General features: G+C 62.3%; 42 protein-coding genes, 1 tRNA gene, 1 pseudogene and 1 riboswitch (1 of these 45 only partly in view). Of the genes and pseudogenes, 29 read left to right on the top strand and 15 right to left on the bottom strand.

Features of this window, described 5'->3' with window-relative positions; all coding sequences use genetic code 11:
* Positions 1-1,799: glycoside hydrolase family 9 protein (locus JF616_07935; GenBank protein ID MBW8887671.1), on the top strand; the 1,799-nt coding region annotated here is incomplete at its 5' end.
* Between the two features lie 31 nt (positions 1,800-1,830).
* Here the strand turns inward: JF616_07935 and JF616_07930 are convergent.
* A complete protein-coding gene (locus JF616_07930) occupies positions 1,831-2,586 on the bottom strand; it encodes a hypothetical protein (protein ID MBW8887670.1) in 756 nt (251 codons plus the stop codon).
* A 341-nt stretch (positions 2,587-2,927) separates the two neighbouring features.
* On the opposite strand from JF616_07930, the gene JF616_07925 reads away from it, so the two are divergent.
* The 7 genes from JF616_07925 to JF616_07895 all read left to right on the top strand — a co-directional run bounded on the left by JF616_07925 (position 2,928) and on the right by JF616_07895 (position 11,799).
* Positions 2,928-3,494, top strand: a complete 567-nt coding sequence (locus tag JF616_07925) for a TMEM165/GDT1 family protein (protein MBW8887669.1) — start codon at positions 2,928-2,930, stop codon at positions 3,492-3,494.
* Between the two features lie 70 nt (positions 3,495-3,564).
* Positions 3,565-4,131: a PEP-CTERM sorting domain-containing protein gene (locus tag JF616_07920; protein ID MBW8887668.1), complete on the top strand. Its 567-nt coding sequence runs from the start codon at positions 3,565-3,567 to the stop codon at positions 4,129-4,131.
* Positions 4,132-4,153: 22 nt separating this feature from the next.
* Positions 4,154-5,998, top strand: coding sequence for a malto-oligosyltrehalose trehalohydrolase (gene treZ / locus JF616_07915; protein MBW8887667.1), 1,845 nt, complete (start codon positions 4,154-4,156; stop codon positions 5,996-5,998).
* 59 nt (positions 5,999-6,057) lie between these two features.
* Positions 6,058-7,647, top strand: a complete 1,590-nt coding sequence (locus JF616_07910; protein ID MBW8887666.1) for a glucohydrolase — start codon at positions 6,058-6,060, stop codon at positions 7,645-7,647.
* A 186-nt stretch (positions 7,648-7,833) separates the two neighbouring features.
* Positions 7,834-10,035 carry a hypothetical protein gene (locus tag JF616_07905; GenBank protein ID MBW8887665.1) on the top strand — a complete coding sequence of 734 codons (2,202 nt, stop codon included), beginning with the start codon at positions 7,834-7,836 and terminating at the stop codon, positions 10,033-10,035.
* A complete protein-coding gene (locus JF616_07900; protein ID MBW8887664.1) occupies positions 10,032-10,778 on the top strand; it encodes a hypothetical protein in 747 nt (248 codons plus the stop codon). Before JF616_07905 ends, JF616_07900 begins: the two co-directional genes overlap by 4 nt.
* Positions 10,779-10,926: 148 nt before the next feature.
* Entirely contained in the window at positions 10,927-11,799 is an 873-nt protein-coding gene (locus JF616_07895) for a hypothetical protein (GenBank protein MBW8887663.1), read from the top strand.
* A gap of 87 nt (positions 11,800-11,886) precedes the next feature.
* On the opposite strand, the gene treY is transcribed toward JF616_07895, so the two are convergent.
* Entirely contained in the window at positions 11,887-14,688 is a 2,802-nt protein-coding gene (gene treY, locus JF616_07890) for a malto-oligosyltrehalose synthase (GenBank protein MBW8887662.1), read from the bottom strand.
* A 228-nt stretch (positions 14,689-14,916) separates the two neighbouring features.
* Here treY and JF616_07885 point away from each other — a divergent pair, with 228 nt between their 5' ends.
* The 3 genes from JF616_07885 (at position 14,917) to JF616_07875 (ending at position 21,785) form a co-directional block, all read left to right on the top strand.
* Positions 14,917-18,264 (top strand): transglutaminase family protein, encoded by a 3,348-nt coding sequence (locus JF616_07885; protein ID MBW8887661.1) that lies wholly within the window; start codon positions 14,917-14,919, stop codon positions 18,262-18,264.
* A gap of 82 nt (positions 18,265-18,346) precedes the next feature.
* Positions 18,347-20,905, top strand: coding sequence for a circularly permuted type 2 ATP-grasp protein (locus JF616_07880; GenBank protein ID MBW8887660.1), 2,559 nt, complete (start codon positions 18,347-18,349; stop codon positions 20,903-20,905).
* Between the two features lies 1 nt (position 20,906).
* On the top strand, positions 20,907-21,785 hold the full coding sequence (locus JF616_07875) for a transglutaminase family protein (GenBank protein MBW8887659.1): 879 nt from the start codon (positions 20,907-20,909) through the stop codon (positions 21,783-21,785).
* 30 nt (positions 21,786-21,815) lie between these two features.
* On the opposite strand, the gene JF616_07870 is transcribed toward JF616_07875, so the two are convergent.
* On the bottom strand, positions 21,816-22,382 hold the full coding sequence (locus tag JF616_07870; GenBank protein ID MBW8887658.1) for a metal-dependent hydrolase: 567 nt from the start codon (positions 22,380-22,382) through the stop codon (positions 21,816-21,818).
* A gap of 99 nt (positions 22,383-22,481) precedes the next feature.
* Here JF616_07870 and JF616_07865 point away from each other — a divergent pair, with 99 nt between their 5' ends.
* Positions 22,482-23,459 carry a hypothetical protein gene (locus JF616_07865; protein ID MBW8887657.1) on the top strand — a complete coding sequence of 326 codons (978 nt, stop codon included), beginning with the start codon at positions 22,482-22,484 and terminating at the stop codon, positions 23,457-23,459.
* A gap of 60 nt (positions 23,460-23,519) precedes the next feature.
* Here the strand turns inward: JF616_07865 and JF616_07860 are convergent, their stop codons facing one another.
* From JF616_07860 to JF616_07850, 3 genes and pseudogenes are all read right to left on the bottom strand, one after another.
* Positions 23,520-24,014, bottom strand: a complete 495-nt coding sequence (locus JF616_07860) for a threonine/serine exporter family protein (GenBank protein MBW8887656.1) — start codon at positions 24,012-24,014, stop codon at positions 23,520-23,522.
* 4 nt (positions 24,015-24,018) lie between these two features.
* A pseudogene (locus JF616_07855) lies at positions 24,019-24,758 on the bottom strand (threonine/serine exporter family protein).
* A 69-nt stretch (positions 24,759-24,827) separates the two neighbouring features.
* The gene (locus JF616_07850) at positions 24,828-26,429 is read right to left on the bottom strand and encodes a glycoside hydrolase family 9 protein (protein MBW8887655.1); all 1,602 of its coding nucleotides are present in this window, start codon (positions 26,427-26,429) and stop codon (positions 24,828-24,830) included.
* A 121-nt stretch (positions 26,430-26,550) separates the two neighbouring features.
* On the opposite strand from JF616_07850, the gene JF616_07845 reads away from it, so the two are divergent.
* Positions 26,551-27,327, top strand: a complete 777-nt coding sequence (locus JF616_07845; GenBank protein ID MBW8887654.1) for a hypothetical protein — start codon at positions 26,551-26,553, stop codon at positions 27,325-27,327.
* Between the two features lie 320 nt (positions 27,328-27,647).
* Entirely contained in the window at positions 27,648-28,208 is a 561-nt protein-coding gene (locus JF616_07840) for a hypothetical protein (protein ID MBW8887653.1), read from the top strand.
* A 135-nt stretch (positions 28,209-28,343) separates the two neighbouring features.
* On the opposite strand, the gene JF616_07835 is transcribed toward JF616_07840, so the two are convergent.
* The gene (locus JF616_07835) at positions 28,344-29,090 is read right to left on the bottom strand and encodes a hemerythrin domain-containing protein (protein ID MBW8887652.1); all 747 of its coding nucleotides are present in this window, start codon (positions 29,088-29,090) and stop codon (positions 28,344-28,346) included.
* A gap of 216 nt (positions 29,091-29,306) precedes the next feature.
* Here JF616_07835 and JF616_07830 point away from each other — a divergent pair, with 216 nt between their 5' ends.
* The 5 genes from JF616_07830 to JF616_07810 all read left to right on the top strand — a co-directional run bounded on the left by JF616_07830 (position 29,307) and on the right by JF616_07810 (position 34,588).
* Positions 29,307-30,224 carry a universal stress protein gene (locus JF616_07830; GenBank protein MBW8887651.1) on the top strand — a complete coding sequence of 306 codons (918 nt, stop codon included), beginning with the start codon at positions 29,307-29,309 and terminating at the stop codon, positions 30,222-30,224.
* A gap of 41 nt (positions 30,225-30,265) precedes the next feature.
* Positions 30,266-33,010 carry an HAD-IC family P-type ATPase gene (locus JF616_07825; GenBank protein ID MBW8887650.1) on the top strand — a complete coding sequence of 915 codons (2,745 nt, stop codon included), beginning with the start codon at positions 30,266-30,268 and terminating at the stop codon, positions 33,008-33,010.
* A gap of 224 nt (positions 33,011-33,234) precedes the next feature.
* Positions 33,235-33,645, top strand: a complete 411-nt coding sequence (locus JF616_07820; protein MBW8887649.1) for a response regulator — start codon at positions 33,235-33,237, stop codon at positions 33,643-33,645.
* A gap of 87 nt (positions 33,646-33,732) precedes the next feature.
* Positions 33,733-34,218 (top strand): hypothetical protein, encoded by a 486-nt coding sequence (locus JF616_07815; GenBank protein MBW8887648.1) that lies wholly within the window; start codon positions 33,733-33,735, stop codon positions 34,216-34,218.
* Between the two features lie 184 nt (positions 34,219-34,402).
* Positions 34,403-34,588 carry a hypothetical protein gene (locus JF616_07810; GenBank protein MBW8887647.1) on the top strand — a complete coding sequence of 62 codons (186 nt, stop codon included), beginning with the start codon at positions 34,403-34,405 and terminating at the stop codon, positions 34,586-34,588.
* A gap of 94 nt (positions 34,589-34,682) precedes the next feature.
* On the opposite strand, the gene arsM is transcribed toward JF616_07810, so the two are convergent.
* The 5 genes from arsM to JF616_07785 form a co-directional block, all read right to left on the bottom strand.
* Positions 34,683-35,306, bottom strand: a complete 624-nt coding sequence (gene arsM, locus JF616_07805) for an arsenite methyltransferase (GenBank protein ID MBW8887646.1) — start codon at positions 35,304-35,306, stop codon at positions 34,683-34,685.
* A 254-nt stretch (positions 35,307-35,560) separates the two neighbouring features.
* Positions 35,561-35,896, bottom strand: a complete 336-nt coding sequence (locus JF616_07800) for a winged helix-turn-helix transcriptional regulator (GenBank protein MBW8887645.1) — start codon at positions 35,894-35,896, stop codon at positions 35,561-35,563.
* 96 nt (positions 35,897-35,992) lie between these two features.
* On the bottom strand, positions 35,993-36,406 hold the full coding sequence (locus JF616_07795; GenBank protein MBW8887644.1) for an arsenate reductase ArsC: 414 nt from the start codon (positions 36,404-36,406) through the stop codon (positions 35,993-35,995).
* The gene (locus tag JF616_07790) at positions 36,399-37,169 is read right to left on the bottom strand and encodes an aquaporin family protein (protein ID MBW8887643.1); all 771 of its coding nucleotides are present in this window, start codon (positions 37,167-37,169) and stop codon (positions 36,399-36,401) included. Before JF616_07790 ends, JF616_07795 begins: the two co-directional genes overlap by 8 nt.
* 78 nt (positions 37,170-37,247) lie before the next feature.
* Positions 37,248-37,320, bottom strand: a tRNA-Ser gene (locus tag JF616_07785).
* Positions 37,321-37,432: 112 nt separating this feature from the next.
* Positions 37,433-37,556, top strand: a riboswitch (TPP riboswitch).
* On the opposite strand from JF616_07785, the gene thiC reads away from it, so the two are divergent.
* Positions 37,547-39,451: a phosphomethylpyrimidine synthase ThiC gene (thiC, locus tag JF616_07780; GenBank protein MBW8887642.1), complete on the top strand. Its 1,905-nt coding sequence runs from the start codon at positions 37,547-37,549 to the stop codon at positions 39,449-39,451. (Overlaps the previous riboswitch by 10 nt.)
* 31 nt (positions 39,452-39,482) lie before the next feature.
* Here thiC and JF616_07775 read toward each other — a convergent pair whose 3' ends face one another.
* Positions 39,483-40,118, bottom strand: coding sequence for a class I SAM-dependent methyltransferase (locus JF616_07775; GenBank protein ID MBW8887641.1), 636 nt, complete (start codon positions 40,116-40,118; stop codon positions 39,483-39,485).
* Between the two features lie 328 nt (positions 40,119-40,446).
* Between JF616_07775 and JF616_07770 the strand changes: the two genes are divergently transcribed.
* From JF616_07770 to JF616_07760, 3 genes are all read left to right on the top strand, one after another.
* A complete protein-coding gene (locus JF616_07770) occupies positions 40,447-40,827 on the top strand; it encodes an RNA-binding protein (protein MBW8887640.1) in 381 nt (126 codons plus the stop codon).
* Positions 40,828-41,103: 276 nt separating this feature from the next.
* Positions 41,104-42,297 carry a hypothetical protein gene (locus JF616_07765; protein ID MBW8887639.1) on the top strand — a complete coding sequence of 398 codons (1,194 nt, stop codon included), beginning with the start codon at positions 41,104-41,106 and terminating at the stop codon, positions 42,295-42,297.
* A 41-nt stretch (positions 42,298-42,338) separates the two neighbouring features.
* A complete protein-coding gene (locus tag JF616_07760) occupies positions 42,339-45,923 on the top strand; it encodes a hypothetical protein (GenBank protein MBW8887638.1) in 3,585 nt (1,194 codons plus the stop codon).
* Between the two features lie 86 nt (positions 45,924-46,009).
* On the opposite strand, the gene JF616_07755 is transcribed toward JF616_07760, so the two are convergent.
* A complete protein-coding gene (locus JF616_07755) occupies positions 46,010-48,088 on the bottom strand; it encodes a transketolase (protein MBW8887637.1) in 2,079 nt (692 codons plus the stop codon).
* A 124-nt stretch (positions 48,089-48,212) separates the two neighbouring features.
* On the opposite strand from JF616_07755, the gene JF616_07750 reads away from it, so the two are divergent.
* From JF616_07750 to JF616_07735, 4 genes are all read left to right on the top strand, one after another.
* The gene (locus tag JF616_07750) at positions 48,213-49,631 is read left to right on the top strand and encodes an aldehyde dehydrogenase family protein (GenBank protein ID MBW8887636.1); all 1,419 of its coding nucleotides are present in this window, start codon (positions 48,213-48,215) and stop codon (positions 49,629-49,631) included.
* On the top strand, positions 49,628-50,308 hold the full coding sequence (locus JF616_07745; GenBank protein MBW8887635.1) for an alpha/beta hydrolase: 681 nt from the start codon (positions 49,628-49,630) through the stop codon (positions 50,306-50,308). The genes JF616_07750 and JF616_07745 overlap by 4 nt, the downstream gene beginning before the upstream one ends.
* An 85-nt stretch (positions 50,309-50,393) precedes the next feature.
* Positions 50,394-51,806 (top strand): glutamine synthetase, encoded by a 1,413-nt coding sequence (locus JF616_07740; protein MBW8887634.1) that lies wholly within the window; start codon positions 50,394-50,396, stop codon positions 51,804-51,806.
* Positions 51,807-51,813: 7 nt separating this feature from the next.
* The gene (locus JF616_07735) at positions 51,814-52,962 is read left to right on the top strand and encodes an iron-containing alcohol dehydrogenase (protein MBW8887633.1); all 1,149 of its coding nucleotides are present in this window, start codon (positions 51,814-51,816) and stop codon (positions 52,960-52,962) included.
* A 32-nt stretch (positions 52,963-52,994) separates the two neighbouring features.
* Here the strand turns inward: JF616_07735 and larE are convergent, their stop codons facing one another.
* Positions 52,995-53,900: an ATP-dependent sacrificial sulfur transferase LarE gene (larE, locus tag JF616_07730; GenBank protein MBW8887632.1), complete on the bottom strand. Its 906-nt coding sequence runs from the start codon at positions 53,898-53,900 to the stop codon at positions 52,995-52,997.
* 125 nt (positions 53,901-54,025) lie between these two features.
* On the opposite strand from larE, the gene JF616_07725 reads away from it, so the two are divergent.
* Positions 54,026-54,322 carry a hypothetical protein gene (locus tag JF616_07725; protein ID MBW8887631.1) on the top strand — a complete coding sequence of 99 codons (297 nt, stop codon included), beginning with the start codon at positions 54,026-54,028 and terminating at the stop codon, positions 54,320-54,322.
* Positions 54,315-54,893 carry the 5' portion of a guanylate kinase gene (gmk, locus tag JF616_07720; protein ID MBW8887630.1) on the top strand. The gene runs 27 nt beyond the window's last position, so only the first 579 of its 606 coding nucleotides appear in the window; it begins with the start codon at positions 54,315-54,317; its stop codon lies beyond the right edge, outside the window. Before JF616_07725 ends, gmk begins: the two co-directional genes overlap by 8 nt.

Here is a 54,893-nt window from a genome sequence, read left to right as displayed (position 1 = left end):
GGGGGCCCGCCGAAGTCATGCAGATGGAGAGGCCCTCCGCCAAGATCGACGCGGCCCATCCCGGATCGGATCTGGCGGGGGAAACCGCGGCGGCCCTGGCGGCCATGTCCATGGTCTTTCGCGCGGGCGATGCGGCCTACGCGGATAAGCTATTGACGCACGCCAAGCAACTCTACGATTTCGCGGACAAGTACCGCGGGAAATATACGGACGCCATTCCCGGCGCCCAGGCGTTCTACAATTCTTGGAGCGGCTTCAACGACGAGCTGGTGTGGGGCGCCGCCTGGCTGTACATGGCGACCAAGGACGCGGCCTACCTGTCCAAAGCCGAGGCCGGCTACGCCAACCTGGCCACCGAACCGCAGAGCACCACCCATTCCTTCAAATGGACGCATGCCTGGGACGATAAGTCGTACGGATGCTACGTGCTTTTGGCCAAGCTCACGGGCAAGGACGCCTACAAGCAGGATGCGGAGCGTTGGCTGGATTTCTGGTCCGTGGGGACGGGCGGGCAGAAGATAGCTTACACGCCCGGCGGCCTGGCCTGGCTGGACTCCTGGGGATCCTTGCGCTACGCCATGAACACTTCCTTGATCGCTTTCATTTATTCGGATTACCTTACCGATGCGGCGAAGAAGCAACGCTACCACGATTTCGCCGTGCGCCAGGTGAACTACGCCTTGGGCGACAACCCCGCCAAACGCAGCTTCGAGATCGGGTTCGGGAACAATCCGCCCACCAAGCCCCATCACCGCTCGGCGCACGGATCCTGGGCCGACAATCTGACCATCCCCGAGCAAACCCGTCACGTGCTTTACGGCGCCCTCGTGGGCGGGCCGGGCAAGGACGACGCCTATACGGATAGCCGCCAGGACTATACGGTGAACGAGGTGGCCTGCGATTACAATGCGGCCTTCACCGGCGCCTTGGCGCGCATGTACCAGGAGTTCGGCGGCGATCCCCTGGCGAATTTCCCGCCCCATGAGACGCGCGATACCGAATTCGCCGTGTCCGCCAAGATCAACGCCTCGGGCCCGAACTTCACCGAGATCTCGGCCCGGGTGATGAACAAGACAGCATGGCCGGCGCGCATGGGGGATCATCTGAAGATCCGCTATTTCGTGGATCTGGGCGAGGTCTTCGCCTCGGGCTATACCCTGGACGATCTCAAGCTCACCATGGGTTACAACCAGGATAATTCCGCCCAGCCGCCCGTCTTGCAACCCTTCAACTCCGCGCGGAACATCTATTGCGTGTTGATCGATTTCGCCGGGGCGCAGATCTATCCGGGAGGCCAATCGCATTTCTCCAAAGAGGTCCAGTTCCGTTTAGGGCTCGCCCCTGAGGCCAAGGCCGGTTCCTGGGATCCTTCCAACGATCCCTCTTTCGCGGGCTTGCAAGCCGGCAGCGATCCCGTGGTGACGGGAAGGATTCCCGTCTATGAGAACGAGATCTTGGCGGCGGGCACGGCGCCGGAAGGCTCGCCGATTATCCAACAAGCAGCGTCCGGTGAACGGGGCCTGATCTGGTCGGCCTCCCGCGGCGAGTTGTCCTTTCCATGGCCCGCCGGCCATGCTTACCGGTTGGTGGTGCGATCGCTTTCGGGGCGCCTCCTGGCGCAGGCCGAAGGGCGGGGTAGCGCGGAACGGGTCCGGCTGGCCCTGCGCGGCCTGCCCCCCGGCATGGCCTTGGCTTCCCTTTACGAAAAGAATGGAGTCGCGAAGGATGGATACGGAAAAGGGAGCGACGGGAAGAATGCCGCTGCGACCTTACGGAAAGCCATCGCCGTGCTTCCGTAATCGCGGCAACGCCCTCTTACTTCCCTTTCCTTTACTTGCCCTTCAAGAACAGCTTGGCTTGCTGCGTCGGCGTAAGGAAGCCGGCCAATCCATCCCAATAAGCATCCTCGGCGGCGGGGATGGCGGCCAGGGAACGGCGGGCGGCGTCCACGGCGCTTTTCATATCGGCGTCCGGCGCCTTGGCCTCCACCTTCGCGCTCAATTGCTCCAGGGCCGTTTCCTTGGCGGCTTGCAGGCCCTGCATGGTTTCGTTCTTGGATTTGTTGGCCGCGTCGAATTTCTGTTTCTGATCGGGCGTTAGCGCGAAGGATTGTTTCCAGGCTTCGGCGGCGGCCTTCGCGGCTTGCTTCTGGGCCGAATCCTGCGGCGGCTGGGGCGGCTTCGCCGTCGTAGGCTCGCTGCCGGGGCCGCTCTTGGGCTTATGGCCTTTCAAGATCCACTTCGCTTGCTGGGTCGGCGTCAGGAAGGCCGCCAGGGCGTCCAGGAAGGATTCTTCCGCCGTCTGGATGGTTTTCTTTCCGGCGCGGATCTCGGCATAGGCCGGCCCGACTTGCGCATCGGAGGCCTTGGATGCGACCAGCCCCTTGAGGCTTTCGATCCGCGCTTTTTCCTGGTCGCGTACGGGTTTCACTTGCGCGGCGCGATCTTTTTCCGCCTGGGCGAAGCGTTTTTGCTGGGACGAATCGAGGCCGAAATAGGCTTTCCACTCGGCGGGGGAATCCGCGCGGCCGCTCGCGATGCATAGGGTAAGGAAGGCGATCGATAGAACGGGAAATAATTTCGACATGAAGAAACCTCCGGCTAGGGTCCGCGGTGGGGGAAAGCAAATCCCCGGCCTAACGATGTTCGCGTGAATTCGCGCGAAAGGACCGATGGAATGGGCGAGAGCGCCGGAACGGCAACCCAATTCGTGCGATGGCTTGCAGGATTTGGTGCGAATGGATCGAAGGCGTGGCTTAACCCCGTTCTCGTCGCTACGACCGCGAAAGGGCGCCAATATGTCCGGGGAAAAACCGTCTGGTCAGGTGGATGCGCGCGCGCGTAGGAAGTAAGTTTCATGGACCATTGGTGAGTAGTCGCCCTTTCAGGAAAGGGGCCTGCGCCAACATACTTGGTCGTCATCCGGTTATGCAATCTTTCCTCATCACCACCGGCATCGTCGCCCTCGCGGAAATGGGCGACAAAACGCAGTTGCTGTCCCTTTTCCTCGCCGCGCGGTTCCGCCGTCCCATTCCCATCATCCTGGGAATCCTCGCTTCGACCATCGCCAATCATGCCGGAGCGGGCGCCTTGGGGGCTTGGGTGGCGAGCTTGCTGGGTCTGCGCCTCCTTTCTTGGATCCTGGCGGCGTCTTTCCTGGGCATGGCGGGTTGGGCCTTGATTCCCGATTCCCCGGACGAAGCCAAGGAGGATTCCGGACGCTTGGGGGTCTTCTGGACAACCGCGATCTCTTTCTTCCTGGCGGAGATGGGCGATAAGACCCAGATCGCGACCGTGGCCCTGGCGGCGCGGTTCCATGCCTTCTTGCCGGTGGTCGCGGGGAGCACCTTCGGGATGATGCTCGCCAATGTCCCGGTCGTGCTGCTTGGCGATCGGGCCTCGCGATCGCTTCCATTGAAGTGGATCCGGCTGGCTTCGGCGGGGATTTTCGCGGTTCTTGGCCTGGTAGCGCTAATGGCGGCGATAAAGCGATGAAATAAAACCTTGTTTATCGTTTCCCGGCGTCTTTATTCGCTGTATAGAAACAGTACCGAGAAAAAATCCCATGGCAAAATTCAAGACCTTGATGATGTGCATTCTGTTCGCTGCGGCGGGAGCGAAAGCCAGCCTGGTGGAATACAAGATCGATTTCACGGTCGACTCGGCTTTTAATGGCGCCAACGGGACTTTTAATGCGGATGGTTACGGGCATTTTTCGTACCAGCCGGAAATCGGGGATGTATTCTCCGCGACTATCGGATTCGATGATTGCATCCTGGGGACGGTATGGGATCCGGGCGATCCCACCAGTCAGTTTTCCGGATTTCGCGGCCTTGGGCTCAGTTCGATATCCCCGATCCTGGAAGTACGGGATCATCAGTTGGTAGGTCTGTTAGGCGATGTTTACGGGATTGCGGATTGTCCCTTCGCCGATTTTTTGCCGGATGGAAGCTTTTCCGCGGTTGATCTGGGAACTAACGTCCTGATTGGAAGCATGCAAGTCGCGGGGGAAATCCCCTCCGTTCCCGAGCCGTCGTCAATACTCCTTTTCGGCATCGCGCTCCTTATTCCACTTTGTTTTTCCCATCGTCCGGGGGAAAAGCGTTATTGCATCATGAGGGATCCCGCATGACAGCGATGCGATCCTGTCCTTTATGGACACCGGAAGGCGAATGGAAATCGGTGCGATCCACCGTGGCGGGGGTAGTTGCGACTTCCGCGTCTTCGCGCCCGCCGCGCGCGCTCTGGCACTGGGGTTAGGCCCGGACGCCTCGCGCGTCGTCCCCCTGCAACCCGAACACGGAGGCTATTGGTCCGGGCGCGGCGAGGCTGCCCCGCCCGGCACCTTGTACCGCTACCGGATCGATGAAGGGCCCTGGCGGCCCGACCCGGCCTCCCGTTCCCAGCCCCAAGGGGTACATGGCCCCTCCGCCGTTTGGGATCCGTCGCCATTCAAATGGTCCGATTCCGGTTGGACCGGCGTGCCTCTGGATGAATCGGTCCTCTACGAGTTGCACATCGGCACCTTCACCCCCGAAGGGACTTTCGCCGCGGCCATAGGCAGGCTCGGGCATTTGCGGGATCTGGGCGTGAACGCCGTGGAGTTGATGCCCATATGCCAGTTCGCCGGCGCCCGCAATTGGGGATACGATGGGGTGGACCTGTTCGCGGTGCAGGATAGCTACGGAGGGCCGGACGGTTTCCAGCGCTTCGTGGATGCGGCCCACGGCCACGGCATCGCGGTCTACCTCGACGTGGTCTACAATCATCTGGGGCCCGAAGGGAATTACCTGCCTGGATTCGGGCCCTACTTCACCGAACGCTATCGCACGCCTTGGGGCGGCGCCCTCAACTTCGATGGCCCCGATTGCGATCCGGTGCGCGGGTTCTTCCTGGAGAACGCGATGCATTGGCTGCGGGATTTCCGCGTGGATGGATTGCGGCTGGATGCCATCCATGAGATTTATGATCGCGGCGCGCGCCCGTTTTTGGCCGAGCTTTCCGATACGGTGGAAGCCTTTTCCCGGCGTTCGGGATTCCCCCGGAGGTTGATAGCCGAGAGCGACCTGAACGATCCGAACGTGGTGCGTCCGACCGCCTCCGGCGGGCTGGGGATGGCGGGTCAATGGTTGGACGATTTCCACCATTGCCTGGACGCGCGGATGCGCGCTGGGAAAAGCGAATACGCCAAGGATTATGGTGATCCGAGATTCCTGGCCAAGGGCTATAAGGAAGGTTTCGTCTTCTCGGGGGAATGGTGCCCGTCCCGCAAGCGCCGCTTCGGGGCCTCGTCGGCGGGAATTCCCGCGGATCGGTTCATCGTCTTCCTGCAGAACCATGATCAGGTGGGGAACCGGCCGACCGGGGATCGCTTGGCGGCGATGGCCGATTTCCAGGCCCTCAAGGTCGCGGCGGCGGCCTACCTGTTGAGCCCGTACGTCCCCATGATCTTCATGGGGGAAGAATGGGGCGAAACCCGGCCCTTCCTTTTCTTCGTGAGCCATTCCGATCCGGCCCTTCTGCGGGCGGTGAGGGAGGGACGGAAAAAGGAATTCGGATTCCTCTGGGCTTCCGGTAGCGCGCCCGATCCCGCCGGCGAGGAAGCCTTTTCCCGATCGAAGATCGATTGGGGCAGGGCGGGATCCCCGCAGGGGCGTTTGCTCAGCGGATACTACCGGGAACTGATCGGCCTGCGTAAGTCGCACCCGGCGCTGCGCAGCCGGCGTAAGGAGGATTTGGAAATGGGGCGCATCGGGCCTGCATTCGTTCTCGATCGCTGGAGCGGCCCGCATCGGCTGTGGTGCGCGCTTAATTTCGGGAAGGAAGCGCAGCGCCTGGAATTGCCGCCGGGAGGCGCGTGGGGAAAGGTCTTCGACTCGGCGGAGGCCCGTTGGGACGGCCCGGGAAGCGCGGCGCCGGAAACGGCCGAGGGCGGGAGCCGTATCGACGCGCCGGCTTCGGCCGCCGTGGCTTATGCGCGCCGGGAGGATTCCCCGTGAGGGCCGCCTGGCGTTGGTGGAAGGAAACGGTCTTCTATGAGATCTTCCTGCGCAGCTTCATGGATTCCGATGGCAACGGGACGGGGGACCTGCGCGGGATCATCGGGAAGCTCGATTACCTGAAAGAGCTGGGCGTGGGGGCTTTATGGATCACGCCCTTCTTCCCATCGCCCCTGCACGATGCCGGCTACGACGTTTCGGATTTCGACGACGTGCATCCCCAGTTCGGGACCATGGGGGATTTCCGGGAGTTGCTCTCGGAAGCGCATAAGCGGGATCTGCGCATCATCCTGGATCTGGTGCTGAACCATACTTCCGATGAGCATCCTTGGTTCAAGGAATCCCGGCGGTCGAAGAAGGATCCCAAGCGCGACTATTACATCTGGAGGCCGGGGAAGGACGGGCATGAGCCCAACAACTGGATGTCCCTGGTGGGGGGATCGGCATGGGAGCTCGATCCGGCCACCGGCGAATACTATCTGCATCTTTTCTCCAAGTACCAGCCCGATCTCAATTGGAACCATCCCATGGTGAAGAAGGGGACCTTCGAGATGGTACAGCGGTGGCTGGAGCGCGGAGCGGACGGGTTCCGCCTGGACGTGATCAATCTCCTGATGAAGCCGCCGGGCCTTCCGGACGCCATCTACCGCCCGGAATCCGGGAAGCGGGACGGGCGCTACGTGCTCGACTTGGCGCTCTACGCCAACAATCCCGGGATGCATGAGCTTTTGCACGAGCTCCGCCGCGACGTGTTGTCGCCCTATAAGGCGGCCACCGTGGGCGAAGTGCATTTCACGCCCGCTTCGGAAGCCTGGAAGTACGTGGATCCACGGCGCCGGGAATTGGACATGGTGGTGCAGACCGACATCCTCTTCGACCGCAATGGGCCCAAGTTCGTGAAGGCGCGGGTCAAGGATTGGTTCCTGGCCTTCCAGGGCCGCGGTTGGAATACCATGGCCCTCGGCAACCACGACACGCCGCGCATGCTTTCCAGCCTGGGCAACGACCGATCTTTCCGGGAGCTCTCGGCCAAATTGCTGGCCGTGCATATCCTCACCTCGCCGGGTACGCCGTTCATATACCAAGGGGATGAGCTGGGCATGACCAACGTGGCCTTCGCCTCGATGGACGAGTACCGCGACATCGAGATGAAAAGGTTCTACGAGGATCTTGTTCGGCAGGGCAAATCGCCGGAGGAGGCGTTCGCTTGGCTGCGCCCGCGCTCGCGGGATAATGCGCGTACGCCCATGCAATGGACCGCCGGGACGAACGCGGGCTTCACGACGGGACGGCCGTGGATCGGCATCAATCCCAACCATACGGAGATCAATGCCGAAGCCCAAGCGCGGGATCCGGACTCGATCCTGTATTTTTACCGCCGCCTGCTGGCGTTCCGGCGGTCGCATGCGGCCTTGATCCACGGGAGCTTCTATCCCTTCATGGAAGAGAACGAGAATGTCGTCGCCTACCACCGCCTCTGGGAGGGAAAGGGATTCCTGGTCCTATGCAATTATTGCGACGGGGAATCGGCGCTGGAGGCGGGCCTGGTCGGGAAGGGGACGTTGGCGATCGGCAACTATCGGGATGTGCCCCATGATTGCGCGGCCCGGCTGCGGCCTTGGGAGGCGCGCATCCTGGCCTTGGACTAGTACGGTCTTATAAAGCCAACCTTCCTGGTCAATTCCTGCCCGCGCCCATCCCGTCGCCGCACGGTTCTTGATCGCCCGCAAAGCTATGCTTCCCCGTAAATACGGCCGATAATGCGGGCCGGAATATGGCCTAGGTCTTGCTAATATTGGTGCCTGATCGGGCAAACTTAAAATTCCGGAGAATCCATGAGACGACCGTATACGGCCATGGTTGGTTCGTTAATCGTAGCGATGTTCTGCGCTTGGCCTGCGCGGGCGGCTTTGGATTTCTACACCTACCAGATCCTGAATAACCAGACCACGGTCGTAAAGAACGGGAAGGTCGTGGATAGCTCTTATACCAGCTATCAACTCGCGCGCTTGGGATCGGTTTCTTTGGAGGCTTCGACCCTGGCCATCACCTCGCATGGGGATTACCTCTCGGTGGTCGAGACGGCGACCCTATCCGGCAACACCGATTACCGGCCCGAAGACATTACTTACGATTTCCTGTTTCAGGGAAGCCTGCCGATCCCGCCCCTGGCCGCCGTGCACGGCCTGACGGTATTTCACGGGGATACGGCCTATACAGCGACTTTACGCAAACAGGTGTATAGCCTGGACGATCATTTCCTGGATACGACCCGGTTGCTGGCGACCTTGGCTGGACGGGTCGCCTACCTTCAGCAATTGGGCGATCGTTCCTTCGAAGCCACTTTTTCCAAGCTCTCCTTGGGTGAGCCGATACGGGTGCGCTTGGAATATGATCTGCCTTTTCCCGGCGCGCCGGGAACCGAAGTGCACGTTCCCGTGGTCTTCAATCCCTCCGGGGCGCCTCCGCGTTATTCCCAGATTTCCTTCTCCGAAGCCGCCAAGGATTTGCCCGTATTGCAATGGCTGGGTCCCACCGGACGGGTGACATTGGACGATAAAGGTTCGCATACCCTGGACTACGGCAGCGAATATCTGTTCCGCCGGGACGAAGACTCGTCCACCCTTGCCGCCATGCAAAAGACGGGATTCACGGACGGAAACTTGAAAGGCCAATACCTGCTTTTCCATGGCGGCTTGAGCGATTCCATGATGGACGTCCTTACCCGGCCCCTGGAGACGGCTTTCCTTTGGCGTTGGAACCCGCCCTTGAACCTGGTGGAATTCCAGGCCGGGCTGAAGACGCTTTCCGCGGAAGGGCGTTTGGCGGCGGCGGAAGCCAAAGCCATGAAAAAGATCATCCTGGAGATGGCGCCGCATGGGCATCGCTTCGGCTTGATGCATAGCGTGGCGGGAAAGGATCCGGTCTGGTTCCCGCCCTCGGAAACGGGGAGCGACGGGTACAAACGGCTTCTCGATTACCTGGACGGATTCACGGAACAGCGGATCTACGCGGACTACAAGGACTATAAGGACCCGCGTCCGGATTGGGCGGCGACGGTCTGGAAGGATTCGGGCGAGGTGGCCGCCAGCCGCAGCGAATTCCTGGCCGACCTGGCGGTCATCCGTAAAGGGTTCAGCGATCGAACGGGCATCCTGAGGCATATCGAGATGCTGGGCATTGGCCCGACCCCCTCTTCCGAAATCGATTTGAAGGATCCCAAGGTCATCGAAGCCGCGCTGGACAGCGTGACCCTTTCCTCGCTATCGGCTTATTGGCTGGGAGTCGATTTGGGCGCGGCCCTTAAAACCAAAGCGAACGCGGATTTGCGCCCGGTGACCCTGGATGCCGACTTGGGATACGGCCCCGTAACCTTGATGTTACCCGTGTTCCAGCCCTCGTCGGTAGAGTACCGTGCCTTTTCGGGAGGCCGTAGTTTCGACCTCATCGTGCCGTTCGGTTCCAAGGCGGGCAGGGAGGCGGCGCTCAAGGCGGATGACGCGTTCGAGGATTCCTTGCAATTGCAAGGCATCGACGCCCTCGGCCGCGAAACGCGCGCGCATACCTTATCGCCCCGGGTGCTTCGGACGGCCGGCGATACCGCCCTGGCGCGGCTGTGGGCCGCCGATCCCGACCGCATTTCCAATAAGGAAGAATCGGATCTCGGCATGCGGTACGGCATCCTCACCAAGGGCTCATACTTGTCCGCGGGCATCGCGGAGGGCAAGGTTGCCGAAGGAAACGTCGGCATCCTTCCCAAATCGGTACGCTTCGCGCGGGGGCGGGTGTTCCGGATCCAGGGCGACTGGCTGATGCTCGATGCTTCAGAACGGATGGCCCAAGGATCTTGGCTCGAAGTCTTCGACATGCAGGGAAGGCGGCTGGGGCGGGTCGGACTAGACGCATTCCGATCGGGGAACGGCTTCGCGATCCCGTTGGCGCGTTTGGCGGGCTTCGGGTCCGCGCGCCTGGTGCTGATCCTACGGGGCGGTGGCCGCATGCAAACCTTTACCGTCGCTCTCGGAGGCCGGCCATGAACCGCTTTTTCGCGAACCTCGTCCCCGCGGCTTGCTTGGCATGTCTCTGCACGGCGGGCAGGGTCTCGGCAGCGCAAGCGGATACGGTCAACTCTTATCCGGTCCGCATCCGTTCCGCTTGGGTGCCATGCGAAGGCTCCCTCGGTCTCCAAGTCGGCGCCCAAGCCTCCCGCCTGGGCGCCACCTCCGAATTCCGTTCCTTGGTGGAGCCGGTCCCCGCCGAGAACGGGACTTGGGTTTCCCCTTCCGTGGGCGCGGTATTCTCGCTTCGCTGGCGGCCCGGGTTCACCTTGGGTTTCGCGCCGCGTTGGGAAAATTTCGGGTTACGGACCGTGGAGGATACGGTTTCCTTCGGCGGTAATCCCTATCCACATACCCTCAAGTCCCGTACCGAGTTGGCCTATAACGTCTTTCCGCTTTTGGCCGGTATGGGATGGTTTCCGGCCCGGCATCATTTCCAGGTTCAACTCGGGGTTTTCCGGGCCTTCCTGGATCATGGCAAAACGGAATGGATCGTGGACGGAGAACACTATTCGAACCATCCGCCGGGTTCCATCCGGTCGAGCATCGACGGTTGGATGACGACCGCGGAATACGGTTTCCGTTGCGGCCCGGGGGACTTGAATCTGGGCATCGAATACCAACGATCCTGGGATCCTGCCATGGAGGGGTTGAACGGCAGAATCCAACCGGACGCGGCCCAATTTCGACTCGCCTACGCCTGGATCCTTTGGGATCGCTAAAAACGGTTCCCGTTCCCGGCGAATCTTTTAGGGGGGCGTAGGGGATTGCCTGAGTGAGCCCGGCCACGACTCCGAAGATAACTTCAACTTTGGCGTTAAGTTAATCGCCGCCGCGGGCGATAATCATGGTGGAACGGGAGACACCATCATGCAAATCGCCAAGCTGACCTTCGCCAAATTCTTCCTCGCCGCCCTGGCTCCGCTCGCGCTGTTGCATTGCGGCTCCAATCCGACGACCGCGTCCGATCCCGGCGCGAAGGATCCGACGCAAGAAGCCGCCGGTACGGTAAAGGCCACCTTGCTGCTGGGCAAGGTCGGTTCCCTTTCCAAGACTTCCACCATCAACCTGCAGAAGCTGATATTGGAAGCGGTCTCCAGCGCTTCCCCCGCCGATACGGTGCGGGATACCGCCTCCGTCACCGGTAACGATGCGGTTACCGTGCTGCGGACCTTGACCCTGAAGCCGTTGCGCAACTGGACCGTCAATGCCAAGACGCTCGATGCCAAGGATTCCGTGATCCATTCGGGTACCTCCGCTTCGTTCTTCGTGAAGCCGGCCGATACCGCCGCCGTGAGCCTGAACCTTACCTCCCGTTTCGAGATGTACCAGGCCAATTTCAATACCTTGCCCGATAGCATCGCCTCTACGGTTTCGGGGACCGGCAAGGATAAGTTGAACCTGAACCGCGTGGTGCTCAAGGTGGATGGAGTCATCCGCGGCGATTCGGTTTTGGCTTCGGGCTACTTCGCCGGCGGCGCCAACGTGAGCCTGTACTTCGACTATATCACCCTCGGCTCGCACACGGTCACCCTGGAAGCCTACGGAACGTTGCACACCTACACCGGCCTCCTCTACAGCGGTTCGTCCACTTTCTCGGTTTCGGCCGGTAATGACGATACCCGCGCCGTGACCCTCGGATGGGTCGGTCCCACCACCGGCACCGGTAAGCTGACCGTGGTGATAGGCAAGGTGGGCAAGGTGATCGTGAACGGCGCCGTGCCCGGCAGCGTCATCAACTGAAGACAACGCGACGGCGCCCTAAAGCTGGGCGCCGCATTCGCATGAAGGGGCGGCCATAGCGACCGCCCCTTCGCTTTTCCCGGCGGACTAGGCTTGTCCCTCGAGTAGCGCCGCCGGAAAGCGGGCGAAAACCTCTCCTAACGCGAGCGTCCCGTTTTCGCTCACCAGTTCCCCGCCGCCGATAGCATCGCGCCAGCCCAGCGGCGCATCGCCGGGGATGCGCAGCCGCGTATCGGCCCACGGACCGCTTCCCAACGGCAGGCTCCCTTCGGGGACGAAGCCCGTCAGGAACCGGGGGACGGCCACGATCACCCAATGGCTTCCGAAGCTGCGGGCGAAAGCCACCACGCTTTCCTTGCGCTCGCCCTCGCCGCTCAAGGGTAGGTATTCGCCGTATTGGAAGACCGATGGGAGGGCGGCGCGCGCCTTCAGGGCGCGGGCGATCAGGAAAAGCTTGCAGCGCCCGTCCTGCGGGGTCCGCAGCAGATCCGCTATCAGGCCGCCGGGATCGGATCCTTCCCGTTCGCGGATCTCCTTCAGGGCCGCCATGCGGCGGCCATAATCGACGGGCCTCCGGTTGTCAGGGTCCACCAGATCGAAGTCCCATAGTTCCGAGCCTTGATAGAAGTCGGGGATGCCGGGCGAAGCGATTTTAAGCAGCGCCTGCGAGAGCGCGTTCCACATCCCGAACCAGGCCACCTTGCGCTGGAACGGCTCGAAGGAATCCCGGAAGGACTTTCCGGATTCCGGATCGAGGAGCCGATCCAGGAAATCCAGGTAACCCTCCTCGTATTCGCGATCCGGCTTCACCCAGACGGTATGCACCTTGGCCTCGCGCACGGCCTTCACCAGGTATTCCCGCATCCGCTCGCGGAAAGCGGGCAGCTCGGAGTCGTCGAAGGGTAATGCGCCGATCAAGGTCTGGTAGAGGAAGTATTCGTCATTGCCGTCCGGGATTTCGAAGGCATTGCGGCGCCGCTTGAATCCCCGGTTGGCGCGGCGCCACTCCAGGGTCTTGGCCTCCCATTCCTGGGGGAGTTCGGACAGAACGTCGATGCGGGCGCGCGCGTCTTCCCCGCGCTTGGTGTCGTGCGTCGAGGTCGCGTTCATGGTATGCGGCCAAGCCGCCAGGCGCTGCCGGTTGAAGGCGTGGAATTCCCCCGCCGCGTAGCCGAAATGATCGGGATTGATGCCTACGTCGTTCAGCGACACCAGACGGTTGTAAACGTAAAGGAAGGTGTCTTCGATGCCCTTGGCCATCAGAGGGGAGGTGAATTGCTGCAAGCGCATGGCGAACTCCAGCGCGTTTTTCTTCTCCTCCTTGCTATAAGCGGAATCGGAATGGGCCAGCAGCATGCGCTCGATGAAATCGATTTCATGGGCATGGCTGGGAAGGCTCGCCCGCGCCTTCTCCATGGTCCAGGCGATCACCTGACGGTCGCGTTCGTCGGCCCCGTCCTCGTTGATATAGGTGCGGTAGACGGGAAAGTGCACGAAGGCTTCCTCCAGGGCCTTGCGGAAACCCGACAAGGTGAAGTCGGAGGCATGGGTGAAGCGGGTGGCGATGGTCTTGAGCTGGTATACCAGGTTCTCGAGCCCGCCGTATAAGTCCTTTTCGATCAGGAGGCGCTTGTCCTCGTTGGCGATGGTCCCGCACGCCGCTTGCATGCCGGTGAACGTCTTGTAATGGGAATCGAGCTTGTCGGCGTTGCCGGTCGCCACGAACAAGCCGTTCACCATGCCCAGGAAGTCGTAGCCGGTGGTCCCTTGGATGGGCCATGCGGGTTTGAGCGGCTCCCCCGGCGCCAGGATCTTTTCCACCACGATGAAGGCGTCCGGCGCGGCCTCGCGCAGCCGGTTCAGGTACTGCTGCGGATGGTATAGGCCGTCGATATGATCGACCCGCAGCCCCGTGAACACGTTGGAGGATACCAGCCGCAGGGGAAGCTGGTGGACCCGATCGAACACTTCGCGATCTTCGATGCGCAGGGAGATGAGTTCGTTGACGGCGAAGAAGCGGCGGTAGTTTACCTCTTCCACGCCCACGCGCCAGAAGGCCAGCCGGAAATTCTGCTGGGCCAACAAGGCGGATAGTTTCTTGAAGCTGGCGGGATTGCCCTTGGACCCGTTGTACTGGCGCAGGGCTTCGTCCACGTACAGCTTGATGACCGGATTGGATTCGTACAGCTCCCAAAGCATCGACTTGATGAAGCCGATTTGATCGTAGCGCTCGCTCACGTCGCCGTTCTCGGGCAGGTTCTTGAGGATGAAGAAGGTGCCCATCAGCTTCACGTAATCGGGATGCTTGCGGTCCATGCGCTTGCGCAACACCATCAGGTCCGATGCCAGCACCTCGGCGTAGGACTCGATCCGCAAAGGGTACACGTTGGAGAAGTAGCGGATGGAAAGGCCCTGGGGCCCGAATTCCAGGGTGATATCCCCGTTCTCCAGGCACTCCCCGAAAAAGCTCCCCAGGATGGGCGCCAAGAGTTTGCCTTTCAGGCTTTCGTCGTGATGGTTCCACTCGATGTCGAAGAAATTCAGGAAGCGCGAGCGCGGGCCGTTCTCCAGCACGTCCATCAGGAGCTTGTTCTCGGGATGGTAGGCCATATGGTTGGGCACGATATCTTGCAGCCAGCCCATGTTCCGTTCGCGCAAGGATCGGGATAGGGCCTCCAGGTCTTCGCCCGTCCCCAGTTCGGGGTTTATCTGGCTATGATCGACCACGTCATAACCGTGCTCGCTACCTTCGCGGGCCTTGAAGATAGGGGAAGCGTATAGGTCCGATATCCCCAAATCGGACAAATAGGCGACGATATCCCGGGCGGCCTGGAATGGAAATGCCCGATGGAATTGGATGCGGTAAGTCGAAAGCGGAAGGCGAACCATGCGCTTAAACAATCTCCGGCGGGAGGGGTGCGCAACCCCGGGAACGACGTTCCCTTATGAAAACGTGCCGGAAACATGCGGAAAATATCCCGGCTGACAATAACCGGCGAATGTCAGTTGTTGTTCTTTCCCGGGCCCACGCAATCCGCCCGGCCTCCCTAAATCCTTCCGTGGCCCGCCTTCCGGATGCCAATTCCCCTGGCGCAGTCCTTGCAAGCTTGCTTCACCATGGCGGTAAAGGTTTCCTTAAAGCACGTCTCCTCTTATGCTTATGACCGACCGGTTACCCTGTCGCCGCAGCTGATCCGCCTAAGGCCGGCGGCGCATTGCCGCACCCCCGTGCAGGCTTACTCCCTGAAGGTCCACCCCGCGGGCCACTTCCTGAACTGGCAGCAGGATCCCTTCGGGAATTTCCTGGCGCGCGTCGTCTTTCCCCAGCCGCAACGCGAATTCTCCGTGGAAGTGGGTCTGGTGGCGGACATGACCGTCATCAATCCTTTCGATTTCTTCCTGGAGCCGGACGCGGAGAAATTCCCTTTCGAATATCCGGCCGCCTTGCGCGAATCGCTGCGGCCTTATCTCGAAGTGCGCGAAGACGGGCCGCGGCTGCAAGGCTGGCTGCGGAAGGTGGATCGGACGCCGCGGGGAACCGTGGATTTCCTGATGGACTTGAACCGCGCCGTGCAATCCATCGTCGGCTACACCATCCGCCTGGAAGCGGGCGTGCAAACCTGCGAGGAAACCCTGCGCTTGGGATCGGGATCATGCCGGGACTCGGCCTGGCTGCTGGCGCAGATCTTCCGGCACCTGGGGCTGGCTTCGCGTTTCGCTTCCGGCTACCTGATCCAATTGCGCCCCGATCAATCGCCCCTGGATGGGCCCGCGGGACCGATCGTGGACTTCACCGACTTGCATGCCTGGACCGAGGTCTACGTGCCCGGCGCCGGATGGATCGGGCTGGATCCCACTTCGGGCATGATGGCCGGCGAAGGCCACATACCTTTAAGCTGCTCGCCGTCCCCGGAGGAAGCCGCGCCGATAACCGGATCGGTATCCACCTGCGAAACCGAATTCAGCCATGCCATGGAGGTGGCGCGCCTCAAGGAAGAACCGCGCGTGACCGCGCCCATCCCCGACGAGGAATGGCATGCGCTCATGGACCTGGGCGACCGTATCGATAAGGATATGGCGGCTTCCGGCCTATTCCTGACGCAAGGAGGGGAACCCACCTTCGTCTCGGCGGACGATACCGAGGCGCCGGAATGGAATACCGAGGCCTTGGGGACCCGCAAGCGGGCGCTGGCCGAAAAACTGATGCGGCGGATGCAGGCCCATTTCGCCCCGGGCGGCGTCCCCCATTATGGCCAAGGAAAATGGTACCCCGGGGAGCCCCTGCCGCGCTGGGCGCTGACGGTGTACTGGCGCCCGGACGGGAAACCCATCTGGCGCGATGCGGCCTTGCTGGCCAAAGACGAGGGCGCCGGGCATTTCGGCGTGCGCGAAGCGCAGGCGCTGGCGCAAGCCATCGCGCGGCGGCTATCCCTGGATCCGGCCCTGGCGCGGCCCGCCTACGAAGACGTCCTGTACTACCTCTGGAAGGAAGGCGGGCTGCCGGACGATTTCGATCCGGCGAGCGCGGACCTGAAGGAAGGCATGGAACGCGCGCGGTTGCTGCGCTTGCTGGATGGGGACCTGGGGGAACCGGCAGGTTACGTCCTGCCCCTGGCGGCCGACTTCGACGACCTGCTCTTACGCTGGCGCTCGGGGGCCTGGCCCATGCGGCGGAAGCACCTATACCTTATCCCCGGCGATTCGCCTATGGGGTTCCGACTCCCCCTAGACAGCCTCCCGGGCCGGCCGATCCCGGCCGAATTCCCGGCGGAGGTTTCGCCGTTGGCCGCGCGCCCTTCCCTGGGGGCCATCGAAAAAGCGCGCCTTGCCGACCGGGGATCGGGTTCGGCGGACAAGGGAGTCGCGACCGCGGCGCCCACGCAGGCCAAGCGGGAGCAAGACGGGCCGGCCATCGATCCCGCTACGGGCGTAGTCCGCACTTCCCTTTGCGTCGAGGCCCGCGAAGGCCATCTCCACGTTTTCTTCCCGCCCTTGTCCCAGATCGAATCCTGGCTGGGCCTGGTCGCCGCCGTCGAAGCGGCCGCCTCCGAATGCGGCCTGCCGGTGCGGTTGGAAGGCTATCGGCCGCCCTCCGATTACCGCCTCCGTAGCTTCGCGGTTACCCCCGATCCCGGCGTCATCGAAGTCAACATCCATCCTTCCGCCGATTGGCAGGAGCTGATCGGGAAGATGGAAATCCTGTACGCGGAGGCGGGGGCCTGCCGTCTGCGGGCGGAAAAGTTCAACCTGGACGGGCGGCATACCGGCACCGGGGGCGGCAACCATATCGTCCTGGGGGCGGAGCGCCCGGCGGACAGCCCTTTCCTGAATCGGCCGCATCTCTTGCGCAGCCTGATCGGGTTCTGGCAGAACCATCCCAGCCTGTCGTACCTTTTCTCCGGCCTCTTCATCGGCCCTACCAGCCAGTCGCCCCGCGTGGACGAGGCCCGCGACGATGCCTTGGCCGAATTGGATTTGGCTTTCAAGCAGTTGCCCGCGGGCATCGCTTCCCTCGGGCATTCCGTCCCCGGGGCGCCGTCCTTCCCCTGGACGGTGGACCGCTTGTTCCGCAATCTCCTGGTCGACTTGACCGGGAATACCCATCGGGCCGAGATCTGCATCGATAAGCTGCATAACCCCGACAGCCTCATGGGGCGGCTGGGCCTGGTGGAGTTGCGCGGCTTTGAGATGCCGCCGCATCCGCGCCTGGCGGCGGCCCAATCCCTGTTGGTCAGGGCCTTGATCACCCGATTCTGGGAACAGCCTTACGATGCGCCGTTGCAGCCCTGGGGCACCTCCCTCCACGATCGCTGGATGTTGCCGCACTTCCTGTGGCGGGATTTCGAGGACGCCTTGGGCTACCTGGGTCGCGCCGGTTACGATTTGCGTCCGGAATGGTATGCGCCGTTCCTGGAGTTCCGTTTCCCCCGTTGCGGCACCTTGCACTTACGCGATCTCACCGTGGAAGTGCGCCAAGCCGGCGAGCCCTGGCATGTGCTCGGGGAAGAAGCGTCCGGATCGGGAACGGCCCGCTTCGTCGATTCCTCCCTGGAGCGGGTGCAAGTGAAGGTGAACGGGTACGCTTCCACCCGGCATGCGGTAACCTGCAACGGTTTCGCGTTGCCGCTAAGCGCGACCGGCACGCAAGGGGAAGCCGTGGCGGGCGTGCGTTTCCGGGCTTGGCGCCCTCCCGCATGCTTGCATCCCCTGATCCCGACCCATGTACCCTTGGCCTTCGACGTGGTGGACCTGTGGAGCGGCCTTTCCCTGGGCGGATGCACCTACCACGTGGCCGATCCTGCGGGCCGCAACTACGCCGCATTCCCGGTGAACGCCGCCGAGGCGGAAGCCCGGCGCAATGCCCGCTTCGAATCCCGCGGCCACCGTGCCGGCACGGTGCGCCCCATGGCGGCGCCCCGGCACCCCGATCATCCCTGTACCCTTGATCTACGGCGTTGCCGATGAAGGGGACGCGCATGCTTGAGCTCCGCATCGCGATTAGCTATCCTCGCCGCATGGCCCCCATCCCGTCCGGAATCCCCGGGACATGATCTTGGAATCTTCCGGTACCGCCGAGTCCGGTGCCGGGCTGTTGCGCGGGTATCTTCCCTCCGCGGGCGGCTGGGACGAAATGCTTACCCCCTCAGGGGAGGTGCGGCCTTCCTGGGCGGGCTTGGCCGGGACCCTGGCCGAATTGGGCCCGGGCGAAATGGGCCGCCGCCGGGTCGATCTGGCCGAGTATATGCGTCGGGACGGCGTAACCTACAATGTGTACGGCGATGGCAAGGTCGCCGAACGCCCCTGGTCCCTCGACCCCATACCGCTGGTCTTTTCCAGCGTCGAGTGGGAAGCGGTCGAGAGCGGCCTGGTGCAGCGCGCCGAGCTCTTGGACGCGGTACTTCGGGACGTATACGGGCCGCGTAAACTCGTGCGGGAAGGGGTTCTCCCGGCCCTGTTCCTCTGGTCGCATCCCGGATTCCTGCGGCCTTGCGCCGGGGGCCCGGCGGCCCGCACCCGCATGCTGAGATGCTATTCCGCCGATCTGGCGCGGGGTCCCGACGGGGCTTTCCGCGTGGTGAGCGATCGCGGGCAGAATCCTTCCGGGTACGGCTATGCCCTGGAAAACCGCGCCGCCTTGGGCCGGGCCATGCCCAGCCTGTTCCGCCAAGCCGGCGTGCATCGGCTGGAGGCTTTCTTCCAATCCCTCAGGCGCGGCCTGGTCGAGGCGGCCCCGCCGGGGACGCGCGATCCCTTCCTGGTCCTACTCTCGCCCGGATCCGATAACGAGACGTATTCCGAGCAGGCGTATCTCGCAAGTTACCTGGGAATCCCGTTGGTCCGCGGCGGCGATCTCATGCCGAGGGACGGGGGCATCCATCTCCCTTCCGTGGAGGGATCGCGCCCGGTGGACGTGATCCTGCGGCGGGTGGACGATGCCTTCTGCGATCCCCTGGAACTGGCGGGCCATTCCCTGCTGGGCGTGCCGGGCCTGGTGCAGGCGGTACGCGATCGGACGGTGGCGGTCTGCAACGCCTTGGGGAGCGGCATCCTGGCGGGCTCAGGGCTGATGGCCTTCCTGCCCGAGCTCTGCCGCCGCCTGTTCGGCCAGGATCTGCGCCTGCCGTCCGCCCGCACGTGGTGGTGCGGCGATGCGCGCCAACGCGAAGAAGCCCTCGCCAACCTCGAGGATCGCATCGTCAAACCCTTGTACCAAGGGCCCAAGCGCAGTACCTGGTTCTACCAGGGCCTGTCCCGCGAGCAACGCGAAAAGCTCCTGGCCCGGATCCGCGCCAAGCCGCATCTTTACCTGGTGCAAGAACGCCTCCAGCTGTCCACCACGCCCTGTTTCGTGGAAGGCCGCCTCGAGCCCCGTCCCTTGGTGCTGCGCAGCTTCCTGGCCGCCGTGGACGGCTCCTTCGCGGTCATGCCCGGCGGCCTTACCCGGGTCGCGGGACGAACGGGCGGCACGGGCGTGACCGGCCAGGAGGGGAGTATCGCCAAGGATACCTGGATCCTGGCTTCCGAGCCCTTGCCTTGGGCCGCGCCTCCTCTCGAAGCCGCGGGGTCCGGGCCCGAACCGGCCCCGGTCGAAGCCATGGTCGTCCCGGAGGACATGCAAGCGATGGAGGCGGCTCCCGCGCGTTCGATCCGTCCGCATGGGGCCTTGCCCGGATATGCGTCAGAAAACCTGTATTGGCTGGGGCGCTATCAGGAGCGCTTGGGATCCCAATTGCGCCTTTGGCGCGAAGCCCTGATGGCCGGGCGCTCCGAGGCCGGGCCCCCCGGCCCCCATTGGCTCCGTCTGCTCCAAGCCTACCAGCCGAACTTCGCCGCCTCAGAAGACGCGGGCTCCCTGGAAGCGGCGCTGGAGGCTTCCCTCGACGACGAGCACGGCATGGGATCGCCGGCTTTCAACCGGGCGGCCGTGCGCCGGGCCGCGCGGGCCGTGCGCGACTTGCTTCCGGACGATAGTTGGCGCGCGATCAACTCCTTGATGCCGCCGCGGGAAGCGGGCGGGACCTTGCCTTGGCTCGATCAAGCCATCTTGCATCTGGGCGGATTGGCGGGGCTGCAAGCAGACGGCCTGGCCTTGGGCCCGGTGCGTCGCTTTTTAGGGTTGGGCCGCTCCCTGGAGCGCGCCTTATGCGTCGTTCGCATGTTGGATGCCGGCTTGAGCGGGGTGGCAAGGCCTGGCGAGGGCCTGATCGAAACCTTGCTGGCCTGCCAGGACGGCGCGCTGACGTATCGCCAACGTTACCCCCGGGCGCCCCAGGCGGGGCCCGCCGCCGAATTGCTCCTGGCGGACGAGGCCAATCCCCGTTCGGTGGCGTTCCAATTGGCAGGTTTCCACGAGGAACTCGGGCATCTGCCCCCCGGAGGCACCCTGCTCCTGCCGGCTTGCCGCAAGGCGGTCCTCAAGGCCCTCACGCAGGCGCGGCTCTTCGAATCCGAGGCCAACGGCGGCATCCTGTCCCCGGCCGGGAACGAAGGCTTCGAGCATTTGCTACGGAGCCTGGAAGCCGGGCTGGGACGGGTCTCCGATGCCCTGGCGCGCGAATTCTTCCAGGCGATACCGCTGCCGCAAGCCTTGCGGGAATGGGGCTGATATGCCGATCTATGCCGTCCGCCATCGCACCATTTACGTCTACTCCGAACCCGTGGAGCTTAGCGTCAACCTGGCCCGTTTGCGCCCGCGCGAATTGGCCGGCCAACGCGTGACCCACTTCGCGCTCGAATCGGAGCCGCGCCTGGAGGACGTACGCGAAGAATCCGATTTTTTCGGGAACCCCACGGCGATTTTCAAGGCGGCCGGGGCACACGAGCGCTTCGAGATCACCACCCATAGCCGGGTGGACGTCTCCTGGTCCGGCCGGGAAGGCCCCCCGGATTCGCCTCCCTGGGAGGAGGTAGCGCACGCGTTACGGGAGGCGGCTTCCCCGGAATCCCAGGACGCATTGCAATTCACCCTCGATTCCCCGATGGTCAAGCCTTTCCCCGAGCTGCGGGAATACGCGGCGGCGGCTTTCCCGCCCGGGCGCCCGGCGGCCGAAGGCGCTTTCCAACTGATGCGCCGCATCCATCGGGACTTCCGTTTCCTGCCCGGGGCCACCGGGCTCAAGACCACCCTCGAGATGGTGTTCCAGATCCGCTGCGGCGTCTGCCAGGACTTCTCCCATCTGATGCTCGGGTGCCTGCGCAGCCTGGGTCTGGCGGCCCGTTACGTGAGCGGTTACATCGAAACCATGCCCAAGTCGGGGAAGCCGAAACTGATCGGGGCCGACGCGACCCATGCCTGGGTCTCCCTCTACGTCCCGGATGCGGGCTGGATCGACTACGACCCCACCAATCTGCTCATGCCCGGTCCGCAGCATATCACCTTGGCCTGGGGCCGGGACTTCTCCGACGTCAGTCCGCTACGCGGCGTTCTCTATGGCGGCGGCACGCAAAAGCTAAAGGTCGAAGTGGACGTGATCCGCGAGGGTTGATTTTCGGCCCGGCTACGGGTCGATTCGGACTTATCCGGCTTCCGGGGATCCTGCCAGGGTCCGCTTTAGGGCGCGCCGCGACCCTTCCGCGCCCAGGATCAAAGCCAGCAACGGCAGCATCAGCCACTTCCATTCGCTTGCCATGACCGCCCAGCCCCCGCCCCGCAGGAAGCGAAGGGCGTTTATCGGGGAAACCTGTACCGGGTGGAAGGGGAAAAAATATCGGGTCGTATTGAAAGGGGAAAAGAACGCCACGCCCAACCCGCCATTGGTCAGGGCATCCAACACCCCATGAGAGGCGGTCGATAAAAACAGGTAAAGGCAAACGCGGATTCCGCGACCTTGGCGGAGTTCATCCCGGAAAAACAGGAGGGTCGTCAGGATTCCCAACAAGAGCGCGAAACAAAGCGAGTGGGTGAATCCGCGGTGGCCGAACATCGATCCGTAAGGAACGCCCAAGGCGAAATCCAGGCTATCCAAGTCGGGAAGGACGGCGCAGGCGATCCCGCACGACCAGAATTTCAGAGGAGGCTTATCCCAACGGAAGATGGAACCCAAGGCGACGGCTGCCAAGGCATGGGAGAAGGCGGAGGCCATCAGGGGAAGCTAAAAACCTTCCGGGAATACCCGGAACAAATCCGGCCTTTCAGGCATCCTAGTTTAGCGTCACCGACGCCCGTTCTTGAAAGGAAGAAAATGAATCCGAACAACCGCCTATCCCTGGCCTATGGCCTAGCCCTCTCCACCCTGTTACCTCTGGCATTTTCCGGATGCCAAACCGTTGAACCCGGCCCCGAGGCCTCCTCTTCCCAAAAGCAATACACGGCCGCGGTTCTCAAGCTCAAGGCCAGCGCTCCGGCTGATTACGATCAAGAGCTCTCGAAATTGAATGCCCGTTTCTCCGGGTCTTCGCCTGCGGCTTCCGTCGTCAATCCGGCAGCTCCTACGGCAGGGGCCCAAGCCGCGGCCAAGGTCGCGGGAACCTTGACTTTCCAAACCAGTTACACCGCAACCGCGGTTTCCAAGTTGGTATTCAAGGCGACCGCTCACGCGGTGGCGACGCTACGCGCGGACGTCTCGAATACCGGCACGTTCAATTCGGCCGATCCCGTGGTGTTCCTGATCCAATTCAATGATCAGGCCTTCATTTCGAATGGGACGATCAATAACCGGGGGCAGCAGGGCTTCCGTATCGTCGACATGAACGATGACGGCGGCGGAGGCCGGAACTCCTATTTGTCGCACACCTTCTCTTCGAACGAGGTCGGCTATTATATGTGGCTCGTATTGCCTTATGCCAACAGCAACGTCGGCGGCAAGGTCGATCTATCTTTCGACTTGACCAACCCCGGCTGTCCCTCCTGCCAAGCGTTCTACCGTTTCAGTAATCCCACGCCTCTCGGGGGCGCCGTATTCCGGCGGGTTGCGGGTAATGATTTCCAAGCGATGAGCGATCCCGGCGCGGGCAATACCCACCTCTATGTCTTCAAGAATACAGCGTCGAGCGGCATGGCCAATGGGGACGCGTCCATCGGCACCATCAATAGCAGGGTCTTCGCCTTGCCATTCGGGATTTCGCCGTGGGAATCGAATGATCAGTTTAACATGGTCCTGATCGACAACGACGCTTCCGGAACCACCGCGCAAGGACCCTTCTACGTTTATAACGAGTAGCAGCAACAGGGATTCGAGATGAATTCGGCCGGTCCCTTCTCAACGGGACCGGCCCTTTCCCTACTTCCGGCGCAACGAGAAATTCAAATCCTTCGCCGAGGTTTTCCTCGTCAGCAACATGGGGATGGACGCGCCCACGGCCAAGCTTAACGTGATCAAGGCGGTCTTGATTCCGTTGTTGATGGCTTGGAACAGGATCAGGGAATATCCTTCCTGGCTGACCGAACTGGAAAGCTTGATCACGCCCAGCATGGTGCGGAATCCGAATACCCCGGGCACCATGGGAATCAACGCCGGTATGGAAAAGACCAATGGGGGCGCATGTTTCTGATGGGCTGCGAAAATACTCAAGACCCCGATCAGGGTCGCCCCCGCCAAGGACGCCAGGATCAGATCGACGCCCATATGCGTCAAAATGTTTTTGGTGAATCCCCCCAGCGCGGCGAGAAACCAGATGACCAGTAACGACCGCGGAGGGACGTTGAAAAGAACCCCGAATCCGAGGCCCGCGAATCCGCACCATACCGCCAACTCCAAGGCGTTGTAAGGGATCATGGTTTCAAATCCTGTATATCAGCATGGCGAACAATAAGCCTACGGCTACCATGAATATGGTGATAAACGCGTGGATTCCCCGCACCCAGCCGTTGAGGACATTCCCGTCGATCATGTCCGTCAAGGCATTGATAAGAGGGATTCCCGGGATCAGGAAAAGGACGGACGCGGCACCAGCGAAGCCGAAATGGATGCGAAAAGCACGCAGAGGTAAGGATTGAACCGTGCCTTTCGCGCTTCCTGCAAAACGAATAAGCCGAAGAAAGTGGCGAAAAAGGTGTTGGCCATTTCCATCCCATCGCCGCCGAATATGCGGCAGAAGGATGCGCCGGCCAAGCCCACCAGGGAAAGCACCAATAAGCGGGGATATCCGGGCTTCGTCTCCATTCGCGCCAGCTCGGTCCTGGTTTTTTCCGCGCTCCATTTTTCCTCGACCGTGCGCCAACTAAGGATGCTGATCGCGGAAACCAAGCCGTAATTAACGGCATGCGGCGGTGTCCTGAGGATGCTGCTGTAGGAAAGCCGGGAAGCGGTATTTTTTATGGTCATGCTTAGCGCGCGGTGGGTGATGAACAGCTCGACATCGCAACCGAACGCGTCCGCCATCCGATCGACGGTGACCCGGACCCGTTCCGTGCTCGCCCCGGAAACCATCAACTTCGAGCCGACGTCCAGGAGCAGATGCCCGATCTCTTCCAGTTCCCCGGATTCCGAATCCGATTTTCCGTTTCCAGGTTCCGGCATGCCCTCAATATCTATCAATGTCGTCCGGATCCGCAAAGGCCGGCCGCCCCATGGAAAGGGGCTCTGAGGCTAGAAACCGGGTTTCGCCGGAATCGCCCATCCCATCGGGTCCATGCCCGCCCGCTCCGGCCGTAGGCGCCCCAGGGCATCGATGCCGAAAGCATCGTCCACGGGGTGCATCTCCACGCGCCCGCGCCGGGGCCGTATGGCGGAACCGTGCCCCGTGAACTTCCCCGTGTCCACGGGCGCGGTCAGCGCCAATACGTACCCCAGCGCCGCGACCAGGCCGGCGTTGTAATCGATGCAGCCTTCGGTGAACTGGTAGCTTCCGGTCTGGTCCTGGAACTGGGACGGGTCCAGGGTTCCGCCCACCATGACGCCGAACTGCCGGTTCCGTTCGGGAATGGGCGGCGCCTTATCCGGCCCGGTATCGTCGTCGGACAGGTAAACGTTGCGATGGTGGGGATGCTGGGCGCTTTTGGCGCCGAAGCCTACGAGGAAGGACAATCCCGCCGAATTCGATCCCAGCACGTAATCGATGTTCTTCCAGGCGAAGGGGTCGACGGCGGTGGCGTTCTTCAACTTGCCCGCCAGCCCGGTCACGAAAGCCTGGTTCATCGGGAAGCGCAACCGCCCCCAGGAATCGCCGATGGTTCCCACCCCGGCCCCGTTCACGCTGCCCTTATAGCGATCGGCCAGCTTCTGCACCAGCGCGGCCTTGTCCGTAACGCCTTGCTGCGCTAGGTCGTAGGCGGCCAGATCATCGTTGTTGTTGTAGCACAAGGTATAGTTGTGGTCGGCCACGCTGGGGGCTTTCGCCTTGGCCTCATCGAGGAATGAGGCTTCCCCCGTGGTCCGGTACAACTCCGCGGCCGCCGCGGCGTAATCGTCCTGCCAACGGGCGTTGGCGGGGTAGAAGCTTCCGTCCGGCGTCGCGATGGTGCCGGGGTTGGCCTTGGCGTACGCGAAGGCGAAACGCGCATGTTGCAGGCAGAGATCCGCGTAGGCCCCGTCGAACTTGCGGTAGACTCGGGACATCACGGCCAAGGCGGCCGCGCAGAACGAGGGCATGGATGCGTCGGCGGGATTCTTGAAGGCCTTGCGCGGCTGGCCCCCGTCCTGCGCGCCCAAGGTCGCCATCTTCACCGAAGTGATCCAATGCTTATGATCCAGGTTGCCGTCCCCCACCTGATGGTAGAAGATCGACTCGCTGCGCGCGCACTTGATGAAGTAATCGGTGGCGTACTTGACCTCGTCCAGGATGTCGGGGATGCCGTTGGGCCCGCCTTTATGGCCTTCCCAGGTGAAATCGCCGCTCTGCTTGTAGCCCGCGTAATCCGGGCTATAGTCGTCGTCGAAGCCCTGGGGGAATTCCGAATAGGCTTTCAGCAGCAGGTAACCGCTGTAGAACTGGGTCTGGCCGTATTTGACGTGATCCCCGCAATCGTGCCATCCCCCGGACAGGTTGTAATCGCCGTCGGCATCGTTGACGAAATCCTTACCGGAATCGTGGTCCATGATCAGCCAGTTGGGGCCCGCGCCCGAACGTTGGGCGCCGTAGAAGCGGGTCGCCATCCACAAAGCCTTGCGGTAGTCTTCGGTCTTCAAAGATTGGGCCGGAGCCGCGCGCGGAAGCAGCGCCGCGGCCAATAGGAAATGGAAATATCGCATGTAGCCCCTTACCCCGGCTCGGTTAGTAGCAAGGGTCCGGCCCCGGGTTGGGAAGACCTGGGGGTCGGGATTATTTTCCACACCCATGGCATAGGAACGCTATTTTCCCAAATAGAGAGCCATGTCCTCACGACCTTCAAGGCCCGGCGGGCCGGCCGAAATACTGGAGCAGGGCGATATCTTCTTTTTCCATCGTCCCGGGTGGGACGCGCCCATGGCTCCAGACGGCGAAGAACTGGAGAGCTTCTTCCCGGTGCTGCATCCCGTACGTCAACGGCGATGCCGATTGCTGAGCCTGGGCAAGCGGCGCCTCCCGCCTCCGCTTAAAACCGGCGCGCCCGGCCGCGGGGGCGAACGCATGTGGGCGCGCGTGGACGGCTTGCTGGATACTCCCGTCGACCTACGTACCGCCTTGGGCGCGTTCAAGCCCCCCGGTTCGCCGCCCGGCGCGCCCGCGCTTCCCCCCGCGCGTCCGGCCGGGGACGGCATTTACGCGCTCGCGCGGCACGGCGATCATGTCCATTTGGCTTACGTACTCAAGCATCCCGATCGGGCCGGGCCCTTGCAACGCGAACTGGGGATCGAGGAAGAAGCCAGCTTCATCGTGACGGTGAAGAATCCCGAGTACATCGAACGCGCCGGAGGCCCCGATTATCCGCCCGAGTTGCGCGCGCTATTCCAGGAGAGGAAATACCTCCCGTTGGATCCGCCCGCATTCATGGACGTCCTGGGAGCGGAAATGCTTTTCATCACCGTGCGCCGGGCGGTCGGGAAGGAATTGGGCATTTCCCTGGAGGCGCAAGATGAGGGAGCGCGAAGCGCCGAGATGGTGCGCGATCTCCGCGCGCGGCGCCGCGATGCGCCCGTGGAGCCTTTGTTCGAAGGCGAGCGGGTCTGACCCTGGCGCAGGCTGAATTACCATAAAGGAACAGGCCTCTTATTCGGCGGGTGCCTCGCGCAGGACCCCGAATCCGCGGCCGAATCCAAACCGGTTTCCGGCACGAATACCCTCGCCACCGCGGCCACCATCGCTCCGGGGACCGAGGTGCTGAATTGGTCCAATGTCGTGGGCGAGAATCCGTCGATAGACATCGGGTGCGGACAGAGAGTCCAGCAAGGGGTATGGATGACTGGCGGAAGCAGCAGCGGACGGTATCCGCTCTGGTGGTGAAACGGTCCGGGCGACCCCAACTTTACCCGGGATTGGACAGGGGGGAGATGGATGGCGTACAAATCGACGTGGATCCCAGAGGGCACCCGTGGACCGTGACCCAATCGAACGACATCTACTCCTCTAACGGCACGAGTTGGACCTACCGCGGCAAAGGCCGGGACATCGGCATCGGTGCGAACGGAACGGTTTGGCGAATCGAGGTCAACCCGATCGGTACCTCGGACTACAAAATCAGCAAGTGGAACGGTTCCTCTTGGAATGCAGCGGTCAACGGAGGCGGAGTACGGATTGATGTGGATCCCACCGGACTTCCCTGGGTAGTGAACAGCGCAGGGGATATCTGGTTCATGAACGATACCGGTAACTTCACCCAGGCGCAAGGCCTTAAAGGCGTCGACATCGGTATCGGCGGGACCTTAGGCTCGGTTTACGTCGTGAGCAACGAGCCCTATAGCTCTTACGGGAATAAAAAGGTGTACCATCTCACGGGCACCAACACCTGGAAGCTCACGAACGGCGGCGGGGTCCGCATTTCGGTTGATTACACTACCGGCAAACCCTGGGTCGTTACGTATGACGGGACGGCCTGGGCCTCCACGAACTAGTCCGTTTGACTAATCCTCTAAGGGGGCGGGGGATCCCGGCGTGTCGGGGTTTTTCGCCCCGCCACGTACCCCCATCATGCTAGCGGCAATGACGCGATCTAAGCGGGGGTCCGCGAAGCGATGGGAATCGCGCAACTATGACTCCTTCGCGAGCGCGAGTTCCTTTTCGATCCGCGCCGCGATCGGATAAAGCGCTTTCTTCTCCAGGTTCCCGTGGGCGCGCAGTTTCTTCTCCAAGTCCTGCATCGCCCGCGCCGCCAATTCCGCCAGCTTAGGCCGCTCGCCGATTCCCTGGTGTTCCCCGATCGCACGGGTCCAATCGTCCAAAGCCGCATCCAAACGTTCTTCGCCGCGGATGACGGACGGGGACGCGAGGATATCGCCGGCGATGGACTTAATCCTATGCTCCGGTCCGCCCTGGTTGAGGGCATGTTCGTTTTTCAGGATGGCGGGGAAGAGGTAATCCTCTTCCTCCTGGATATGGGTCCGCAGGCTATCCGTGAACCGATGGAAGGAATCCAACAAGACCCAGAACAAGCTCCCGCCCGAAGCTTCTTCGAAGGGCATATCCAGGATGGAGCGCAAGGCCGGCAGATCCGAATGCAGGATAGAGCGGTGTTCGTTCGTCAGATAATCGATCAAGGAATACGCGGGCAGTTCTTCCCACGGACTGTTCCGATCCGGCACGGGTAAGGACGATAGTTCTTGGACCAGTTCCTGGGTTCCCTGACCGCAGCGGAGGCCGAGTTCCCCCAAGGTGGTATCGCTTTCGGCCCATGGATCGCAGCCAAGCCGATACATCAACTCCAGGCATGCGGGCCTGAACTTGATGGCGTCCCCAACCCGGGTCGAGGGATAGGCCCATTCCTTGATTCCGTCCATGGAAAGTCCTTTCCGATGCCAACATTAAAATAGCCCTTCCGCCGCCAACCTGCTCCGGAAAGGCGGGATGTAAATCTGTCCGTGTTGTGACAGATAGTCGTAGATCAAGAGGGCCATGTTGGGCGCATAGGCATTCCCATTCGATGCGATGGCATTAGCGCCTTCGCGACCGTGGCATGTGCTTTGCATTCTCCTATCATATCGGGGGAGGAAAACATGAAGCTCCTAATCGGATATGACGGATCCTCGGCCGCGGATGCGGCCTTACGGGACTTGGAAATGGCGGGATTGCCCGCCGAAGCGGAGGCCAGGGTCGTGGTCGCCATACCGCCGTCCGCCCCGGCGGAAGCCTTCGCGGTCGACCCGACGGGAACCGGTTGGCTGGCTGGCGCTTATGTATCCGTCGAGCCGTCCCCTGAGCAGATCGAACAGGCCAAGGATCGCGGGGAGCATGCGGCATACCTCCTCGAAGCGAAATTCCCTCGCTGGCGGGTGTCGGTCGAAACCGCGCTGGGGACTCCCGCGCAAGCGATCCTGGATAAAGCCGAGGCCTGGAAAGCCGGGCTGATCGTCATGGGCAGCCATGGCTGGAGTTGGCTTGGCCGGACCTTCTTGGGGAGCACCGCGGAGAAAGTATTGACCCATGCGCACGTAGGCGTGCGGCTTTGCAATCCCCGCCCGGAAACCCATGCTATCGCGCCGCGCATCCTGGCAGCCGTGGACGGCTCTCTCGACTCCCGTCATGCCTTGGACGCGATCGCCCGCCGCGCCTGGCCCACGGGCGTCCGCATCCGCCTGATCGCCGCCAAGCCTTCCGATCCGTGGTCGGAAGCCCTGGAAGCGGCAGAATTCGGCAAGGCCGTTGGGAAAGCCACGAAGGGATCTTGGGCCGGGATGGAAAAACTTCTCGATACGGCGGTGGCTCGTTTGGCCAAAGCAGGGCTAGCCGCGGAATGGGAGATCCAGGAAGGGGACGCCCGCGCGGTGATCCTCGCCGAGGCCGAAGCCTTTCATGCCGATTGCATCTTCCTGGGCCGGCGCGGCCTTTCCGGCTTCAACCGTATCTTATTAGGCAGCGTATCCGCCGCCGTGGCTTCCCACGCGCCCTGCTCCGTGGAGGTGGTCCCTTGCTGAGATAGGGCCTATCTTTTGCAGCCATTACGGGATCAAATCGCATGCACAAGATCAATGGCTCCATCGCGGATATCGATATCCCCGTTCCCGCTTGGCTGCAGGAGCGACCTTGGCACACCCTTAGCGCCGCCGATGCTTTATCCGCCGCCGGGTCCTCCGATACCGGATTGACGGAAGCCGAAGCCGCCCGGCGCCTAGCCGTCGCGGGCGAAAACCTCCTGCCGCAAAAGCCGCCCGTCCCCCTGTGGCGCATCGCCCTCCGTCAATTCAAAAGCCCACTGGTCTATGTGTTGGCGGTTTCCGCCGCGGTCAGCCTGGCCCTCGGCCACTTCGGCGATGCGGGCTTCATCGGATTCGTCTTGGCCGTGAACGCCGCCATCGGATCGTTCCAGGAGAAGAAGGCGGACAACGGCAGCCGGGCCTTGCAAAAGCTTTTGCGCGTACGCGCTAACGTCCTACGGGACGGCAGGCGCATCGGGCTCGGGGCCGAAACCGTGGTTCCCGGCGACATCCTCTGGATCGAATCGGGGGAGAGGATTCCCGCCGACATCCGGCTTTTGGAAACGACCGGGTTCGAAGTCGATGAATCGTTGCTGACCGGGGAATCCACGGCGGTGGCGAAGGATGCGGCCTGGAGCGGCGCGGCCTCGGCCTCCGTCGCCGAACGCCTGGACATGGTTTACGCAGGCTCGGTGGCGCGTCGCGGCCGGGGACGCGGGGTGGCCGTGGGGACGGGGCTCCGCACCGAGATCGGCAAACTGGCGGACAGCCTGGACTCGGCGCCGGATACGCCGCCGCCTTTGATCGTGCGCATGGAAAGCTTCGGGACCTGGCTGACCATCGTGATCGGGATCGTATGCGTGGGGGCCGGGGCGGCCGGGATTTTCCTGGGACATCGCGCGCCCTTGGATATGTTCTTCTTCGCCGTGGCCCTGGCGGTCTCGGCCATACCCGAAGGCCTCCCGGCCGCGCTGGCGGTGGCCCTCTCCGTCGCCGTCTCGCGCATGTCGCGGCGAGGGGTCATCGTGCGCCGCCTGCCCGCGGTCGAAGGCTTGGGCAGTTGCACCCTCATCGCCAGCGACAAGACGGGGACGCTGACCTGCAACGAATTGACCGTTAAGGAAATCGCCCTGCCCGGCGGCGGGCGCTTGAGCGTGGGCGGGGAAGGCTATGCGCCCGTGGGCGCGGTGATGTCGGAGGGCGCGCCGTTGGCTACGCGCGATCCGCTCGTCGCGGAATTGGCCTTGGCGGCGGTCCTTTGCAATGAAGGCGATTTGCAGCCCGAAGGGCGAGGCTGGCGATGGAGGGGGGATTCCACCGATGTCGCCTTGCTTTCCCTGGCCCGTAAACTCGGCTGGATCCCGGAGGATCTGGCGCAGGCGCATCCCATCGCGGCGATTATCCCTTTCGAATCCGAACGGCGTTTCGCCGCGGCCTATTGCGATGGCCCCGAGGGACGACGTGTCTACGTCAAGGGCGCGCCGGAGCGGATCCTGGCCATGTGCCGCGATGCCACGCCGGCCCATGCCGCCGTCATGGAAGCGATGACGGCGAGCGGCTTCCGCGTACTGGCTTTCGCATCCGGTCCCGCAGGATCGGATTCGCCGGAAAATGCTTCTCGCCCGATAGCGCAAGCAAGATCTTCCGAACCCTCGCCCTCCGGTTTGGCCTTCCTCGGGTTCACCGGCATGATCGATCCCCTGCGGCCGGGCGTGCGCCAAGCGGTTGCCGATTGCGGCCTGGCCGGGGTGGAAGTTCGCATGGTAACCGGGGACCATCCCTTGACCGCCCTCGCCATCGCCCGGGACTTGGGCTTGGCCGAGCGCCGGGATCAGGTCGTCACCGGCGCGGATCTGGACAAGCTCGATCCCAAGGACTGGCCGGAGACGGTCCGCACGGCCCGCGTCTTCGCGCGTGTCTCGCCCGATCAGAAGTTGAAACTCGTCCAAGCCGCGACGGCCCTGGGTCATTTCGTGGCGGTCACCGGGGACGGCGTGAACGACGCGCCGGCCCTGAAGGCGGCCCATATCGGCGTGGCCATGGGCAAGGACGGGACCGACGTGGCGCGGGACGCCGCGGAATTGGTGCTGGCCGACGATAATTTCGCGACCGTGGTGGCCGGCATCGAAGAGGGCCGCATCGCCTACAAGAACATCCGCAACGTGGTGGCCATGCAGGTCGCCACCGCCTTGGCCGAAGTCGTCATCTGCACCTTGGCGGTGTTGATGGGCGATCCCTTGCCGCTCTTGCCTCTGCAATTGCTTTGGTTGAATCTCGTCACCAACGGAATCCAAGACGTGGCCCTCGCCTTCGAGCCGGGGGAAGGGGATGAACTGCGCGCCAAGCCGCGGCGCCCTTCCGAGCCCCTTTTCAACCGCCTCATGGTGGAACGCGTGTTGGTGGCGGGGGGATCGATGTCCGTCCTTGGATTGTACCTGTTCATCTCGACCCACCATCGCGGCCAGGATGAAATCGCGGCCCGCAACATGCTCCTCCTGTTCATGGTGCTGTTCGAGAACCTCGGGATCGGGAACTATCAGTCGGAAACCAAATCCATCTTCCGCACGCCTCCTTGGCGGAATCCACTCTTACTGGGAGGAACCGCGCTGGCCACCCTCGCTCATCTATGCGCTCTTTACGTCCCGCCCTTACGCCATCTGTTGGGCACCGCTCCCCTCGATGGCATGACCTGGTTGCGTTTGCTGGGGATGGCCGCCTGCGGGATCGGGCTCGTAGAGGCCCATAAGGCTTGGGTACGCAGACATCCGGACCTTTACGGAATTTGACCTTTTGGCAAAACTTGAATTCAAAATGGCAGGAGGTGCGACATTTTTAGCGACAGGCTGACCCTCTGGCAGTGAAATACAACAAATAGCAGGACTTTAATCCTGGCATGGGGGTTGCAATTGGTGGGCGGTAGAGCAAGACTCTAAGGGTAGGTTTTAGCATGAGGTTTCCCGGGATGGAATCGGGTCGGTCGCCGGTAGTATTAGTGGTGGAGGATGAGGCAATGATGCTCACCTTCGCCCGCAAAGTGCTGGAGACGGCCGGATATAAGGTCCTGACGGCGACCAATAGCGTGGAAGCCTTGCATGCCGGCGCCGCTTATGCCGGCACCATAGACGTGCTCCTGACCGATGTGCGTATGCGCTTGTTCGAGAACGGCTTGGAATTGGCGGCCTGTTTCGGTACCCTGCGTCCGGAAACCAATGTCCTGCTGATGTCCGCATCCCCCCTCCCGGCCGGCGCGGATCACCGGGAATTGGGTTGGAGCTTTCTGCCCAAGCCTTTCAGCGTTTCCCAACTCTTGGAAGCCGTTGGCAGCCTTATCCTGCGGCGGCCGGCCCAATCGGATTGGGTGGCATGGGCCCAGGATATCCGGGTGGATTTAGGCTCCAAGCCGCGCGAAGTTCCGCTTTAAGATCCCCTTTAAACTCAAGTAATCCCAATCCGCCTCCGATATACGGAGTGAGGGAATCCCCATGATTCCCGGAACCGGAGGGACGGCATGTCCATCTTATCGCTGCAATCAATCATCCAGAAATACGGCGCCAACTTCGGCATCGATACCAAGGCCGCGATCAAGGATCCGGCCAAGGACGCAGGAAAGGATTCCGCAAGCGGCGCAGGCGCATCGGCGAAGGATTCCAGCCAAACGGATAAGGGGACGGCGAAGATCCCCACGGCCGATTCCCTGAACCTGAGCCCCGCAGCGAAGGATTTCCTGGCTTCGCATACCGGAGCCTTGGGGAAGTTCGAGATGCCGAACGTGCTGGATGCGTTCTTGAGCGCCATGGATGGAACGGATCAAAGCGGTAGCGGGAACGGCTCGGGCAATAGCTTGCTTGATTTTCTCTCGGGTCCGGGCAACGCGAATCAAGGCGGTAGCGGATCCGGTACGGGCGCCACCGGCTTCCAGAATCCCTTCGCCACCGATTCCCAGAATCCCTCCCAAACCGGCAATCCTTCCATGTCCTTGCTCGATTTCTTGTAAGCCGTTCGCTCCTCAAGGAAGTCCGCCCTGATCCCATCAAGTCTTTTGGGATTACAGAGGGATCCTTTGAGTCGTGCATGCAATCCTGAGCCGGAATAATCCCGGAGAAAGTCTTTCCTACCCGGATACTTAAAGCGGTTGTTCAAGTAACGAGTCAAAATCGCTCAAGGAAGAGAGTAGGAATATGAACATAGCCAGCGTCTCAGGATCCTCGCCGGTTTCCGTCCCCATGAATGCCAAGGCTGCCGGGAAGCCGGTGGAAAAAGAAGGCGATCATGACGGCGATGACAAAGGAGCGGCAGCCGTAGCCAAGGATACGGCGAGAGGGGATTCCGAATCCAAAGGGGGAAACATCGACCTCACCGCCTAAGCTTCGCTTCCTACATCAATCATCGATCCCTCGATGATCCCGAGAAAAAAGGCCCTCCGCACAGGAGGGTTTTCCTTTTCAATTCCCGATGAACTCACCCCTTCGAGGCCCGCAAAGTGATGCTGAGGATTTTGGCGCCCGAGAGACGAAGGATGCGGATCTCCTCCGGGCTCAAGTGCTCGGCCAGCACCGCATCGGGAATCGCGAGTTCCCGCTCCTTGTCGATGCGGATGTCCTTGAACCCTGCCCCCAGGACCGCGAACAGGTATTCGCTTTTGACCATGGCGCCCGCCACGCAACCGGCATACAAAGCCGCCACCGTTTTCATGCGCTCGGGAAGGGGGCCTGAGAGTACGATGTCCGAGATTGAGAAATGTCCACCGGGCTTGAGGACGCGATGCACCTCCGCATAAGCCTTGGCCTTGTCCGGGACCAGGTTCAGGACGCAATTGCTGATGACCACGTCCACGGAATCGCTTTCGACGGGAAGCGCTTCGATTTCGCCCAGGCGGAACTCGACATTGGCATGTCCCAATTTCGCCCGATTCTTCTCGGCCTTCTCGACCATGGCCTCCGTCATGTCTACGCCGATCACGCGGCCGTGATCGCCGACCAATTTTCGCGCCACGAAGGCGTCGTTCCCCGCGCCCGATCCCAGATCCAAAACGGTATTCCCGGGCTGGATGTCCGCCGATTCGGTGAGAGGATCCCGGTTCATCGGCCGCGGCCAGGGCGCCGTATTTCTCTTTGACCATGGCTTTGATGTCGTCGGGGCTCTGCCCGACCATGGCGGCGGATCGCGCTGTCCCGATATCCGCCATTTCCGCGCCCGGTAAAACGGCGGCCACCGCTTCCGCGTCAGCCGCCCCGGAGGCCGGTTCCGAACAGTAATCCGGTCCGCAACACGCTCCCGATGCCTGGCTTTTCTTCTCTCCGATATCGATCCCGAAAATCTTCATATAGGTCACTCCTTTAGCAGCAGTTCTTGGCGTAATTCCGTTCCAGTTCCCGGAAGATCTCCCCGAAAGCCTCCCACGCTTGTTTCAACGCGCTCCGATCAATGCAGTAGCAGGATTTGGTACCATCGATCTCGCCAATGATCACGCCTGCGTCCTTGAGTTCCCGCAAATGCTGGGAGACGGTGGATTGCGCCAGGGGCAGTACCTCTACCAAATCCCCGCAAATACAGGTGCCTTTACGGGCCAGCGTCCTGAGGATGGCGACCCGGGCGGGATGGGAGAATACCTTCGCGAATTCGGCGACTAATTGGTCCTTCTTCGAGAACTCTTCTTTTTTGCTCATGGCCATGGAATCAATATCGTACAAATACGATGGAAAATCAACATCGTATTCATACGATTTAACTCCCATCCGTGAAAAGGGCGGGGGTCCCGATAAGAACGCTTAGATGATCTTGAGCAATTCCGAGATTTTGGTCCGGATCAGATCCCGGATGGCGCGGAATTCATCCGGCGGGAGATGCTTGGGATCGGGGATTTGCCAATCGATGCGATGCTTGGCGCGGACGAACGGGCAGGCATCACCGCATCCCATCGTTACCACGGCATCGTACTCCACGTTGGGGATGTCGTCGAGGGATTTGGATCCATGCTTGGAAAGATCGTAACCGATCTCGGCCATGGAGGCGATCGCTTTGGGGTTGACGATACCGGAGGGCCGCGAGCCCGCGCTGTAGGTTTCCACCGCGTCGCCGCCCAGGATATTGGCGAAGGCCTGGGACATCTGGCTGCGGTTGGAGTTCTCGATGCAGACGAAAAGCAGGCGCTTCTTGGGCTCCGGTTTCTTGGCTTCAGACATGCGTTGCCTTTCCCGTATCTCTATCGGTGGTGTCATTGCGCGGTAATAACCAGTTGAATAGGAGCGTTGCCGCCAAAGCGCCGAGCGCCTGAGCGATCACGAATCCAGGTACATCGATAGCGCGGATCCCGGCGAAGGTATCGCTCGCCGAGCGCGCCCAAGTGACGGCCGGATTGGCGAATGAAGTCGAGGCCGTGAACCAATAGGCTGCGGTGATGTACGCGCCGACCGCGAACGGCGTCATCGCCGGGCGGCTCCGGGAACATCCCTTGATTACGGCCAAGAGACCGAAGGTCGCGATTGCCTCGCTTAACAATTGGCCGGCGCCGTGCCTGGCATGATGCGATGCGGAGTATACCGGCAGATCGAACATGAGATTCGCCGCGGCGGTTCCCGCGAAGGCGCCGACGACTTGGGCGAAAACGTACCCCGGCGCTTTCCGCCAAGGCAGGCCTCCCGTTAAGGCTTCGCTAAGCGTAACGACCGGATTGAAATGGGCGCCCGAGAGGGGACCGAAAGCGAGGATCAAGGCGATCAATCCAGCGCCGGTGGCAATCGCGTTCGCGAGCAAGGCGATGGCGGTATTGCCTTGGGCCAATCGTTCGCCCATGATCCCGGATCCGATCACGGTGGCTAGCAACAGGGCCGTACCGATGGCCTCGGCCGCCAACGCTTTCCCCAAGGGACTCCCTTCCGGGCCGGACGTCCTGGAAGGGAATTCCTTAGCCTTAGATCGAATCGAGGCGGAGGTTATTTCCGGCATAAATCTTCCCGGCAAATGGTTTTCGCCCTTTCCCGGTGGGAGCAAAAGAAAAGCCCTCCGTTACAGGAGGGCTTTCCGTGGAGCTTAGGAGAGTCGAACTCCTGACCTCTTCATTTCGAACGAAGCGCTCTACCAACTGAGCTAAAGCCCCGCATGGGCGCATTCAAGCGGCCTAGGCCGGGAACGGCGCGGCTTAATATTGTTAATTCCCCGGGAAATGCCAAGTCCTGCCTGACACCCCCAGGCGCCGCTAGCTATATTGTCCCGGCAACCAGGGGCGGCCCGTTCAGGGCCTGAGATCCCAGTCACTCCGCGGCTTTATGCGGATGGGAAACCCTCGAACCTGATCCGGGTCATGCCGGCGTAGGAAGGAAAACATGATACGCAAACCCTCTCCCCAGTCCGTTCCCGATGTCGTAAGCGATCAGGCCATTACGCGTGATCCGTTCCCCGGTTCGCGGAAAGTCCATCGCCCGGGCAAATTACATCCGACCGTCTCGGTGGCGATGCGGGAAATCGCCCTCGCCAATACGCGGTCGCATTTCGACAAGACCTTGGACCGGCCCAACGAGCCGGTCGTCGTCTACGACACTTCCGGCCCGTATACCGATCCTGCCGCGGAGATCGACGTGCGCATGGGGCTTACGCCTTTGCGCCGGCAATGGATCCTCGACCGCGGCGACGTGGAGGAGCTTCCGGACCAGACCTCGGAGTACGGCCGCCGCCGCGCCTCCGATCCTTCCCTCGACGCCCTGCGCTTCGCCCATGGGCGCAAGCCCCTGCGGGCCAAGCGCTCGCCCTTGGGTGGTAGCGTCGCCGTTACCCAGCTCGAGTACGCGCGCCGCGGCATCATCACCCCGGAAATGGAATACATCGCCATCCGCGAGAACCTGCAGGCCGAAATCCGCGAGGAAGCCCTCGCCAGGCAGCATCCGGGCCAAGCCTTCGGCGCCGGCGTGCCCAAGATCATCACTCCCGAATTCGTGCGCGACGAGGTGGCCCGCGGGCGCGCCATCATCCCGGCCAATATCAACCATCCGGAGCTCGAGCCGATGATCATCGGCCGTAATTTCCTGGTCAAGATCAACGCCAACATCGGCAACTCGGCCATCGCCAGTTCCATCGAAGAGGAAGTGGAGAAGATGGTCTGGGCCACGCGCTGGGGCGCCGATACCGTGATGGATCTTTCCACCGGCAAGAACATCCACGAGACGCGGGAATGGATCCTGCGCAATTCCCCCGTCCCCATCGGCACGGTCCCCATCTACCAGGCCTTGGAGAAGGTGAACGGCAAGGCCGAGGATTTGACCTGGGAGCTTTACCGCGACACCCTCATCGAACAGGCGGAGCAGGGCGTTGATTATTTCACCGTACACGCGGGCGTGCTGCTCCGCTACGTTCCGCTCACGGCCAAACGCATGACGGGGATCGTTTCCCGCGGCGGCAGCATCATGGCCAAATGGTGCCTGGCCCACCACAAGGAGAATTTCCTCTACACCCATTGGCGCGACATCTGCGACATCATGCGGGCGTACGATGTGTCCTTCTCGATCGGGGACGGCCTGCGGCCGGGATCCATTTACGACGCCAACGATGAGGCCCAATTCGCCGAGCTGAAAACCCAGGGTGAATTGACCGAGATCGCTTGGGACATGGGCGTGCAGGTCATGAACGAGGGCCCCGGCCACGTGCCCATGCACATGATCAAGGAGAACATGGAAAAGCAATTGGAATGGTGCCACGAGGCGCCCTTCTATACCTTGGGGCCGCTCACCACCGACATCGCGCCCGGCTACGACCACATCACCAGCGGCATCGGCGCTGCCATGATCGGCTGGTACGGATGCGCCATGCTTTGCTACGTGACGCCCAAGGAGCACCTGGGCCTTCCCGATCGCGAGGACGTGAAGGTGGGCGTCATCACCTATAAGCTGGCGGCGCATGCGGCGGATCTCGCGAAAGGGCATCCCGCCGCGCAATACCGCGACAACGCGCTTTCCCGGGCGCGCTTCGAGTTCCGTTGGAGCGACCAATTTAATTTGTCCCTCGATCCGGACACGGCGCGCAAATTCCACGACGAAACCCTGCCCGCCGAAGGCGCCAAGCTGGCGCATTTCTGCTCCATGTGCGGCCCCAATTTCTGCTCCATGAAAATCACCGACGACGTACGCGCCTATGCGGCCAAGGAAGGCATGGACGAAAAGGCGGCGCTGGAACAGGGGATGGCGGAGAAGTCGAAGGAATTCGTGAAGGCGGGCGCGGAAATTTACCGGGTGGAATGATCCGGAACAGGGAAGGTTCTCCTTCCCATTTTCAGATCCGGCCCTTCTCCAATTCGTAAAGCACCGCGGGGGAATCCTTCGGCAGGAAAAGCCCACCGCCGGCGCTGCGGAAATGCTTTCCGAGCGCCTTGTGGTACCACTGCGCCGGCCGCAGATGCACCTTCCCGTCCGTCACGCGTTGATCCACGTGCTCCCGCCAGTCCTCGGCGGTGATGATCTCCAGGTAGACCGCGCCGCGGCAGAGCCGCGACATGTTGGCCGCCGCCGCCCTTACGCCTTCGTCGGGAAGGTATTGCAACACGCTTTGGCAGATGATGAGGTCGTACTGGCCGCGACCGACGTAATCGGCCGCCGAACCTTCATCCCATCCGAAGCGGGCGCACAGGTACGGGCTGAACTCGACGCCGGTATAGGTCGCGCGCGGATGCCTCTGGGCCAGCGAGGTACGCCAATGCCCCAGGCCGCATCCCAAATCCAGTACGCGGCGAACGGGAAGCCCCAAGTGGGAAAGGTATCCGAACACGAACCCCGCCAAGCGGGCCTGGAGTCCGCTTCCCCTTACCCGGGTGGCGGGATCGCGATAGAAGCGGGTATAGTAGGCCTCCCCGAAGCTCTCGCGCGGGCGCGCGGAAACGAGACGGGAAGGTAAGGCGCGTTTCTGCGTCATCGAAGCTCCGGATCAAGTTGGGGAATAATAGCTTTGACCGGAATCTGAGTGGTGAACCTGGGCATCGGCTGCCGCCTGCGGGCAGGGCTCCGCGAAAAAGGATGGGAGAGCGATTTTACTCTTGCAAGACCGCCGGGACATGTGTATTTTATGAGGACGAGTGTACCCTGCCGAGCCTTAATTGGCTTCCGCGGGGAGGCTCGAGGAAAAGATGGTGTTATCCAATCCCCCGCTTGACTGCTGCACAATGAGTCTCCGAGGACCCTGATACTCCTTCGTTCCATCATCCCAACCCAATCCATTCGATTATTCGATTCCAAGGAGACATATGAATATTTACGTTGGAAACCTCGCTTTCAGCGTAACCCAGGACGAGCTTACGCAGGCCTTCGGCCAGTTCGGGCGCGTCACTTCCGCTAAGATCATCATCGACCGGGAAACCGGGAATCCGCGCGGATTCGCTTTCGTGGAAATGGCCGACAACAACGAAGCCCTCAAAGCCATCCAGGGAATGAACGGCGTCCCCCTCCAGGGTCGTCCCATCTCCGTTAATGAAGCGCGTCCCCGCGTACCCGGTGGAGCCGGCGGCGGCGGCGGTTTCGGCGGTGGTGGCGGTGGCGGCCCCCGTGGCAACGGCGGACCCCGCGGCAACGGCGGCGGCTATGGCGGTGGCGGCGGCGGCGGCGGCGGCCAACGCAATCGCTGGTAAGCTTTTCCGGCCGACATGGCCGATCAGCGACCGCGGTCCCCGTAGCTCCGTCTATCGGGACCTTACTCATCCTTCCGTTTCGGGCCGGCCCCTCGTCCGGCCCTTTTTAATGCGGTCGATTCGGGGCGTTCACCCGTTTTGATTCCGCGGATCCGGCTTCAAAGAACCCACATCGGCGCCGAACCCAGAGGGCGGCGGGAGAGGGAGTTCTTGAAAGACCGCTGATCCTCCCTTAAAATCCCCAATATGCGAAGGTCCGCCGTCTCCGGCATCGGCATGGGGATGTTACTCCATTGCTTATCCGCGTCCCCTTGCGGCGCCTTTTCGGAGGCGGCGAATCGGGCGGGCGAACCTGAAAAGCGGGTGTTGGCGGTGCTCGATCCGATCGACCTGCACATCATGAAGGCCGATCCGGATTGGGGCGATTTCCTTCGGCGGGGCTTCGCGGGGAACTCCGGCTGGAAGGTGATTACCCGCGATACGATGATCACGAAGATGAAAGATTACGGCATGGACGCCCGGGTCCCTTGCCATGAGTTCCAATGCGCTTTCGATGCGGGTAACGTTCTGTCGGCGGAGTTCGTGGTTTTCTGGTCCCTCACCAGCCTCGACGACATGTACGCGTATACCTTGAACCTGGTCCACGTTCCCACCTCGCAAACCGTCTGGTCGAAGGTCGGGGAGGTGAGCAAACGCCAATTGGGAGCCCCGGGGGCGGCCATGGAATCGGCGTTGGCCCAAATGGCGGATTGGCTGGGACCGGACAAGGTAAAGACCGGGCGCCGGGAAAAGCTGGGCCAAATGACCGTCCTCGATCTGAGCGCGGCGGGGTCGACGCCCGCGCGGGTGATGGCCGAACGCGTGGCTACCCATCTCTATTCCTCCCGCAACTACGACATCATGGGGAAGAAGGAGCAGGACGAGCTGCTGACCGCGCTGGGCGTCGATAAGGCCGCCTTCATCCCTAACGATTCGGCCATCAACCAGCTCGGGATCAAGATGGGGATTTCCCATCTCGTTTATTCGCGCCTTTTGGCGACCAAGGACGGCGGGATGCAATTGCGATTGGCCCTTTACGACGTAGTCGCGCGCCAGAAGGTGCGGGAGCGTCCCTCGCAATCCACCCAGGATTTCCGCAAGCTGCTGCGATTCGAGGAAAGCTTTTTCTCCAGCCTGCTGCAATTGCCGGGAGCGGAAGAAGCGGGATCGCTTAGCCCGGGCCGGAAGCGTTGGACTTGGGCCGGGGCCGCGGCGAGCCTCGCCTTCGGGGCGGTTTGCGGCTATCTCTCGTACTCGGCGAACAAGGATGCCGACCATGCCTACGCGCGCTTCCAGGATGCCCGCTCGCGCGAGGCGGTGGAATCGTGGCAGGCGCGGGTCAAGGGCAGCGATCGGAGCGCCTTCACGTGGGCGATCCTGGGAGGCGTCGGGGTGGCGGGCGCGGGTGGATTGGTAGTGCTTTCGTTCTGAGGCGGCGGGCCGTTCGCAAGCGGACGGGGCGGGGAAAGAAAATGGCGGAGCGAACGAGGAAAGCGATGGGATGGACGCGGGCGGCGTGGACGGCGCCGGCGGTGCTGTTGGCATTGTTCGCGTGCCGTTTGGATCGGCAATACGAAAGCCCGTATCTGCCGGGATCCCCCGACTATGCCGGCGACGATTGGACCCGCGATGCCGATGGGAACGGGATCGCCGATAGCGTCGAGAAATATCTGCCGGATTGCAAGCTGCCGCCCAAGCAATGCCTCGAGAACGCCAAAATCCTGGGAGCCATTCCCGCCGACCGCTATGCCCTGGCGGCCCGGAACCTGCTCCTATGGATGGGGGATTCGGCGCGGGCGCCCGATTTGGAGTGGTCCCCGGCCGACGCGGCATTGCGGGGTTACGGGTTATCGAGTTCCGATTCGTCGATAGTGCGGGTGAGGAATGGGAAGTTGTTGGCGGCGGCGGCGGGTAGCGCGCAGATCGACGTGGTGGTTCCGGGCCTGAAGCTCTTGAGTACCTCGTTCATCGCAACGGTTGCCTCGCAGGGCAAGCGCGTTGATTCGGTGGGGGTTTCGGACATCGAAGTGGCGGTGGGACGGGATACCGTCCCGCATGCGTCCTGGTATCCGGCCGATGCCACTTATAAGGATTATTCGCTGGTCTCGGATCAACCCGCGGTGGCCTCCGTCGTGGGGCAGTCGGTGCGCGGCGTCTCGGTAGGCACGACCCGCATGGTCCTGTATGCCCGGGATGGCGGCCGCACGGCTTCCTTTACCGTAAAGGTGATCGACCATGCGAAAGCCCTGGCCCTCTCCGTCGATCCCATGTTCCTGGTCCGCGGCGGCAATGGCGCCGCTCCCCATCTCGTGTGGACCCCGGCCGATATCGCCGATCAAGGCTACCGGTTGGCGACGGTGGAAACGACCTCGGTGGTGGAGTTGAGCGCGGATAGCCTGCAAGTCATCCCCAAGCTCCCCGGGGTCGCCCAGATGCTGGCCCTCTCGGCCGATGGCCGCTTGACCGCGGAGTTCTCGGTTACGGTGGCCGCGCGTTCCATACCCGTTACCGGCATATCCGCGCAGGATATGAATCTGCCCTTAGGCCGGGATCCGCAACCGCCGTTGCTTACCTGGTCGCCTTCGGATGCATCCGATCGCGAATACGATCTTACCACCAGCGACTCCGGGGTGGCCGTGCCTTCGGGGGGCTTGATCTCGCCCGTAGGCATGGGCACCGCCGATTTCACGGTGACCACCCAGGACGGCGGGTTCTCTGCGGCTTTTAAGGTTACCGTAGGCCGGCCCGATTCCAGCTTGCACGTGGATTCGGTCCGGGTGGCCGCGTTCTCCCTGCCGGTGGGCGAAACGCGCCGCGTCAGTCCCACTTGGTTCCCGCCCAATGCCGGAAATCTTTCCTTCTCGCTTTCTACGCCCGATACCGCCATGGTCGCGATTACGGGCGAGTCGGTACGCGGAGTCAAGGCGGGGACCGCCAACCTGACCCTTACGTCGGCGGATGGCGGGCATACGGCCGATTTCAAGGTTGCCGTGTATGCGCCCTATGTCCCCGTTCAGCAGGTCACGGTGGATACGCTTTCCATTTACGTCGGCGCCAATGGAGTTCCTGCCATCCGTTGGACCCCCGCCAACGCGACCGATCTCGGATATACCTTGGTTTCCCTGGACAGCAATATCGCTTCCATCCTGACGACGGGAAGCGTGCCGGTGGTGCATGGAAAATCAGTGGGAGCGACATCGGTGACGCTGCGTCCCAATAGCGGCCCGTCTACGGTTTTCCCGGTTACGGTGAATGCGGTGCCGGTCCGGGTCAATGGGATTAGCGTACCCAATTTCCAGGTGATCCTGGGCGATGCGCCCGTGCTACCGAACATCACCTTCTATCCGACCAACGCGACGGATAAGCGGTATGTCGTCAGCGCGCCCCAAGCCGGGGGCGTCATCTCCGTCTCGGAGAACAAGGTCAGCGGGCTCAAGTCGGGAAAAGCCCCTCTTACCGTGACCCCCACCGACAATACCTCGGCCGCGGTGATTTGCACGGTGACCGTGGTGGCCAAGGTCCGTTCGGTATCCGCCAAGGACGATACCTTGCGCATAGGCGCGGGAGACAAGTCGGTGGCGGGCAACCTGACCTGGGATCCTCCCGACGCCAACGACAAGTCCTTCTCGCTGAAATCGAACGATACGACCTTGGTGAAAATCGCCGCGAGCGGGACCGCCTACCACGGGGTGGCGGGCGGGAAGACCTCGGTGATCGTCCGGGCTTTGGACGGCTCCGGCAAGGCAGACACATTCGCGGTGACCGTCCAGGTGCCCGTAACCCAGGTGATCGCCGGCGACGTCAGCATGAAAACCACGGATACCAGTTGGTACAATCCCTACTCCCTCTTCAATTGGCTTCCCTCCAACGCCAGCAATAAGAACTGGTCCCTGGCCTATACCAATCCCGGCGCAACCCCCGCGCCCTCCTCCATCGTCTCGATCATGAATGGGTGGGCGCTGAAGGAACTAGCCCCAGGCAGCGCCCGCATCACGGTGATCTCGCTGGACAACCCGGCGGTGAAGGATACCTTCACGGTCACCGTGATCCGGCCGGTCTCCAGCCTGACCGCGACCCTCGCCAACGTCAACATGAAGGTGGGTGGAGCGGATACGGCCGCGCCAATCAGCGTGAATCCAAGCGATGCCAGCGATAAGGCTTTCACCTTGGCCAGCGGCAACACCTCGGTGGCGACGGTGGCGGGCGGCAACAAGCTCCACGCGGTGGGCGGAGGCACGGCCACCTTCACCGCGAAAAGCGTCTACGATACCACCAAGACGGCGACCTTTACGGTAACCGTGACGATACCGGTGGCTTCCGTTTCGGCCTCGGACCTGAGCTTGCGGATAGGGGAAGGGGACAAGGATCCGATCCTCGCCTGGACTCCCGCCAATGCGACGAACAAGTCTTATACCTTGGCCTCGACGAATACCGCTTTGCTCACCATCGTTTCGAATAAACTCCATGGCGTCGCTCCCGGGACCGCGAACGCCACGGTCACCTCCGGGGACGGCGGCAAGACGGCTACCTTCGCCGTCACCTTGGTCCAACCGGTGGTTTCTGTCTCGGCAGCCAACCTGGCCATGCGCCGAGGCGACGCGGATAGGGATCCGGTGATTACCTGGAACCCGGGCAATGCCAGCAATAAGGGTTATACCCTGAGCGGAGGCAGCAGCGGCATCGCGACCGTGGTCGCCAATCGGGTACATGCCGTAGGCGCGGGATCCGTCGTATTGACGGTGACATCGGCCGATGACGGGAAGACGGGTACCTTCACGGTTACGGTGACCAATCCCGTGACCGGCATCGATGGCGGGGCGGACATCAGCTTCCGGTTCGGCGATCCGGATTATCAGGTACCGGTCTCGATTTCCCCTTCGGACGCGTCCAACAAGAATTGGCATATGGTCTCCGAGGATCCGACCATCGCCAGCGTGAACGGGTCTTCCATCCATCCGGTTTCGCGCGGGGACGTCAACGTGTTCATCATTTCCGACGATAACGCGGCCATCACCGATACTGTGGGGGTTTCGGTGAAGGGCTTCTTCGGGCCCTAGAGCGCATGACATCCTCCAGGTATTTCTAAACGAAAAAAGCCGGGGCTGATGCCCCGGCCTCCGCTTATCGTCGATGCCGCTGCGTCTTAACCGGCGACGGTTACCAGTCTGCGCAAGACGTCCTTATATTCCGAGAGATACTTCTCGGCCACCGCCACCACGTTGGCCGCGGTATAACCGAACTTCTCGTCCAGGACCTTGAACGGGGCCGAAGCGCCGAAACGCTCCATGCCGTAAACCTGGCCCAAGGGCCCGACCAGGCCTTGCAGGTTGGCGGGCAGCCCGGCGGTCCAACCCAAGGTGGGCGCGGTCATGGGCAGCACCGTCTCCCGGTATTGGGGCGATTGTTCCTTGAACAGGCCTTCGGAGATGGCCGAAACCACCTGCACCTTGAGGCCCTTCTGCTTGGCCAAAAGCTCGGCGCCTTCCATCAGCAGGGAGACTTCCGAACCGTTGGCGACCAGCACCAGATCCGGCTTGCCGCCCGCGTCCTTTACGATATAGGCGCCTTTGGACGCGCCCGCCAAGGCTTCCTGGAAGCGGTTGGCTCCGCTCTTGGCCGGGATGTCGTTGACCGGCTGGCGGGTAAGGATGAGGCCGACCGGAATCTTTGCCTCGAGGGCCATCTTCCAGGCCACCGTGGTTTCGGCGCCGTCGCAAGGCCTTAGGATCAGGACGCTGCGATGCCCTTCCAGGTTCTTCATTTTCTCCAGCAGGCGGATCTGCAGCTCCTGCTCGATGGGCTGATGGGTGGGCCCGTCTTCGCCGACGCGGAAGGCGTCATGGGTCCAGATATAGATGGTATGGATTCCCTGGATGGCCGCCAGGCGGATGGCCGGTTTCTGGAAATCGCTGAAGGCGAAGAAGGTGCCGCCCGCCACGAAACAGCCGCCATGCATGGCGATGCCCGTCATGACGCCGGCCATGGTCAGCTCGGCCACGCCCGATTGCAGGAAGGCCCCCGAGAAATCGTTCCGGGTGAAGATCTTCGTCTTCTTAAGGAAGCCTTCGGTGTAATCGCTGTCGGCCAAGTCGGCCGAAGTCACGATGATGTTTTCGAGCTTGCTCGCCAGATAGGCCAAGACGTTCTTGGAAGCGGCGCGGGTCGCGTCGTTGGGTTTCTGCTCGATGCCGGCGAAGTCCAGCGCCGGCAACTCGCCGGAATGGAACAAGTCCCATTTCTTGGACAATTCGGGATTGGCCTTGACCCAGGCATCCTGCTTGGCCTTGGCGTCGGCGGCGGCCTTGGACTTCTCGGCGAGCACGGCGGCCATGGATTCCTGGACGTCCGGGAACAGCTTGAAGGGCTCCGCGGGATTGCCGCCCAGCACTTCGATGGTCTTTTCGTACGAGGCTCCCGATTTGGATAGCGGCACGCCGTGCAGCTTGGGGGAACCTTCGAACGGGGTGCCATCTTCCTTCACGGCGCCCTTGCCCATGATGGTCTTGCCCACGATGAAGGTGGGACGTTCCTTCTCGGCCCAGGCCCGTTTCAAGGCGGCGCGCATCTGATCGAAGTCATGGCCGTTGACGGTTTCCACGCGCCAGCCCCAAGCCTCGTACTTCTTGGCGGTGTCCTCGGACATGGTGTCCTTGGTCATGTGGGAAAGCTGCACGTCGTTGGAATCGTAGAACAGGATGAGATCGGCCATGCCCAAGTGCCCGGCCAAACGGCCCACGCCCTGGGAGACTTCCTCTTCCACGCCGCCGTCGGAGATGTAGGCGACGGTCTTATGCGACATCCAATCGCCGAAGCGGGCGCGCAGGAAGCGTTCGGCGATGGCGGATCCGAGGGCCATAACGTGGCCTTGGCCCAGCGGTCCCGAGGTGTTTTCCACTCCGCGATGCGGCTCGTATTCGGGATGGCCGGGAGTGGGGCTGCCCCATTGGCGGAAATTCTTCAGATCGTCCATGCTGTAGGCGCCGATGGTGGAAAGCGTGGAGTAGAGCATGGAGGAAAGATGGCCCGCGTCGAGGAAGAAGCGATCGCGATTCTTCCAGGTCAAATCCTTCGGATCGAAACGCAGGAACTCGGCGTAGAGCAAGGCCATGAAATCGGCGCCGCCCATGGGGCCGCCGGGATGGCCGGATTTCGCCCGTTCGGGCATGGAGGCGGAGAGGATGCGGATATTGTCTGCGATGCGCTTCAGTTTGGCGTTGTCCAAGAGTCTGGCTCCTTCATTCTTTAGGTCGGGAAAAAGTAGTTAAAATACCTTTTTGGCCCCGTGGACCGTTATTTTATAATGACGCTCGAAAGCCCCGTCCGGGGCCCGATCGGAAGGGACCGCCATGACAAACTCGCCGGGAATCCTGAAGCCAATCGATCCCTTCACCTTGGAGGCGGCCGGGGAATATCCCCTGTTGGATTTCCCGGGCCTCCGGGCCATCGTGGATCGCGCCCGCACGGCCGCCGCGGCCTGGCGCCAGGTGTCCGTGGCCCAGCGCGTGGAATGGTTCCGCGCCGGCCTGCAATGGTTCGAGGCCAACCGCGCCGCCATCGCCATGGACATTACCCGGCAGATGGGAAAGCCCATCAAGCAATCGGAGAACGAACTGAAAGGCTTTTTCGAACGCGCCGAATGGCTGGCGGACGCGGCCGAATCGGCTTTGGCCCCGGACATCCTCCCGCCAAAGGCCGGCTTCGTCCGGCGCATCGAACATGCGCCCCTCGGCGTCGTCCTCATCATCGCGCCTTGGAATTATCCGCTGCTGACCGCCGTGAACGGCGTGGCTGCGGCCCTCTTGGCCGGGAACGCCGTCATCCTGAAGCATTCCAGCCTCACCCCCGCCGTCGGCGAGCATTTCGCCAGGGCCTTCGGGAGCATGGGAGCCGGGGGACCGCTCGAGAACGTATTGCAAGCCGTAGTATCGGGCCATGGGGCCATCGGAAAAGTCATGGAGAACTGCGACATCGATCACGTCGTATTCACGGGTTCGGTGGAAGGCGGCCTTTCCGTGCAAAAGAGCTTGGCGAACCGATCGGGAGTGGCCAACCGCTTCATCGATTGCGCGTTGGAACTGGGCGGCAAGGACGGCGCCTACGTCGCCGCCGATGCCGATCTGGAGAAGGCCGCCGCCGACCTGGTGGACGGAGCCATGTATAATGCGGGCCAGTCGTGCTGCGGGATCGAGCGCGTATACGTGCACAAGGATCGCTACCGCGATTTCCTCGACAAATGCGCCGAACTGGCTTCGGCCTACGTGTTGGGCGACCCCCGTCAGCATGCCACCACCATGGGCCCCTTGGCGACGGCGAAATCGGCCGAGGCCATGCTGGGCCAGGTGGAGGCCGCCCGCGCCAAAGGCGCCGTAGTGGTCGCCGGCGGCCGCGCGCGCAAAGTGGGGATGGGGACCTTTTTCGAGCCGACCCTCATAACCAATGCCGATCACCGCATGGACCTGATGCGCGAGGAGAACTTCGGCCCCATCCTCCCGGTGGTTCCCGTGCGCGACGACGAAGAAGCGGTCCGCCTAGTGAACGATTCCCCTTATGGCCTTACTTCCGCCATTTACACACGCGACCAGGAACGCGCGGAGCGCTTCGCGGCCTCGGCGGATACGGGCACGGTGTACATGAACCGTTGCGATTACCTGGACCCGGCCTTGCCTTGGACCGGGGTGCGGGACAGCGGGCGGGGGACTTCGCTGTCGAAGTACGGGTTCTACGCGATGACCCGGAGGAAGGCGATCCACTTCAGGGTCGGATGAAGGTCTGGTTCTTCCCGGGGCTGGGAGCGGATGCTTCCCTCGGTCCCTTCCATGCTCTGCCGGGATACGAGACGGCGTGGGTGGAGTGGCCGGTGCGGGCCTCCCGCGACTGGCCCGAATTCTTGTCGGGCCTCCAAGAGGCGAATCCAATCCGGGCCGGGGACGTTTTCATCGGGATTTCCTTCGGTGGCATGGCGGCCCAGATGCTGGCCGGTCAGCTTCGGCCCTCGGGAATCATTTTGATCTCATCCTGCCGTTCTTCCCGGTCCATCGCGCCTTCGCTGGCCTGCTTCCGACCGATCCTCCCCTGCATTCCATCGGCCCTATTCGATATGCGCCTTCTCCCCTCGGTCGTCTCCAAGCGCTATTTCGGAATCGCCGATCCTTCCCATGTCGATCTTTTATATGCCATGGCCCGTCGCTTGCCGCCGAAGCGATTCAAGGAAATCACGGAACTCTGCCTTGATTTTCTCGGCCCTTCTCTGCCGGAGGTTCCCATATTCTCTATCCACGGGCTTCGGGATCGCCTGATCCCGGCCGGGCGGGAGAACCGGGACGTCCTGATTCCGGACGGCGGGCATCTGATCTCGATGACGCATTCCGCAATCGTAAATGCCCGGTTGCTTGGGTGGCTCGGGATGATCAATAATCCCGCAATGCGTGGGCCCGGGTCGTAAGATCCGAAGGATTTATATTGGAACAGGGCTAAGGATAGACTCCAAGCCTCATCACGGGGCCGGATAACCAGTCGAGAGGAGAATCATGAACAAGACTCCCGCCAAGGCCAAAGCAACCTCGGCACCGGCCGTAGACGACAGGATCGCGGCCTGGCAGCGAGAAGGCATCACCCGCGTCAAGCTGGCCCTCACCGACATCGACGGGGTCATGCGGGGCAAATACATCTCCCTGGACAAGTTCGCCTCGGTGGCCAAGTCGGGCGGAAGCTTTTGCGATTGCGTGCTGGGCTGGGACATGGACGATAAGCTGTACGACAACGTCTCGTACACCGGCTGGCATACCGCCTTTCCCGACGCGCCTTTCCGCCTGGACTTGTCGACCGAACGCCGCCTGGCCGACGAAGGCGGCATTCCCTTCTTCCTGGGCGAATTCACCGATCCGGACGGAAGCGGGAAGCGGCATCCGCTTTGCCCGCGCAGCCTGCTGCAAAGGATCCTCGATCGGGCCAAGTCCATGGGCTTCGGCGCCAAGATCGGTTTCGAGTACGAGTTCTTCGTCTTCGACGAAACCCCGCATACGATCCGGGAGAAACGTTACAAGGATCTCAAGCCTTACACGCCGGGCAATTTCGGTTACTCGGTGCTGCGCAGTTCGGTGGAATCGGATTTGTTCACCGGCCTGATGGATTACCAGGCAGCGCTGGATTGCCCCATCGAAGGATTGCATTGCGAGACCGGCCCCGGCGTCATCGAAGCCGCGCTCACCGCGGACGAAGCCCTGCGCGCCGCCGATAAGGCCGCCATCTTCAAGACCTTCACCAAGGTCTTTTTCCAGAAACGCCAGAAGGTGGCCACCTTCATGGCCAAATGGTCCCTGGATTACCCCGGCCAGAGCGGCCATATGCATCAGAGCCTGTATTCCCACAAAACGGGGGACCCGGTCTTCCATAAGGCCGGCGGGCGGGAAGGCATGAGCCCGCTCATGGAGAGCTACGTGGCCGGGATGCAGAAGTTCCTCAAGCCGTTCCTATGCTTGTGCGCGCCTACCATCAACAGCTATTCGCGCCTCGTCAAAGGCGCCTGGGCCCCGACCAGCGCGACCTGGGGCGTGGAGAACCGCACCACCGCCTTGCGCGTCATTCCCGGTTCCCCGAAATCCCAGCGCGCCGAGTTCCGTTTGGGAGCCGCCGACGGCAACCCTTACCTGGTGGCCGCGGCTTGCCTGGGGGCGGGACTTTTGGGCATCGAACGCAAGCTGAAATTGGGCGCCCCCGTGAAGGGCAGCGCCTACGAAGTGCAGGATTCCCTTCCGGAGGAATTGAAGCTTCCCAGCAACCTGCGCGATTCCCTGCGCAACCTGCGCGCGAGCGCGGAGGCCAAGGAGCTTTTCGGCGAGGCTTTCGTGGACCATTTCGCGAATTCGCGGGAGTGGGAAGTCCGGGAATACGAGCGGCAGATCACGGATTGGCAGTTGGCGAGGTATTTCGAGATCATCTGAGGGGCCTATGCAGCAATTCAATTATCCTACCACCATCCTTTACGGCGAGGGTTCGCTCGCGGCACTCGCGCAGCGGCTCAAGGGCAAGGTCCGCAACGCCCTCCTGGTCACCGACGCCACCCTCGCCAAGGCGGGCTTGGCCGCAACAGTAACCGAGGCGTTACGTAAGGAGGGCGTTGCCGCCGCCGTTTTCGACGGGACCCATCCCAATCCCGTCGAAGAGGACGTGGAGAACGGACTGGAGGCCTACCGCGCGGGCGGATGCGATGCCTTGATCGCGCTGGGGGGCGGAAGCCCCATGGACACGGCCAAGGTGATCCGCTTCATGGCCGTCCATCCGGGCCCCTTGGCCCAATACGATGACGCCAAGGGCGGGGATAAGCTGATCGTCAATCCCATGCCTCCGCTGTACGCCATCCCCACCACCGCGGGCACGGGCAGCGAAGTGGGGCGTTCGGGGGTCATCATCCTGAGGGCGACCGGCAAGAAAACCATCTTCTTCCATCCCAGGCTCATGCCCGATATCGCCGTGCTCGAACCGTCGCTTACCGCCGGCCTGCCGCCGCATATCACCGCCGCCACCGGCATCGATGCCTTCACCCACTGCCTGGAAGCCTACTTCGTCAACGCCTTCCATCCCATGGCCGACGGGATCGCCTTGGAAGGCATCCGCCTCATACTCAAGGCCTTGCCGGCCGCCTACGCCGATGGGCGCGATTTGGAGGCGCGCGGGGCGATGCAGATGGCCGCGGCCATGGGCGCCACCGCCTTCCAGAAAGGCCTGGGGATGATCCATTCCCTGGCCCATCCGCTCTCGGCCCGCTACAATACCCATCACGGCTTGGCCAATGCCCTGTTGCTACCGGACGCCCTCGCCTTCCTGGAGGCCCGGCCCCTGGCTGCCCCTGCCCGGGCCAAGATGGAACGCATCCAAGGGCTGTTCCGCGAAGCCGGAATCGCCAAGGAATCCTTGTCCGAATCGGCCCGCTCCCTGTTCGTTTCCCTGGGGGTAACCTTTGGGTTACGGAATCATAAGGTGCCCGAGGTCGACCTGGAACCCCTGTCGGCCGACGCCATCGAGGACACCTGCCATGCCTCGAACCTCATCCCGGTGAAACGGGAAGAAATGCTGGCTGTCTATCGGGCGGCTTGGTGAACGGCCTCTTCCCGGGACGCTACCGTTTCCGATTAACTCCGGTCGGAAACGGTCCCGCCCGCGCGGCCCCGCGCTTCCGGCGCCAAGGCTTCATTGAGACGGCCTGAGCGGAATCCTTCCGAATCGAAATCGACGCGATCGAATCCCAAGGCGCCTAGGCGATTCGCCAACTCCGCGCGGATACCCGCGGTCAGGCCCTCACGTTCCCCTTGGGCCACCTCGATGCGGGCCGCGGTCCCGAAATGGCGCACGCGGAATTCCCGGAAGCCGAAGCCCGCCAGAATTTCCTCGCCCGCCTCCACGGCCGCGAGCTTTTCCGGAGTCACGGCCTGCCCGTAAGGGATGCGGCTGCTAAGACAAGGTTGGGCCGGCTTATCGGCCGTGGGCAACCCCAAGGCCCGCGACAAGGCCCTTACATCCGCTTTGGCCAGGCCCGCTTCGGCCAAGGGCGCCCTCGCGCCGGCTTCGGCGGCGGCCTTCCGCCCGGGCCGGTAGTCGTAGGTATCATCCAAGTTACCCCCGTACAGCAGGGCGGGGGCCGGTCCCGCCGCGGACGCGGCGTCGGCGGCGATGCGGACAAGATGCGAGAAGAGATCGGCCTTGCAATGGTAGCAGCGATCCGGCCCGTTGGCGGCGTAGGCGGGGTTGTCCCCCTCGGTGGCGGCGAATTCGGCCAATTCCAGATCCAGGCTTTCGGCCAATTCCCGGGCGGCGCGCAATTCCCGGTCGGGCAGGGAAGGCCCTACCGCGATGCAAGCCTTGGCCCGGTCCCGTCCGAGAACGCGGCGGGCCATGGCCGCGAGCAATGCCGAGTCGGCCCCGCCCGAAAAGGCGACCAGGGCCGAAGGGAAGGCGCTTAGCCCGGTCTCCAGATCCCGGCATCGTTCCAAGAGGCCTGGATCGGCGATGATCTCCGCCAGGGGCGCGAAAAGGTTCATGGACACAAGGTAAAATTCCCCCGCGTCCCCGGAAGGCTTCGGCCCCGGACGGCCTTGCCGGGGCGTATGCGCAAAACGCGAAGGGGGATTTGCACCGCTTCGGGCCGATTTCATATACTTGGGGGATGGAAATAGGGCTGAAAGTCCAAATCGTTTTCGCATGCTTCCTGGCCCTGGAACTCCTCTCCCTGTACATGATCATCATCCGCACCGTGGCCAACCTGGAATACGCTTTCAATCGCGTCGAGGCCATCATCAATCGCGAAGTGCAATTGGCGATGCGCGCCAAGGAACAGGAGAAGATCACGCGCGAGAAGGCGCAGCAAACCGATTTGGCCAAAGCCAAGAAGAACGATCTATTGCTCAACATCCCCTTCATGGAACGCTTGAGCAAGGAAAAGAAGAAGGACGGCAATGGCTGACCCGCATGGCCGCCTGATCGTTTTCTCGGCGCCTTCGGGGGCGGGGAAGAGTACCTTGAAGGACGCCTTGATGTCCCGGTTCCCGGGCCTGCGCTACTCGATCTCGGCCACCACCCGCAAGCCGCGCCCCGGCGAGCACGAGGGCGAGCATTATTTCTTCAAATCCCTGGAAGAGTTCCAGGCGATGATCGATTACGGCGACCTGGTCGAGCATATGGAAGTGCACGGCAACCATTACGGCACGCCGCGGGCGCCCATCCTGAAGGCCCTGGAAAAGGGCCTCAGCGTGATCCTCGACCTCGACGTATACGGGAAGGTGAACTTCGACAAGGCCTTCCCGGACGCCTTGGGCATCCTCATCGTCCCGCCCAGCCTGGAAGAGCTGGAACGCCGCCTCGTCGCGCGCAAGTCCGATTCCCCCGAGACCATCCGGGTACGCCTGCAGAACGCGGTCAATGAACTTGAATTCGCGGCCCGCAACGGCAAATACGAATACCGCATCGTCAACGACAGCTTCGATCGCGCCCTGGAGGAATTGACCCGCATCTTCGAAAAGGAATTGGGGCAGCCG

The organism is Fibrobacterota bacterium, assembly GCA_019509785.1.
Lineage (GTDB): Bacteria > Fibrobacterota > Fibrobacteria > UBA11236 > UBA11236 > Chersky-265.
The sequence above is the reverse complement of the archived record's forward strand: the minus strand, read 5'-3'. Positions and strand labels throughout refer to the sequence as shown.

Bases quoted from the DNA above. Each gene is read 5' to 3' on its own strand.
- JF616_07930 (MBW8887670.1), bottom strand. From the start codon at position 2,586: ATGTCGAAATTATTTCCCGTTCTATCGATCGCCTTCCTTACCCTATGC.
- JF616_07925 (MBW8887669.1), top strand. From the start codon at position 2,928: ATGCAATCTTTCCTCATCACCACCGGCATCGTCGCCCTCGCGGAAATG.
- JF616_07920 (MBW8887668.1), top strand. From the start codon at position 3,565: ATGGCAAAATTCAAGACCTTGATGATGTGCATTCTGTTCGCTGCGGCG.
- treZ (MBW8887667.1), top strand. From the start codon at position 4,154: ATGGACACCGGAAGGCGAATGGAAATCGGTGCGATCCACCGTGGCGGG.
- JF616_07910 (MBW8887666.1), top strand. From the start codon at position 6,058: ATGGATTCCGATGGCAACGGGACGGGGGACCTGCGCGGGATCATCGGG.
- JF616_07905 (MBW8887665.1), top strand. From the start codon at position 7,834: ATGAGACGACCGTATACGGCCATGGTTGGTTCGTTAATCGTAGCGATG.
- JF616_07900 (MBW8887664.1), top strand. From the start codon at position 10,032: ATGAACCGCTTTTTCGCGAACCTCGTCCCCGCGGCTTGCTTGGCATGT.
- JF616_07895 (MBW8887663.1), top strand. From the start codon at position 10,927: ATGCAAATCGCCAAGCTGACCTTCGCCAAATTCTTCCTCGCCGCCCTG.
- treY (MBW8887662.1), bottom strand. From the start codon at position 14,688: ATGGTTCGCCTTCCGCTTTCGACTTACCGCATCCAATTCCATCGGGCA.
- JF616_07885 (MBW8887661.1), top strand. From the start codon at position 14,917: ATGGCGGTAAAGGTTTCCTTAAAGCACGTCTCCTCTTATGCTTATGAC.
- JF616_07880 (MBW8887660.1), top strand. From the start codon at position 18,347: ATGATCTTGGAATCTTCCGGTACCGCCGAGTCCGGTGCCGGGCTGTTG.
- JF616_07875 (MBW8887659.1), top strand. From the start codon at position 20,907: ATGCCGATCTATGCCGTCCGCCATCGCACCATTTACGTCTACTCCGAA.
- JF616_07870 (MBW8887658.1), bottom strand. From the start codon at position 22,382: ATGGCCTCCGCCTTCTCCCATGCCTTGGCAGCCGTCGCCTTGGGTTCC.
- JF616_07865 (MBW8887657.1), top strand. From the start codon at position 22,482: ATGAATCCGAACAACCGCCTATCCCTGGCCTATGGCCTAGCCCTCTCC.
- JF616_07860 (MBW8887656.1), bottom strand. From the start codon at position 24,014: ATGATCCCTTACAACGCCTTGGAGTTGGCGGTATGGTGCGGATTCGCG.
- JF616_07850 (MBW8887655.1), bottom strand. From the start codon at position 26,429: ATGCGATATTTCCATTTCCTATTGGCCGCGGCGCTGCTTCCGCGCGCG.
- JF616_07845 (MBW8887654.1), top strand. From the start codon at position 26,551: ATGTCCTCACGACCTTCAAGGCCCGGCGGGCCGGCCGAAATACTGGAG.
- JF616_07840 (MBW8887653.1), top strand. From the start codon at position 27,648: ATGGATGGCGTACAAATCGACGTGGATCCCAGAGGGCACCCGTGGACC.
- JF616_07835 (MBW8887652.1), bottom strand. From the start codon at position 29,090: ATGGACGGAATCAAGGAATGGGCCTATCCCTCGACCCGGGTTGGGGAC.
- JF616_07830 (MBW8887651.1), top strand. From the start codon at position 29,307: ATGAAGCTCCTAATCGGATATGACGGATCCTCGGCCGCGGATGCGGCC.
- JF616_07825 (MBW8887650.1), top strand. From the start codon at position 30,266: ATGCACAAGATCAATGGCTCCATCGCGGATATCGATATCCCCGTTCCC.
- JF616_07820 (MBW8887649.1), top strand. From the start codon at position 33,235: ATGATGCTCACCTTCGCCCGCAAAGTGCTGGAGACGGCCGGATATAAG.
- JF616_07815 (MBW8887648.1), top strand. From the start codon at position 33,733: ATGTCCATCTTATCGCTGCAATCAATCATCCAGAAATACGGCGCCAAC.
- JF616_07810 (MBW8887647.1), top strand. From the start codon at position 34,403: ATGAACATAGCCAGCGTCTCAGGATCCTCGCCGGTTTCCGTCCCCATG.
- arsM (MBW8887646.1), bottom strand. From the start codon at position 35,306: ATGAACCGGGATCCTCTCACCGAATCGGCGGACATCCAGCCCGGGAAT.
- JF616_07800 (MBW8887645.1), bottom strand. From the start codon at position 35,896: ATGGCCATGAGCAAAAAAGAAGAGTTCTCGAAGAAGGACCAATTAGTC.
- JF616_07795 (MBW8887644.1), bottom strand. From the start codon at position 36,406: ATGTCTGAAGCCAAGAAACCGGAGCCCAAGAAGCGCCTGCTTTTCGTC.
- JF616_07790 (MBW8887643.1), bottom strand. From the start codon at position 37,169: ATGCCGGAAATAACCTCCGCCTCGATTCGATCTAAGGCTAAGGAATTC.
- thiC (MBW8887642.1), top strand. From the start codon at position 37,547: ATGATACGCAAACCCTCTCCCCAGTCCGTTCCCGATGTCGTAAGCGAT.
- JF616_07775 (MBW8887641.1), bottom strand. From the start codon at position 40,118: ATGACGCAGAAACGCGCCTTACCTTCCCGTCTCGTTTCCGCGCGCCCG.
- JF616_07770 (MBW8887640.1), top strand. From the start codon at position 40,447: ATGAATATTTACGTTGGAAACCTCGCTTTCAGCGTAACCCAGGACGAG.
- JF616_07765 (MBW8887639.1), top strand. From the start codon at position 41,104: ATGGGGATGTTACTCCATTGCTTATCCGCGTCCCCTTGCGGCGCCTTT.
- JF616_07760 (MBW8887638.1), top strand. From the start codon at position 42,339: ATGGCGGAGCGAACGAGGAAAGCGATGGGATGGACGCGGGCGGCGTGG.
- JF616_07750 (MBW8887636.1), top strand. From the start codon at position 48,213: ATGACAAACTCGCCGGGAATCCTGAAGCCAATCGATCCCTTCACCTTG.
- JF616_07745 (MBW8887635.1), top strand. From the start codon at position 49,628: ATGAAGGTCTGGTTCTTCCCGGGGCTGGGAGCGGATGCTTCCCTCGGT.
- JF616_07740 (MBW8887634.1), top strand. From the start codon at position 50,394: ATGAACAAGACTCCCGCCAAGGCCAAAGCAACCTCGGCACCGGCCGTA.
- JF616_07735 (MBW8887633.1), top strand. From the start codon at position 51,814: ATGCAGCAATTCAATTATCCTACCACCATCCTTTACGGCGAGGGTTCG.
- larE (MBW8887632.1), bottom strand. From the start codon at position 53,900: ATGAACCTTTTCGCGCCCCTGGCGGAGATCATCGCCGATCCAGGCCTC.
- JF616_07725 (MBW8887631.1), top strand. From the start codon at position 54,026: ATGGAAATAGGGCTGAAAGTCCAAATCGTTTTCGCATGCTTCCTGGCC.